Source organism: Microbacterium karelineae (assembly GCF_009745985.1).
GTDB lineage: Bacteria > Actinomycetota > Actinomycetes > Actinomycetales > Microbacteriaceae > Microbacterium > Microbacterium karelineae.
On the sequence record NZ_WFIX01000182.1, the window covers coordinates 284427 to 340497 of the forward strand.

Annotated in this window: 57 protein-coding genes (2 of these 57 only partly in view); 27 read left to right on the forward strand and 30 right to left on the reverse strand. The window is 71.2% G+C overall.

Features of this window, described 5'->3' with window-relative positions:
- From guaB to GB932_RS10365, 4 genes are all read right to left on the reverse strand, one after another.
- Positions 1-495, reverse strand: partial view of an IMP dehydrogenase gene (gene guaB, locus GB932_RS10350; protein WP_156760608.1) — the start only. Its footprint begins 1008 nt before the window's first position; 495 of the gene's 1503 nt are visible here — the first part of the coding sequence; the start codon lies at positions 493-495; the stop codon falls past the left edge of the window.
- Between the two features lie 118 nt (positions 496-613).
- The gene (locus GB932_RS10355; RefSeq protein WP_156760609.1) at positions 614-1459 is read right to left on the reverse strand and encodes a metal ABC transporter permease; all 846 of its coding nucleotides are present in this window, start codon (positions 1457-1459) and stop codon (positions 614-616) included.
- On the reverse strand, positions 1456-2181 hold the full coding sequence (locus GB932_RS10360; protein ID WP_156760610.1) for a metal ABC transporter ATP-binding protein: 726 nt from the start codon (positions 2179-2181) through the stop codon (positions 1456-1458). Before GB932_RS10360 ends, GB932_RS10355 begins: the two co-directional genes overlap by 4 nt.
- Positions 2178-3086, reverse strand: a complete 909-nt coding sequence (locus GB932_RS10365) for a metal ABC transporter substrate-binding protein (RefSeq protein WP_156760611.1) — start codon at positions 3084-3086, stop codon at positions 2178-2180. The genes GB932_RS10360 and GB932_RS10365 overlap by 4 nt, the downstream gene beginning before the upstream one ends.
- Before the next feature lie 170 nt (positions 3087-3256).
- On the opposite strand from GB932_RS10365, the gene GB932_RS10370 reads away from it, so the two are divergent.
- Genes GB932_RS10370 through GB932_RS10385 form a run of 4 tightly spaced genes read left to right on the forward strand, consistent with a single transcriptional unit; the run spans position 3257 to position 7321 of the window.
- Positions 3257-4588, forward strand: a complete 1332-nt coding sequence (locus GB932_RS10370; protein WP_156760612.1) for a branched-chain amino acid ABC transporter permease — start codon at positions 3257-3259, stop codon at positions 4586-4588.
- A gap of 9 nt (positions 4589-4597) precedes the next feature.
- Positions 4598-5578, forward strand: a complete 981-nt coding sequence (locus tag GB932_RS10375) for a branched-chain amino acid ABC transporter permease (RefSeq protein WP_156760613.1) — start codon at positions 4598-4600, stop codon at positions 5576-5578.
- A gap of 22 nt (positions 5579-5600) precedes the next feature.
- Positions 5601-6545: an ABC transporter ATP-binding protein gene (locus GB932_RS10380; RefSeq protein WP_231916130.1), complete on the forward strand. Its 945-nt coding sequence runs from the start codon at positions 5601-5603 to the stop codon at positions 6543-6545.
- The gene (locus GB932_RS10385; RefSeq protein ID WP_156760615.1) at positions 6542-7321 is read left to right on the forward strand and encodes an ABC transporter ATP-binding protein; all 780 of its coding nucleotides are present in this window, start codon (positions 6542-6544) and stop codon (positions 7319-7321) included. The genes GB932_RS10380 and GB932_RS10385 overlap by 4 nt, the downstream gene beginning before the upstream one ends.
- Positions 7322-7325: 4 nt before the next feature.
- Here GB932_RS10385 and GB932_RS10390 read toward each other — a convergent pair whose 3' ends face one another.
- A complete protein-coding gene (locus GB932_RS10390; protein WP_156760616.1) occupies positions 7326-8531 on the reverse strand; it encodes a THUMP-like domain-containing protein in 1206 nt (401 codons plus the stop codon).
- Positions 8532-8669: 138 nt separating this feature from the next.
- Between GB932_RS10390 and groES the strand changes: the two genes are divergently transcribed.
- The 4 genes from groES to GB932_RS10410 all read left to right on the forward strand — a co-directional run bounded on the left by groES (position 8670) and on the right by GB932_RS10410 (position 12552).
- A complete protein-coding gene (groES, locus tag GB932_RS10395) occupies positions 8670-8966 on the forward strand; it encodes a co-chaperone GroES (RefSeq protein ID WP_156760617.1) in 297 nt (98 codons plus the stop codon).
- 80 nt (positions 8967-9046) lie between these two features.
- Positions 9047-10141, forward strand: coding sequence for a mechanosensitive ion channel family protein (locus tag GB932_RS10400; protein WP_156760618.1), 1095 nt, complete (start codon positions 9047-9049; stop codon positions 10139-10141).
- 122 nt (positions 10142-10263) lie between these two features.
- On the forward strand, positions 10264-11160 hold the full coding sequence (gene rarD / locus GB932_RS10405; protein ID WP_156760726.1) for an EamA family transporter RarD: 897 nt from the start codon (positions 10264-10266) through the stop codon (positions 11158-11160).
- Positions 11161-11256: 96 nt separating this feature from the next.
- On the forward strand, positions 11257-12552 hold the full coding sequence (locus tag GB932_RS10410; RefSeq protein ID WP_156760619.1) for an ABC transporter substrate-binding protein: 1296 nt from the start codon (positions 11257-11259) through the stop codon (positions 12550-12552).
- A 52-nt stretch (positions 12553-12604) separates the two neighbouring features.
- Here GB932_RS10410 and GB932_RS10415 read toward each other — a convergent pair whose 3' ends face one another.
- The 10 genes from GB932_RS10415 to GB932_RS10460 all read right to left on the reverse strand — a co-directional run bounded on the left by GB932_RS10415 (position 12605) and on the right by GB932_RS10460 (position 22429).
- Positions 12605-13051: a hypothetical protein gene (locus GB932_RS10415; RefSeq protein WP_156760620.1), complete on the reverse strand. Its 447-nt coding sequence runs from the start codon at positions 13049-13051 to the stop codon at positions 12605-12607.
- Positions 13048-14127, reverse strand: a complete 1080-nt coding sequence (gene tsaD, locus GB932_RS10420; RefSeq protein WP_156760621.1) for a tRNA (adenosine(37)-N6)-threonylcarbamoyltransferase complex transferase subunit TsaD — start codon at positions 14125-14127, stop codon at positions 13048-13050. Before tsaD ends, GB932_RS10415 begins: the two co-directional genes overlap by 4 nt.
- A complete protein-coding gene (rimI, locus tag GB932_RS10425; RefSeq protein ID WP_156760727.1) occupies positions 14124-14564 on the reverse strand; it encodes a ribosomal protein S18-alanine N-acetyltransferase in 441 nt (146 codons plus the stop codon). The genes tsaD and rimI overlap by 4 nt, the downstream gene beginning before the upstream one ends.
- 35 nt (positions 14565-14599) lie before the next feature.
- Positions 14600-15271, reverse strand: a complete 672-nt coding sequence (gene tsaB / locus GB932_RS10430) for a tRNA (adenosine(37)-N6)-threonylcarbamoyltransferase complex dimerization subunit type 1 TsaB (protein WP_156760622.1) — start codon at positions 15269-15271, stop codon at positions 14600-14602.
- A gap of 25 nt (positions 15272-15296) precedes the next feature.
- Positions 15297-15782 (reverse strand): tRNA (adenosine(37)-N6)-threonylcarbamoyltransferase complex ATPase subunit type 1 TsaE, encoded by a 486-nt coding sequence (gene tsaE / locus GB932_RS10435; RefSeq protein ID WP_156760623.1) that lies wholly within the window; start codon positions 15780-15782, stop codon positions 15297-15299.
- A 147-nt stretch (positions 15783-15929) separates the two neighbouring features.
- Positions 15930-17054, reverse strand: a complete 1125-nt coding sequence (alr, locus tag GB932_RS10440) for an alanine racemase (RefSeq protein ID WP_156760624.1) — start codon at positions 17052-17054, stop codon at positions 15930-15932.
- 138 nt (positions 17055-17192) lie between these two features.
- The gene (locus tag GB932_RS10445) at positions 17193-17546 is read right to left on the reverse strand and encodes a holo-ACP synthase (protein WP_156760625.1); all 354 of its coding nucleotides are present in this window, start codon (positions 17544-17546) and stop codon (positions 17193-17195) included.
- A gap of 163 nt (positions 17547-17709) precedes the next feature.
- Positions 17710-19563 carry a glutamine--fructose-6-phosphate transaminase (isomerizing) gene (gene glmS / locus GB932_RS10450; protein ID WP_156760626.1) on the reverse strand — a complete coding sequence of 618 codons (1854 nt, stop codon included), beginning with the start codon at positions 19561-19563 and terminating at the stop codon, positions 17710-17712.
- A gap of 51 nt (positions 19564-19614) precedes the next feature.
- On the reverse strand, positions 19615-20559 hold the full coding sequence (coaA, locus tag GB932_RS10455; protein ID WP_156760627.1) for a type I pantothenate kinase: 945 nt from the start codon (positions 20557-20559) through the stop codon (positions 19615-19617).
- A 61-nt stretch (positions 20560-20620) separates the two neighbouring features.
- Positions 20621-22429, reverse strand: coding sequence for a carbohydrate binding domain-containing protein (locus GB932_RS10460; RefSeq protein WP_156760628.1), 1809 nt, complete (start codon positions 22427-22429; stop codon positions 20621-20623).
- Between the two features lie 236 nt (positions 22430-22665).
- On the opposite strand from GB932_RS10460, the gene GB932_RS10465 reads away from it, so the two are divergent.
- Genes GB932_RS10465 through GB932_RS10480 form a run of 4 tightly spaced genes read left to right on the forward strand, consistent with a single transcriptional unit; the run spans position 22666 to position 25304 of the window.
- Positions 22666-23595 (forward strand): Ppx/GppA phosphatase family protein, encoded by a 930-nt coding sequence (locus GB932_RS10465; RefSeq protein ID WP_156760629.1) that lies wholly within the window; start codon positions 22666-22668, stop codon positions 23593-23595.
- 22 nt (positions 23596-23617) lie between these two features.
- Positions 23618-24607, forward strand: a complete 990-nt coding sequence (locus GB932_RS10470) for a formylglycine-generating enzyme family protein (RefSeq protein WP_197517424.1) — start codon at positions 23618-23620, stop codon at positions 24605-24607.
- The gene (locus GB932_RS10475; protein ID WP_156760630.1) at positions 24604-24966 is read left to right on the forward strand and encodes a YidH family protein; all 363 of its coding nucleotides are present in this window, start codon (positions 24604-24606) and stop codon (positions 24964-24966) included. Before GB932_RS10470 ends, GB932_RS10475 begins: the two co-directional genes overlap by 4 nt.
- On the forward strand, positions 24963-25304 hold the full coding sequence (locus tag GB932_RS10480; protein ID WP_156760631.1) for a DUF202 domain-containing protein: 342 nt from the start codon (positions 24963-24965) through the stop codon (positions 25302-25304). Before GB932_RS10475 ends, GB932_RS10480 begins: the two co-directional genes overlap by 4 nt.
- 195 nt (positions 25305-25499) lie before the next feature.
- Here the strand turns inward: GB932_RS10480 and glmM are convergent, their stop codons facing one another.
- From glmM to rplM, 3 genes are read right to left on the reverse strand one after another with little or no spacing between them, the layout of a single operon-like run.
- The gene (gene glmM, locus GB932_RS10485) at positions 25500-26858 is read right to left on the reverse strand and encodes a phosphoglucosamine mutase (protein WP_197517437.1); all 1359 of its coding nucleotides are present in this window, start codon (positions 26856-26858) and stop codon (positions 25500-25502) included.
- A 7-nt stretch (positions 26859-26865) separates the two neighbouring features.
- Positions 26866-27330 (reverse strand): 30S ribosomal protein S9, encoded by a 465-nt coding sequence (gene rpsI / locus GB932_RS10490; protein WP_156760633.1) that lies wholly within the window; start codon positions 27328-27330, stop codon positions 26866-26868.
- Between the two features lie 25 nt (positions 27331-27355).
- Complete coding sequence (rplM, locus tag GB932_RS10495; RefSeq protein ID WP_156760634.1) at positions 27356-27802, reverse strand: 50S ribosomal protein L13; 447 nt, start codon at positions 27800-27802, stop codon at positions 27356-27358.
- Between the two features lie 181 nt (positions 27803-27983).
- On the opposite strand from rplM, the gene GB932_RS10500 reads away from it, so the two are divergent.
- Both GB932_RS10500 and GB932_RS10505 read left to right on the forward strand, forming a co-directional pair.
- Positions 27984-28754, forward strand: a complete 771-nt coding sequence (locus tag GB932_RS10500; RefSeq protein ID WP_156760635.1) for an HAD-IIB family hydrolase — start codon at positions 27984-27986, stop codon at positions 28752-28754.
- Between the two features lie 41 nt (positions 28755-28795).
- Positions 28796-30064, forward strand: coding sequence for a sensor histidine kinase (locus GB932_RS10505; RefSeq protein ID WP_156760636.1), 1269 nt, complete (start codon positions 28796-28798; stop codon positions 30062-30064).
- 31 nt (positions 30065-30095) lie between these two features.
- Here the strand turns inward: GB932_RS10505 and GB932_RS10510 are convergent, their stop codons facing one another.
- The 6 genes from GB932_RS10510 to GB932_RS10535 all read right to left on the reverse strand — a co-directional run bounded on the left by GB932_RS10510 (position 30096) and on the right by GB932_RS10535 (position 34948).
- Positions 30096-31412, reverse strand: coding sequence for a glycoside hydrolase family 10 protein (locus GB932_RS10510; protein WP_156760637.1), 1317 nt, complete (start codon positions 31410-31412; stop codon positions 30096-30098).
- Positions 31413-31569: 157 nt separating this feature from the next.
- Entirely contained in the window at positions 31570-32250 is a 681-nt protein-coding gene (locus tag GB932_RS10515) for an endonuclease/exonuclease/phosphatase family protein (protein ID WP_156760638.1), read from the reverse strand.
- A gap of 47 nt (positions 32251-32297) precedes the next feature.
- The gene (gene truA, locus GB932_RS10520) at positions 32298-33254 is read right to left on the reverse strand and encodes a tRNA pseudouridine(38-40) synthase TruA (RefSeq protein ID WP_231916116.1); all 957 of its coding nucleotides are present in this window, start codon (positions 33252-33254) and stop codon (positions 32298-32300) included.
- Positions 33251-33937 (reverse strand): 5'-methylthioadenosine/S-adenosylhomocysteine nucleosidase, encoded by a 687-nt coding sequence (gene mtnN, locus GB932_RS10525; RefSeq protein ID WP_156760639.1) that lies wholly within the window; start codon positions 33935-33937, stop codon positions 33251-33253. Before mtnN ends, truA begins: the two co-directional genes overlap by 4 nt.
- 2 nt (positions 33938-33939) lie before the next feature.
- Positions 33940-34410, reverse strand: a complete 471-nt coding sequence (locus GB932_RS10530) for an S-ribosylhomocysteine lyase (protein WP_156760730.1) — start codon at positions 34408-34410, stop codon at positions 33940-33942.
- A 49-nt stretch (positions 34411-34459) separates the two neighbouring features.
- Positions 34460-34948 carry an FBP domain-containing protein gene (locus tag GB932_RS10535; RefSeq protein WP_156760640.1) on the reverse strand — a complete coding sequence of 163 codons (489 nt, stop codon included), beginning with the start codon at positions 34946-34948 and terminating at the stop codon, positions 34460-34462.
- Between the two features lie 40 nt (positions 34949-34988).
- Here GB932_RS10535 and GB932_RS10540 point away from each other — a divergent pair, with 40 nt between their 5' ends.
- The 12 genes from GB932_RS10540 to GB932_RS10595 all read left to right on the forward strand — a co-directional run bounded on the left by GB932_RS10540 (position 34989) and on the right by GB932_RS10595 (position 45323).
- Positions 34989-35483: a YajQ family cyclic di-GMP-binding protein gene (locus tag GB932_RS10540; protein ID WP_156760641.1), complete on the forward strand. Its 495-nt coding sequence runs from the start codon at positions 34989-34991 to the stop codon at positions 35481-35483.
- Positions 35480-36097, forward strand: coding sequence for an amino acid deaminase (locus tag GB932_RS10545; protein ID WP_156760642.1), 618 nt, complete (start codon positions 35480-35482; stop codon positions 36095-36097). Before GB932_RS10540 ends, GB932_RS10545 begins: the two co-directional genes overlap by 4 nt.
- Before the next feature lie 209 nt (positions 36098-36306).
- Positions 36307-36996: an HAD family hydrolase gene (locus tag GB932_RS10550; protein ID WP_197517425.1), complete on the forward strand. Its 690-nt coding sequence runs from the start codon at positions 36307-36309 to the stop codon at positions 36994-36996.
- 8 nt (positions 36997-37004) lie between these two features.
- Complete coding sequence (locus GB932_RS10555; protein ID WP_156760643.1) at positions 37005-38000, forward strand: phosphate/phosphite/phosphonate ABC transporter substrate-binding protein; 996 nt, start codon at positions 37005-37007, stop codon at positions 37998-38000.
- Positions 38001-38008: 8 nt separating this feature from the next.
- Positions 38009-38836: a phosphonate ABC transporter ATP-binding protein gene (gene phnC, locus GB932_RS10560; RefSeq protein WP_156760644.1), complete on the forward strand. Its 828-nt coding sequence runs from the start codon at positions 38009-38011 to the stop codon at positions 38834-38836.
- Entirely contained in the window at positions 38833-39630 is a 798-nt protein-coding gene (gene phnE / locus GB932_RS10565) for a phosphonate ABC transporter, permease protein PhnE (RefSeq protein ID WP_156760645.1), read from the forward strand. Before phnC ends, phnE (GB932_RS10565) begins: the two co-directional genes overlap by 4 nt.
- Entirely contained in the window at positions 39627-40457 is an 831-nt protein-coding gene (phnE, locus tag GB932_RS10570) for a phosphonate ABC transporter, permease protein PhnE (RefSeq protein WP_156760646.1), read from the forward strand. Before phnE (GB932_RS10565) ends, phnE (GB932_RS10570) begins: the two co-directional genes overlap by 4 nt.
- Positions 40435-41292, forward strand: coding sequence for a MurR/RpiR family transcriptional regulator (locus tag GB932_RS10575; protein ID WP_197517426.1), 858 nt, complete (start codon positions 40435-40437; stop codon positions 41290-41292). The genes phnE (GB932_RS10570) and GB932_RS10575 overlap by 23 nt, the downstream gene beginning before the upstream one ends.
- Positions 41293-41369: 77 nt before the next feature.
- Positions 41370-41909, forward strand: a complete 540-nt coding sequence (gene ectA, locus GB932_RS10580) for a diaminobutyrate acetyltransferase (protein WP_156760648.1) — start codon at positions 41370-41372, stop codon at positions 41907-41909.
- Between the two features lie 86 nt (positions 41910-41995).
- Positions 41996-43273, forward strand: a complete 1278-nt coding sequence (ectB, locus tag GB932_RS10585) for a diaminobutyrate--2-oxoglutarate transaminase (protein ID WP_156760649.1) — start codon at positions 41996-41998, stop codon at positions 43271-43273.
- Between the two features lie 19 nt (positions 43274-43292).
- Positions 43293-43694 (forward strand): ectoine synthase, encoded by a 402-nt coding sequence (locus tag GB932_RS10590; RefSeq protein WP_156760650.1) that lies wholly within the window; start codon positions 43293-43295, stop codon positions 43692-43694.
- Positions 43695-43907: 213 nt separating this feature from the next.
- On the forward strand, positions 43908-45323 hold the full coding sequence (locus GB932_RS10595) for a DEAD/DEAH box helicase (protein ID WP_156760651.1): 1416 nt from the start codon (positions 43908-43910) through the stop codon (positions 45321-45323).
- 133 nt (positions 45324-45456) lie between these two features.
- Here GB932_RS10595 and GB932_RS10600 read toward each other — a convergent pair whose 3' ends face one another.
- The 4 genes from GB932_RS10600 to GB932_RS10615 all read right to left on the reverse strand — a co-directional run bounded on the left by GB932_RS10600 (position 45457) and on the right by GB932_RS10615 (position 50134).
- Positions 45457-46830 (reverse strand): FAD-dependent oxidoreductase, encoded by a 1374-nt coding sequence (locus GB932_RS10600; protein WP_156760652.1) that lies wholly within the window; start codon positions 46828-46830, stop codon positions 45457-45459.
- Between the two features lie 38 nt (positions 46831-46868).
- Complete coding sequence (locus tag GB932_RS10605) at positions 46869-47930, reverse strand: polyprenyl synthetase family protein (protein ID WP_231916117.1); 1062 nt, start codon at positions 47928-47930, stop codon at positions 46869-46871.
- A 31-nt stretch (positions 47931-47961) separates the two neighbouring features.
- Entirely contained in the window at positions 47962-48624 is a 663-nt protein-coding gene (locus GB932_RS10610; protein ID WP_231916131.1) for a class I SAM-dependent methyltransferase, read from the reverse strand.
- A gap of 211 nt (positions 48625-48835) precedes the next feature.
- Positions 48836-50134, reverse strand: coding sequence for an isochorismate synthase (locus GB932_RS10615; RefSeq protein ID WP_231916118.1), 1299 nt, complete (start codon positions 50132-50134; stop codon positions 48836-48838).
- 67 nt (positions 50135-50201) lie between these two features.
- On the opposite strand from GB932_RS10615, the gene GB932_RS10620 reads away from it, so the two are divergent.
- A complete protein-coding gene (locus GB932_RS10620; protein WP_156760655.1) occupies positions 50202-50756 on the forward strand; it encodes a DUF402 domain-containing protein in 555 nt (184 codons plus the stop codon).
- Positions 50757-50873: 117 nt separating this feature from the next.
- Here the strand turns inward: GB932_RS10620 and GB932_RS10625 are convergent, their stop codons facing one another.
- Both GB932_RS10625 and GB932_RS10630 read right to left on the reverse strand, forming a co-directional pair.
- Positions 50874-54761 carry a LamG-like jellyroll fold domain-containing protein gene (locus GB932_RS10625; RefSeq protein ID WP_156760656.1) on the reverse strand — a complete coding sequence of 1296 codons (3888 nt, stop codon included), beginning with the start codon at positions 54759-54761 and terminating at the stop codon, positions 50874-50876.
- A gap of 31 nt (positions 54762-54792) precedes the next feature.
- On the reverse strand, positions 54793-56071 hold the 3' portion of the coding sequence (locus tag GB932_RS10630; protein ID WP_306769947.1) for a glycoside hydrolase family 127 protein. Its footprint extends 662 nt past the window's final position; only the last 1279 of its 1941 coding nucleotides appear in the window; its start codon lies off the right edge, out of view — the gene reads right to left on this strand; the stop codon is at positions 54793-54795.

A 56071-nucleotide genomic window follows, 5' to 3' on the forward strand; every position in this document is an offset into this window, starting at 1 on the left:
GACGAGGCCGTCCTTCGTCATGACCTCCTTCACGAGCGTGGTCTTCTTCGTCTCCTCGGACACGAAGCGCATGTCGCGGTTCGTGACGATGCCCACGAGCAGGCCGTCGTCGTCGATGACCGGCAGGCCGGAGATGCGGTACTCGGCGCAGATCGCGTCGACCTCGGCGAGGGTGCGGTCGGGCGTCGTCGTGATCGGGTCCGTCACCATGCCCGACTCGCTGCGCTTCACGCGCTGCACGGCGGTCGCCTGGTCGTCGATCGACATGTTCCGGTGCAGGATGCCGATGCCGCCCTGCCGGGCGATCGCGATCGCCATCCGGCTCTCGGTGACCGTGTCCATGGCCGCCGACAGGAGGGGAAGAGCGACGCGGATCCGCTTCGTCAGCTGCGAGGCCGTGTCGGCCTCGCTGGGGATGACGTCGGTGTGCCCGGGGAGGAGCAGCACGTCGTCGTAGGTGAGTCCGATGAAGCCGAAGGGATCGTTGTCCGTCATAGGGAGGTCTCCTGCTGGGGCGCGAGCGGGATTCTCATTCTATGGCCGCGCGCCTGTGCGCCGGGTCGCCGCGAATCGCCGGTGGCGGGCGCGTGGCGCTGACCGATTCCGGCGACCCTCACGCGCGCCTCCGCCGGCGCGCGGCGAGCACGCTCTTCGGCCCGAACGCCGCGACCACGGCGAAGACCGCGCCCTGCACGATGATGACGAGCGCCCCGGACGCGGCGTCCGCCCAGTAGCTGATGTAGATGCCGACGACCGACGACGCGGCCGAGAGGATCGGCGCGATCACGAGCATGCGCCCGAACCGGTCGGTGAGGAGACGTGCCGTCGCGCCCGGGATGATGAGCATCGCCACCACGAGGATCACGCCGACGACCTGCAGGGCGACGACGGCGGTGAGGGCGAGCGCGCCGAGCAGGATCGCGCCGAGCAGCCGCGGCGACAGCCCGATCGCGAACGCGTGCCCGGGGTCGAACGCGTACAGCGTGAGGTCGCGCCGCTTCGCGACGAGGACGACGAACGCGACGGCGGCGAGCGCCCCGATCTGGACCAGCTCGGCCGTCGAGACGCCGAGGATGTTTCCGAACACGATGTGCGCGAGGTCGGTCTGGCTCGGCGTGACGGAGATGAGCACGAGGCCGATCGCGAACAGCACCGTGAACACGATCCCGATCGCCGCGTCCTCCTTCACGCGGCCCGTGCCGCGGACGACGCCGATGAGCACGACCGCGAGGAGCCCGAAGATCAGCGCCCCGATCGCGAAGGGTGCGCCGACGATGTAGGCGAGCACCACGCCGGGGAGGACGGCGTGCGAGACGGCGTCGCCCATGAGCGACCAGCCCACGAGCACGAGCCAGCAGGAGAGGAGCGCACAGACGACGGACGCCACGACCGTCGCCGCGAGCGCGCGGACCATGAAGTCGTAGGCGAGCGGCTCGACGATGATGTCGATCACGGTCATGCGAGGCCGTCCAGCCCGAAGGCGCGCGCGAGGTTGTCGGGCCGGAGCGCCTCCTCGACGGATCCGTGGAAGAGAGGGCGACGCAGCAGCAGGACCGCATCGTCGGCGAGGCGGGGCAGCGCGTGGAGGTCGTGCGTCGAGACGAGCACGGCGCACCCCGAGGCCGCGAGCTCGCGCAGCAGCCGGACGATCGTCGCCTCCGAGCGCTTGTCGACGCCGGCGAACGGCTCGTCGAGGAGGAGGATCCGCGCACCCTGCGCGATGCCGCGTGCGACGAAGGCGCGCTTGCGCTGGCCTCCGGAGAGCTCGCCGATCTGCCGCCCGGCGAGCTCCGTGAGCTCGACGCGGCGCAGCGCGTCATCGACGGCCGCCTCATCGGCGGCGCGCGGTCGCCGCGTGATCCCGAGGCCACCGTAGCGCCCCATCATGACGACATCGCGGACCGAGACGGGGAACGATGCATCGACGTCCTCACTCTGCGGCACGTATCCGATCGCGCCGCGTCGGCGGGCGGCGGCCGGGGATCCGCCCTCGATGCGCACGGCGCCGGAATCGGGGCGGACCAGCCCGAGGATCGCCTTGAACAGCGTCGACTTGCCGGATCCGTTCATCCCGATGAGCGCCGTCACGCGGCCCGCTTCGACGACGACACCGGTGTCCTCCAGCGCCACCACGTCGCGATACCGGACGGTGACGCCGCTCACCTCGATCGCGGCGCTCATCCGGCGAGCGCCTCCGCGATCAGCTCGGCGTCGTGGCGGATGAGGTCGAGGTACGTGGGCACGTCGCCGTCCGGCTCGGACAGCGAGTCGACGTACAGCGTGCCGCCGAACTCGGCGCCCGTCGCCTCGACGACCTGGCGCATCGGCCGGTCGGACACGGTCGACTCGCAGAAGACGGCGGGGATGTCGCCGTCGTCGACGAACTCGATCGCGGCGGTGATCTGCTGCGGCGTCGCCTGCTGCTCGGCGTTGACGGGCCAGATGTAGGCCTCCGCGAGTCCCGCATCGCGCGCGAGATACGAGAACGCCCCCTCGCAGGTGACGAGCGCCCGCTCGTCGTCGGGGACGCCGGCGAGCGCCTCGACGAGGTCGTCCTGCACGCCCTGCAGCTCCTCGCGGTAGTCCGCCGCGTTCTCGGCGTACTCGGCCGCCCCCTCCGGATCGAGCTCGGAGAACGCAGCGACCATGTTGTCGACGTAGATCTGCACATTGAGCGGGCTCATCCACGCATGCGGGTTCGGCGTGCCGGCGTAGGCGTCCGCGGCGATGTCGATGGGATCCACCCCGTCTGAGACGACGACGTGGGGGACGTCGATCGACTCGACGAACTGAGCGAACCAGGCCTCGAGGTTCAGGCCGTTGTCGAGGATGAGGTCCGCCTCCGACGCGCGGCGGATGTCGCCCGGCGTCGGCTCGTAGCCGTGGATCTCCGAGCCGATCTTCGTGATCGACTCGACGCGCAGGCGGTCGCCGGCGACGTTGCCTGCGATATCGGCGAGCACCGTGAACGTCGTGAGGACGACGGGTCGGTCGTCCCCCTCATCGACGGGCCGGGCGGCGCATCCGGCGAGCGCGGACGAGGCCAGCACGGCGACGGCGGCACACGCCAGGAGATTTTTCGGCATACCGAAAACCTATCTGCCCGGCCCGCCGAGAACAAGACCCGATCTCGCCCGATCGTCGGGCGCGATCACACGCCCGAAACTCAGGAAACACTCAGTTCACAACGGGCTCCTACGTTCGGTGACATCTGCGACGCCGCCCGAGAGTCGGGACCGCGTCGACCGGAGGATCCATGAATCACGCCACCGCCCCACGAGGGCGGGTACGGGTCGGCGCGGCAGTCGCGCTCCTCACCGCATTCCTCGCCGTGCTCGTCGGCCTCGCGCTCGCGCCGCAGCCGGCATCCGCCGCCGATGGCGACCCCTACACGCTCTCGGGCAACGTGCACCACGAGGGCGAGCCGCTCGAGGGCGTCGCGCTCGCGATCGACGGCCCCGGTGGCGAGCAGCTCGTCGTCACCGATGCCGAGGGGAGGTGGCAGGTGAAGGTGCCGGAGCGCGGCGCGACCTACACGGTCGCCCTCGACGAGGAGACCCTCCCCGACGGCGTGACGGTCATCGACGAGTCGGGCGAGGACGACTCGCCGAACGTCGTCGAGGCCGAGATGGGCGCGGGCGGTCGACTCGCCGTCAACTTCTTCATCGGCGAAGGCGAGCGCAACACCGTCGGCTTCGTCGATCAGCTCGTCGACCGCGTGTTCAAGGGCATCAACTTCGGCCTGATGCTCGCACTCGCCGCGGTGGGCATCTCGCTCGTGTACGGCACGACGAAGCTGTCGAACTTCGCGCACGCCGAGATGGTGACCTTCGGCGCGGTCGTCGCCTACGGACTCGCCGGCGCGGCGACGCTCGGCCTCCCGCTCTGGCTCGCGCTCATCCTCACGATCGTGCTCGCGGCGCTCATGGGCCTCGCCCTCGACGTCGCGCTGTGGAAGCCGCTGCGCCGCCGCGGCGCGGGCGTCGTGCAGCTCATGATCGTGTCGATCGGCCTGTCGCTCGCGATGCGGTTCATCTTCCAGTTCTTCATCGGCGGCGGCACCCTCCAGCTCCCTCCCCTCGCGGACACCGCCAAGATCCCGCTGTTCGGCGCCGTCGCCGTCAGCCCGATGGAGATGATGTCGATGGCGCTCTCGCTCGTCGTGCTCGTCGCCTTCGCGGCCTGGCTCACGTACAGCCGCGTGGGCAAGGCGACGCGCGCCATCAGCGACAACCCGGCGCTCGCGAGCGCCACGGGCATCGACGTCGACAAGGTCGTGCGCATCGTCTGGGTGCTCTCGGGCGCCATGGCCGGCCTGGCCGGCGTGCTCTACGCCTACTACCGCCCCGGGATCCGCTTCGACATGGGGATGCACATCCTGCTGCTCGTGTTCGCGGCGGTCACGCTGGGCGGGCTGGGAACCGCCTACGGCGCGCTCGTGGGCGCCCTCATCGTCGGCGTCCTCGTCGAGGTCTCGAGCCTGTGGATCCCCGCCGACCTCCGCTACGTCGGCGCGCTCTTCGTCCTCATCCTCGTGCTCCTCCTCCGACCACAGGGCCTCCTCGGCCGACGAGAGCGCATCGGTTAGGAGCCGCACATGGACTGGAATCTCATCATCGAGCAGTCGCTGCGATCGCTGCTCTCGCCCGCCACGATGGCGTTCGCGCTGGCCGGTCTCGGCCTCGCGCTCCACTTCGGCTTCACCGGCCTCCTCAACATGGGCGTCGCCGGCTTCATGGCCCTCGGCGCCTACGGATATGCGATCAGCGTCCTCACCTTCGGCTTCCCCTGGTGGGCCGGCGTGCTCGTCGGCGTCATCGCGTCCGCGCTGTTCGCCCTCGTGCTGGGGATCCCCACCCTCCGCCTCCGCGGCGACTACCTCGCGATCGCGACGATCGCCGCCGCGGAGGTGGTGCGGCTGTTCTTCCTGACGACCGCGTTCGACGAGGTCACGGGATCCGCCGACGGCCTCAGCGGCTATCACGCGTCGTTCCGCGACATGAACCCGATCCCGCCCGGCACCTACGGCTTCGGCCCGTTCGTCTACAACGAGACGGGCTGGTGGACGCGCCTCGTCGGCCTCGTGCTCGTCGCCGTCGCCGTGCTCGTCGTCTGGCTGCTCACGCGCAGCCCCTGGGGGCGCGTGCTCAAGGGGATCCGCGAGGACGAGGACGCCGTCCGCGCGCTCGGCAAGAACGTCTTCGCGTACAAGATGCAGGCGCTCGTCGTCGGCGGCGTCATCGCCGCACTCGGCGGCGTCGTATGGGCGCTCCCCAGCGCCGTCAATCCGAACACCTATATGACGTCGACGACGTTCTTCGTCTGGACGGCGCTGCTGCTCGGCGGCGCCGCCACGGTGTTCGGGCCGCTGCTCGGAGCCGTGCTGTTCTGGTTCGTGCGCACGCTCCTCGGCGTGCTCCTCCCGCAGCTCGTCGAGTCCGGGGTGCTCCCCTTCATGAGCTCGATCCAGGCGGCGACCCTCCGCGACATCCTCATCGGCGTCGCGCTCGTGCTCCTCGTCGTCTTCATGCCGCAGGGACTCCTCGGAAACAAGAAGGAGCTGACCTTTGTCAAGTGACAGCGTCTCCCCCGCCGGTCCCATCGCGCGCGCGAAGACGACCGGCCTGCACGTCGGCGAGGCCGCCCCCGGCGTGGCCAAGACGGATCCGATCATCGTGGTCGACTCGGTGACGCGGCGCTTCGGCGGCATGACCGCGGTCGACGTCGCGCACCTCGAGATCCCGCGGGGCGCCATCACGGCGCTCATCGGCCCGAACGGCGCCGGCAAGACGACCCTGTTCAACCTGCTCACGGGCTTCGACCAGCCGAACACGGGCGCGTGGTCGTTCGAGGGCAGGTCGCTCGCGAACGTGCCCGCGCATCGGGTCGCGCGGCGCGGCCTCGTGCGCACATTCCAGCTGACGAAGGCCCTCGGTCTCATGACCGTCATGGACAACATGAAGCTCGGCCAGACCGGCCAGCGGGGCGAGAGGTTCTGGCCGAGCCTCGTGCCGGCCCTGTGGCGGGCGCAGGATCGGGCGATCGAGGAGCGCGCCCTCGCGCTGCTCGAGAAGTTCCGGCTCGATGCCAAGAAGGACGACTTCGCGGCATCGCTCTCGGGCGGACAGCGCAAGCTGCTCGAGATGGCCCGCGCCCTCATGACGGATCCGACCCTCGTCATGCTCGACGAGCCGATGGCCGGCGTGAACCCCGCGCTCACCGAGAGCCTCCTCGAGCACATCCTCGACCTCAAGGACGCGGGGATGACGGTGCTGTTCGTCGAGCACGACATGCACATGGTCCAGCACATCGCCGACTGGGTCGTGGTGATGGCCGAGGGCCGCGTCGTGGCCGAGGGACCGCCCGCGGAGGTCATGACGGACAAGGCGGTGATCGACGCATACCTCGGCGCGCACCAGGATGTCGACCTCGGCGTCGTCACGGGGCGCATCGACGTCGTCGAGGAGGCCGCCGCTCCGCCCGTCAGCGCGGATGACATCGCCCGCGAGGGTCAGGCGGAAGCAGACGAGGAGGATCCCCGATGAGCGCAACACAGGACCGCAGGATCGTCGTGCGGGTCGACGATGTCACAGCCGGCTACCTGCCCGGCGTGAACATCCTCACGAAGTGCAACCTGACGGCGCGCGAGGGCGAGCTCATCGGCATCATCGGCCCCAACGGCGCCGGCAAGTCGACCCTGCTGAAGTCGATCTTCGGGCTCGTGCATGTGCGCGACGGCTCGATCGCGCTCGACGGCGAGGACATCACGAACCTCAGGGCGAACCAGCTCGTCGCGCGCGGCGTCGGATTCATCCCGCAGACCGACAACGTGTTCCCCTCGCTCACGATCGAGGAGAACCTGCAGATGGGCGTCTTCCAGAAGCCGTCCCTCTTCGCCGAGCGCCTCGCGTTCGTCACCGAGGTCTTCCCCGATCTCGCCCCGCGGCTGAAGCAGCGCGCGGGCGGCCTGTCGGGCGGCGAGCGCCAGATGGTCGCCATGGGACGCGCGCTCATGATGGATCCGAAGGTTCTGCTGCTCGACGAGCCGTCTGCGGGCCTGTCCCCCGTCCGGCAGGACGAGGCGTTCATCCGCGTCAGCGAGATCAACAAGGCGGGCGTGACGTGCATCATGGTCGAGCAGAACGCCCGCCGCTGCCTGCAGATCTGCGATCGCGGATACGTGCTCGACCAGGGGCACGACGCCTACACGGGCACGGGGCGCGAGCTGCTGCACGACCCCAAGGTCATGGAGCTCTACCTCGGGACCCTCGGATCCGAGCAGAACGCCGCGACGGGGGTCCACCGCCGCGTCGCCGAGTGACGCGTCAGGGCGCGCTCACGCGATCGGCGAGGATCGCCACGCGGCGCCCGTCGATGCGCGTGACGATGAGCGTCGCGGATCCGTCGCCCCGCAGCTTCAGCTTCCTCCGCAGCGCCGCAGGATCGATGTCGACGCCGCGCTTCTTGATCTCGAGGGTGCCGATGCCCCGCTCCCGCAGCGCCTTCCCGAGGACCTTCGGGTCGGCGGGGAGCGTCTCGCGCACCCGGAAGGACTGCGCGAACGGGCTCGTGGCCTCGGCGTCGCCCGTCAGGTAGGCGATGCCGTCGGCCACGGGGCCGGCGTCGAGCGCCCGCGCGACGTCGCCGACGAGGCGCGCGCGGATGACGGATCCCTCGGGTTCGTGCACGAATGCCCCGAGAGCGCGCACCGGCTCGTCCTCGACGTCTCCCGGCGCCGTGAGCTCGTGCGCGCTGTCACGGCGGATCACGAGGGCGGCGCGGCCGACGCCCGCGCGCGCGAGCGCGCCCGACCACAGCACGAGCTCGACGGTCGATCCGTCGACGCTGATCCACTGCGCCTCCACGCCGTCGGGGATCGCGTCGCGGTCGTGGGCCGGCCCGAGCTTGATCCCCGTCGGGAGGCGCTCCGCGAGCGCGAAGGCCCAGTCGAGGCGCGGCGAATAGTCGTCGGCCGACACGCGGCGCGTCTCGCTGTGGCCCGTCGTGCGGCGCGCGGGATCCATCCAGACGGCGTCGACGCCCGCGAGGTCGGTCTCCTCAGCGCGCGCGCAGCGCACCTCGACGGATCCGGCGCCGTCGCGGAAGGGCGAGAGGTTGTACGCGGCGAGCGCCGCCGTGACCTCGTCGGCGTCGACGGCGAGGACGCCCATGCCGAGCGATCCGAAGGCGATGGCGTCTCCCCCGATGCCGCAGCCGAGGTCGGCGACGCGCGCAAGGCCCGCCCTGACGAATCTGCCGGCGTGGTGGGCCGAGACCGACATGCGCGTCGCCTGCTCGATCCCCGCGCGGGTGAAGAGCATGCGATCCGCGAACTCGCCGAACTTCGCCCGCGCCCGCCGGCGCAGGCGCACCTGCCCCACGACGGCCGACACGAGATCGGGGCCGTGGCCCGCGCGGCGCAGCGTCGTGACGGTGCGCGCGACGTCGGCCTCGGTCTCGGCCGGATCGAGGCCGTCGACGAGCTCCATCGCCTCGGGCGTGAGCAGGGCGTCGAGCTCGGCGTGGTCCATCGCTCCAGCGTAGGACGCCGGCGGGTTGGCACTCACGTTGCGTGAGTGCCAATTTCCGCTCTACACTGACGATTAGCACTCTCGGGGTGAGAGTGCGAACCAACGTCTTCTGTCAGGACAGGAAAGCAGAGGTACACCGTGTCGGTTTCCATCAAGCCGCTCGAGGACCGCATCGTCATCAAGCAGGTCGAGGCTGAGCAGACCACGGCGAGCGGGCTCGTCATCCCCGACACCGCCAAGGAGAAGCCCCAGGAGGGCGAGGTCGTGGCGGTCGGGCCGGGTCGCATCGACGACAACGGCAACCGTGTTCCGCTCGACGTCGCGGTCGGCGACGTCGTTCTGTACAGCAAGTACGGCGGAACCGAGGTCAAGTTCGGCGCGGACGAGTATCTCGTCCTCTCGGCCCGCGACGTGCTCGCGGTCGTCGTGCGCTGACCCTCAAGGTCGCCTGAGAACCCCGGACGCATCGCGTCCGGGGTTCTTCGCATGTCGGGGGTCGTCTCTACGCTGGGGGCATGACCGATGAGCTCCCCGCCGATGTCGCCGACATCGCCGACGCCGTGACGACGAACCCCTGGGCGGCCTGGGGCGCCGTCGCCGTGGCTGCCGCCGCCGCGCTCGTCCTCGCGTTCGTCGTCGCCTGGGTGTTCGCCGCCGTCACGCGCCGGCTCGGGCGCCGCCACGAGGTGTTCCGCGAGCTGAGCCGCCGCTTCCCGCGGCCCGCGTTCTGGTTCGTCGCGGTGATCGGCTGGAAGGCCACCGTGCCGACGTTCTTCCCCGACGGCTTCGACGACCTGCGCGGCGCGGTCGACTACGGGCTCGACCTCGCGATCATCGCCGTCATCGGCTGGATCATCGGCAAGATCCTCATCTTCCTCATCGACGGGGCGATGCGCCGCCAGGACACGACGAGCGGCGACGAGTTCACGGCGCGCCGGCGCCGCACGCAGCTGCGCATGATCCGCCGCCTCGTGATCGCCGTGATCGCGGTGCTGACGATCGCCGCGATGCTCCTCACGATCCCCGGCGCCGAGACGTTCGGCGCCTCGCTGTTCGCGTCGGCCGGCGTCGCGTCGATCGTCGCGGGTCTCGCCGCGCAGTCCACGCTCGGCAACCTCGTCGCCGGCATCCAGCTGGCCTTCTCGAACGCCCTCAAGGTCGGCGACACCGTCGAGGTCGACGACCAGTTCGGCACGATCGAGGAGATCACCCTCACCTACGTCGTCGTGCAGATCTGGGACGATCGCCGCCTGGTGCTGCCGTCGACGCACTTCACGACGACGCCGTACACGAACTGGACCCGCAACCAGACCGAGCTCACCGGCACGGTGTTCGTCGAGGCCGACTACACGGTCGACGTCGCGGCCGTGCGCGCCGAGCTCGAGCGGATCCTCGATGCCAGCCCCGAGTGGGATCGCCGCGGCTGGGGCCTCATCGTCTCCGACGCGACGGGCGGCGTCGCCCAGCTGCGGGCGACCATGACGGCCGCGGACGGCGACCTGCTGTGGACCCTGCGCTGCCGGGTACGCGAGGAGCTCGTGGCGTTCCTCGGAACGCAGCGACCGCAGGACATGTCGCGCACCCGCATCGAGCTCGGCCGCGACGACTGACAGGATTCGTGCGGAGGTCGGCAGATCCCGCCGCCCTCGCCCGGCCACGCGAGACATAGTCTTCATCCGTGACCCTCGCGACCCCGACTCAGCCGATCCCCCTGCCCCGCACGCGCGCCCAGATGATGGGCGTCGCGTACGGGTTCGGTGCCTACCTCCTGTGGGGTCTGCTCCCGCTCTACTTCGTGCTGCTCGCCCCGACGGGCCCGTGGGAGACCCTGTCGTGGCGCGTGCTGCTGTCGCTCGCGTTCTGCGCGCTTCTCCTGACCGTCACGCGGGGCTGGGGTCGACTGCTGGCCGTGCTCCGCTCGCGCCGGCTCGCGCTGTGGAGCGCCGCCGCGGGCGTGCTCATCTACATCAACTGGCAGGTGTTCCTTTTCGCCGCCCTGTCCGATCGGGTCCTCGAAGCGAGCCTCGGATACTTCATCAACCCGATCGCGACCGTCCTGCTGGCCGTGCTCGTCCTCGGGGAGCGGATGCGCCCGCTGCAGTGGGTCGCCGTCGCCATCGCGGGCCTCGCCGTCGTCGTGATCGTCGTGTTCTACGGTGCCGTCCCGTGGGTCTCGCTCGTCCTCGCGGCCTCGTTCGCCGCGTACGGCCTCGTGAAGAAGCAGCACCTCGGCGAGCACGTCGACGCCGTCAGCGGGCTCACGCTGGAGTCGATGTGGCTCACCCCGATCGCGGCCGCCCAGCTCGTCGCCGTCGGCATGACGACGGGGATCACGTTCGGCCACCACGGCACCGCACACGCGCTGCTCGTCGGACTCGCCGGCATCGTCACGGCCGTGCCGCTGCTGCTGTTCGCCTCTGCGACGCGCCGCGTCTCGCTCACGACGATCGGGCTGCTGCAGTTCGCCGCCCCGATCCTGCAGTTCATCACGGGCGCGTTCCTCCTCGGGGAGGAGATGCCGCCGGAGCGCTGGGCCGGCTTCGCCCTCATCTGGGTCGCGTGCGTCGTCCTCATGGTCGACGTCGCCCGCAGCGAACGCCGGAGACGAAACACAACGCGTCGATCCTGAGAACATGCGGGAAATGCGCGGTCGATAGCGTCGCGGCACCGCGGACTCACAGCTGATCCATCCGAACCGCGGGCCAGACGAAAGGACCCAGCCGCCATGGTTCGATCCCGCACCGCCCTCGGCGCCGCCGCCTTCGCCGGCGTCGCCGCGCTCACCCTCGCCGGATGCGCGGGCGACACCAGCACGCCCGACGACGCCGACGATTCGATGTCGGAGGAGACGGAGGCGCTCGCCCCCACCACCGAGTTCGGCGACATCTCGCTGAAGCTCGGAACGGCGCTGCCGCAGACCGGCGACCTCGCCTTCCTCGGCCCGCCCGAGGAGGCCGGCGTCGCGTACGCGCAGCACCTCATCAACGAGTACTCCGAGACCACGGGCCTCGAGGTCGACCTCACATGGGGCGACTCGGGAGACCTCGTCAACCGCGCCTTCGAGACGGAGATCCCCCGCCTGCTCGGCGAGGACGTCTCCGCGATCATCGGCGCGGCCTCGTCCGGCGTCTCGCTGCAGTTCCTCGATCAGGTCGTCGGCGCGGACGTGATCCACTTCTCGCCGGCCAACACCTCGGACGCGTTCACGACGGCGGACGACAACGGCCTCTACTTCCGCACCGCGCCCAGCGACGTCCTCCAGGGAGAGGTGCTCGGCAACTTCATCGCGGAGCAAGGGCACGCCACCCTCGGCATGATCGTCCTCAACGACGCGTACGGCACGGGTCTCGCGAAGTACATCACCGAGGCGTTCGAGGCCGCCGGCGGCGAGGTCGTCGCCAACACGACGTTCAACCCCGGCGACACCACGTTCACCTCGCAGGTCTCGGAGGTGCTCGCCGAGGATCCCGACGCGATCGTCGTCCTGACCTTCGACCAGGCGAAGACGATCGTCCCGAACCTCGTCGACGAGGGCGTTCCCGCCGAGGAGATGTACTTCGTCGACGGCAACCTCGCCGACTACTCGGAGGACTTCCCCGAGGGAACCCTCGCCGGCGCGAAGGGCACCTACCCGGGCCCGACGCCGGAACAGGTGCAGGAGTGGGTCGACGACCTCAGGGACTTCGTGGCGGAGGACGGACGCGATGAGCTGAAGGACTTCACCTACGGCCCCGAGTCGTATGACGCGACGAACCTCATCGCCCTCGCCGCGCTCCGCGCGCAGTCGACGGAGGGGCCGGAGATCGCGGCCTATCTGCAGGAGGTCTCGGGCGGCTCGGGAGACGGCACGACGTGCACGACGTTCGCCGAGTGCGCCGACATCATCCTCGACGGCGGCATCGCCGACTACGACGGGATCTCGAGCCCCGTCACATTCGACGACGTCGGCGACCCGACCGAGGGGTTCATCAACATCTACGAGTACGGCGACGACAACACGTACGCCCCCTACGAGGGCTGACGCCTCCGGCTGCGGGCCCCGATCCATCCGGATCGGGGCCCGCAGCCGTTCGTCAGATCGTGAGCTCGGGAACGGCGAGCTGCGGCAGGATCCAGGTGAGCCAGTAGGCGCTGAACAGGATCGACACGCATCCGGCGAGGATCGCGGTCCAGCACCAGCGCCGCCGCTCGGTCCGCCGGAAGAGCGCGACGGCGCCGAGCACGGCGCCGATGATCCCGATCGCGGCGCCCCACGGCCCGAACCACGACACGACGATCCCGATCGCCGACAGCGTCACGGCGAGCACGCCGAGTCGCGTCACCTGCGGGCGGCGCTCGCGGCGCGTGAGAGGGCGATCTGCCACGTCGGGGTGGATCCACCCGAACGTCTCGGATCCGACGGTCGCGAGGGGACCCGAGCTCGAGGAGACGGTTCTCGAATCCATGGGCCGCTGCCCGGACGCGCTGGCCGAGACGGCACCCTCCTCGGGGGCCGCCTCGTTCGCGCGCGCCTCGATCATGCCGTCACGGCCTCCCGTTCGGCGACCTGGATCTCGGTCACGGGGAGCGTCGAGTCGGCCCCGAAGGCGAGTGTCGACGGCTCTCGCCCACTCGCGATGAGCTGCGCCGCGAGCGCCGCGATCATCGCGCCGTTGTCGGTGCACAGGCTGAGCGGAGGGATCCGCACCGTCACGTCGCGCTCGGCCGCGCGCGCAAGGGCGACCTCGCGCAGGCGGCGGTTGGCGATGACGCCCCCGCCGAGCAGCAGCCGGGGCACGCCGCGCGATGCGCACGCGTCGAGCGCCTTCGTGACGAGCACGTCGACGACGGCCTCGCGGAAGCTCGCGGCGACGTCAGCGGTCGGCACCTCGTCACCGGCCTGCTCGCGCTGCTCGATCCAGCGCGCCACCGACGTCTTGAGGCCGGAGAACGAGAAGTCGAACCGATGCCGCTCGAGGTCGCTCGCGCGCGACAGTCCGCGGGGGAAGCGGATGGCGGCGGGATCCCCGCCCTCGGCCGCGCGGTCGATCTGCGGGCCGCCGGGATAGGGCAGGCCGAGGATCCGCGCGACCTTGTCGAAGGCCTCACCCGCCGCGTCGTCGATCGTCTCGCCCAGCAGCTCGACGTCGCTCGTGAGGTCGCGCACGTGCAGGAGCGAGGTGTGCCCGCCCGAGACGAGCAGCGCGATGGTCGGGTATTCGAGCGGCTCCGTCTCCGGCGTCACGATGTCGGCGGCGATGTGGCCGACGAGGTGATTGACGGCGTAGAGCGGCTTCCCGAGCGCGAGCGCGAGCGCCTTCGCGGCGCCGACGCCGACCATGAGCGCGCCCGCGAGGCCGGGCCCGCTCGTCACGGCGACCGCATCGAGCTCGTCGAGCCGCACGCCGGCCTCGGCGACCGCGCGCTCGATGGCGGGCTGCAGCGCCTCGAGGTGGGCGCGGGCGGCGACCTCGGGCACGACGCCGCCGTAGCGCGCGTGCTCGTCCATGCTGCTCGCGATCGTGTTGCTCAGCAGGGTGCGGCCGCGCACGATCCCGATTCCGGTCTCGTCGCAGCTCGTCTCGATGCCGAGGACGAGAGGCTCGATGCGGTTCATCGCTGTGCTCCTGCGTGCTCGTGCGCCGCCCACGCCGTCAGGTCGAGGCGCATCACGACGGCGTCGACGTCGTCGGGCTGGTAGTACCGCGGCCGGCGGCCCAGCTCGGTGAAGCCCTCGCTCGCGTACAGCGCCGTCGCGACGGGGTTGTCGGCGCGCACCTCGAGGAACACCTCGCGGGCACGGCGCGCGGCGGCGTGCTCCAGCAGCGCCCGCAGCAGTGCGCGCCCCTGGCCATGCCCGCGCGCGTCCGGCGCGACGGCGATCGTCTGCACATCGGCGTCGCGTCCGCCCGCAAGGTGGCGCAGGCCCGCGTATCCGGCGACGCGCCCGTCCTCGTCGAGCACGATGTACCGGCCGTGCGGAGAGGCGAGCTCGGAGCGCATCGCCTCGTCGCTCCACGCGTCGGTCGGGAAGCTCGCGCGCTCGAGCGCCATGATCGCGTCGAGGTCGTCTGGTGTCGCGGTGCGGATCACGTGCTCACCCGCTTCACGGGGCCGGGGAGCTTCGCGTCGGGAGCCCGCAGGTAGAGCGGCTCCGCGATGTCGGGGATCCTGCCCGCGCGGATCGATCGCGCCGCGAGGATGCCCACGGCGCCGGCAGCGATCGAGGTCGTCGTTCCGAGATGAGGCGAAATCGCCGAGATCCCCTCGGATCCGGCTGACTCTGCCTCGTCTCGGCGAATATGCCTCGTCTCGGAACTCGGAACGAGATCGGGGCCACCCGTCCGCACGGGGATCCCCGCGTCGTCGAGGCCCGAATAGGTCGACACCGCGTTCTCGCGGCGGCGGGCGTCGGTGACGATCGCGAATGCCCCGGTGGGATCCCCCGCGAGGTGCTCGAGCGCCGCCGCGTCGTGGCTGACGACGGGAACGACGGGGATGCCCCGCCCCGTCGCGAAGGCGCGGGCTGCGGCGATGCCGATGCGCAGACCCGTGAACGGGCCGGGCCCCATGCCCGCCGCGACGTGTGTGATGTCGGCCGGGGCGACGCCCGCCTCGTCGAGCGCGCGCTCGAGCAGCGTGCCGATCACCTCGGCGTGGCCGCGCGGGCTCGCGCTGTCGGCCTGCGCGCGCACCTCGTCCGTCGCCGGGTCGACGACGGCGACGGAGGAGCCGAGCGAGGAATCGATCGCGAGAATCATCGGTTCCAGGGTATGCGTGCGCTCCTCAGAGCCCGCTGGCGGCACATTGCGTTACGACAACGGTCCGCGGGGCGTCGAGGTCGAGGTTCTCCGGATCCTCGTCGGCCTCGCCGATGGGCCGCGCGATCTCGACGTCCCACCACCGATCGGCGATGTGCGCGATCGCCTCCCGCCCCCACTCGATGATCGTCACTGACGCCTCGAGGTCGAGATCGAGGTCCTCGAGCTCTGCGGCGTCGGACAGCCGGTAGGCGTCGGCGTGCACGAGCGGGGCGCCGCCGGTGAGCGACGGATGCGTGCGGGCGAGCACGAACGTGGGGCTCTGGACGGGGCCGCGTACGCCGAGCCCGTCGGCGATCCCGCGCGTGAGCGTCGTCTTCCCCGCACCGAGCGGGCCCGTCAGGACGAGCACGTCGCCCGCCGCGAGCTCCGCGCCGATGCGGCGCCCGAGCGCCTCCATCTCGGCAGAGGTCGCGATGTCGTGCGCGCCCAGGATGTCATCGGGAACCATGGATCCATTCTCCCGGGTGGTCTCACTGCATGACGACGCCGATTCTGTCCCGATCCGGCCGACACGCCGGGAATCCGGGCATCGTCGTACAGAATCGGCGTCGTCGTGCATCCGCTGCCCACCGTGGTCGGGCCCCGTTGAACAGACCTACTCGACGACGGTGCGGCGGACGCGGGGGCCGATGCGGGTGACGATCTCGTAGTTGATCGTGCCCGCGGCGTCGGCCCAGTCGGCGGCCGACGGCGCGCCGCGCAGCGGATCCCCGAACAGCACGGCCTGGTCGCCGGGCGCGACGTGGGTGTCGCCGACGTCGACGACGAACTGATCCATCGCGATGCGGCCCGCGACGCGGAACCGGCGCCCATGGATCCGCACGGGGCCGACGTTCGATGCCTGCCGCGGCACGCCGTCGGCGTAGCCGAGGGGCACGAGCGCGAACGTCGTGTCGCGCTCCGCTCGGTACGTGTACCCGTAGGAGGCGCCATGTCCCGCCGACACGCGACGCACGGCGGCGATCGGCGCCCGCAGCGTCATGGCGGGCCGCAGCCCGAGGTCGGCGGCGGAGCGATCGTCGAACGGCGAGAGCCCGTAGATCCCGAGCCCCACACGCACGGCGTCGAGGCGCGTCTCCGGCAGGTCGATCGCGGCGGCGGTCGCGGCGAGGTGCCGGAGCCGAGGGGCGAGGCCCGCGGAGGTCGCGCCTGCGAGCGCCTCCTCGAACTGCCGCAGCTGGGCGACGTCCTCGTCGCGGCTCGCGCCAGACAGGTGGCTGAAGATGCCGTCGACACGCAGGCGCCCCTCGCGTTCGAGGCCCGCGGCCTCGGCGAAGAGCGCGGCCCACTCCTCGGGCGCGGCGCCGTTGCGTCCGAGGCCGGTCTCGAGCTTGAGGTGCGCGAGCGGCGTCCGCCCGCCGGCGTGCGCGGCGATGCGGCGCAGCTGGTCCAGGTCGGAGACGCCGATCTCGACGCCCTCCGCGATCGCCGGACCGAAGTCGGCGCCCGGCGCGTGCAGCCACGCGATGATCGGCGCGTGGATCCCGGCCTCGCGCAGCGCGAGCGCCTCCGCGACGTCCGCGACGCCGAGCCGGGTCGCTCCGCCGGCGAGCGCCCCGCGCGCGGCCGTGACGGCACCGTGGCCGTAGCCGTCCGCCTTGACGACGGCGATGAACTCGTGGGTGCCGGTCGCGGCCCGCAGCGCGCGCACGTTGTGCTCGATCGCCCCGCGGTCGATGATCGCCTCGCGCGCGACGCCGGATGCCGCGGTTCCCGTCATATCTCGAATTCTCCCACGCTCCACGTGCCGCTCCCATCTGCACGACGACGCCAGAAATCGTTCAGACGGGCCGGAGACGGCTGAATCACACGAATCCGCACAGAACTGGCGTCGTCATGCAGGAGGCTGTGTGCGACGTCACCCCTCCAGGATCGCGTAGGCGAGGGCGAGCCCGCCGTCGTGCGACAGCGACAGATGCCGGCGGGTCGCCCCGCGCGCGGCGAGGGTGCGCGCCGTCTCGCCCGTGACGACATAGCTCGGCGCCTGGCGCTCGCCGAGCCGCGGCACCTCGATCTCCTGCCAGCGCACGCCATCGGATCCGCCGAGCGCCTTGATGAGCGCCTCCTTCGCCGCGTAGCGGGCGGCGAGGGAGCGCAGCGGCAGCTCGCGCTCGTGCGGCGTGAACAGGCGCTCCATGAGGCGCGGCGAGTGCGCGATCTGCCCCTCGAAGCGATCGATGTCGACCATGTCGACCCCGATCCCGACGATCACGACGCGCCCTCAGTGCTCATGCCAGCAGTCTAGGTCGGGCTCCTGCCCGCTCCCCTTCCGGGCGGCCCCCAGCACAATGCAGTCGATTCGCGCCGGACGGGCCCGTGCGGCGCGAATCGGCCGAAATCCAGCCGGATCGACTGCGTTGTGCTGGCGGGGCGTGCTACTCGACCGTGACGGACTTCGCGAGGTTGCGCGGCTGGTCGACGTCGAGGCCCTTCGCCGTGGCGAGGCCCATCGCGAAGATGTGAAGCGGCACGACGGCGAGGATCGGCTCGAAGAGCGGGCTCGCGAGCGGGATCCGCAGCACCTCGTCGGCGTGCGGGAGCACCGCCGAGTCGCCCTGCTCGGCGATCGCGATGACGCGGGCGCCGCGCGCCCGGATCTCCTGGATGTTCGAGACGACCTTCGCGTGCAGCGTCGGCGCGCCGCCCGGCGACGGGACGACGACGAACACGGGCTGGCCCGGCTCGATGAGCGCGATCGGGCCGTGCTTCAGCTCGCCGGCGGCGAAGCCCTCGGCGTGGATGTACGAGAGCTCCTTGAGCTTGAGCGCGCCCTCGAGCGCGATCGGGTAGCCCACATGGCGCCCCAGGAACAGCACGGAGCGCGTGTCGGCCATCCAGTGCGCGAGATGCTCGATGCGCTCCTGCTCGTTCTCGAGGATCCACTGGATCTTCGCGGGAAGCTCGTCGAGCTGCGTGACGGCCGCGGCCGCGTCCTCCTCCGAGAGGGATCCGCGCACGCGCCCCAGGTGCAGCGCGAACAGGTACAGGGCGGTGATCTGCGCGACGAAGGCCTTCGTCGACGCGACGGCGACCTCGGGGCCGGCGTGCGTGTAGACGATCGCGTCGGATTCGCGCGGGATCGTCGCGCCCTGCGTGTTGCAGATCGACAGGGTCTTGGCGCCGAGGCGCGCGGCCTCCTTGATCGCCATGAGCGTGTCCATCGTCTCGCCCGACTGGCTGATCGAGATCACGAGCGTGTCGGGGCCGACGAGCGGATCGCGGTAGCGGAACTCGTGCGCGAGCTCGACCTCGACGGGGATCCGCGCCCACTGCTCGATCGCATACTTGCCGACGAGCCCTGCGTAGGCGGCGGTGCCCGCGCCCAGGATGACGATGCGCGTGATATCGGCGAACAGCTCGTCGAGTCCGTCGAGCTCGGGGATGACGACGCGGCCATCGCGGATCCGGCCGAGCACGGTGTTGGCGACGGCCTCGGGCTCCTCCGAGACCTCCTTCGCCATGAAGCTCGACCAGCCGCCCTTGTCGGCGGCAGACGCGTCCCAGGAGACCTCGAACGGCGACGGCTGAACGGGGTTGCCGTCGAAGTCGGTCACTGCGACGTCGTCGGGCGTGATCGCGACGATCTCGTCCTGGCCGATCGCGAGCGCGCGCCGCGTGTGCTCGACGAACGCGGCGACGTCGGATCCGAGGAAGTTCTCGCCCTCGCCGAGGCCGATGACGAGCGGCGAGTTGCGCCGCGCGCCGACGACGAGGCCCGGGTGGTCCTCGTGCGTCGCGAGCAGCGTGAACGCCCCGTCGAGTCGGTGCACGACGCCGCGGAAGGCGCCGACGAGGTCGCCGCCGTTCGCGCGGTACTCGCGGGCGAGCAGCGCCGCCGCGACCTCGGTGTCGGTCTCGCTGCGGAACGCGACGCCCTCCGCGACGAGCTCGGCCTTGAGGTCCGAGAAGTTCTCGATGATGCCGTTGTGGATGACGGCGAGGCGGTCGTCGTCGGCGAGGTGCGGATGCGCGTTCTCGTCGGTCGGGCCGCCGTGCGTCGCCCAGCGGGTGTGGCCGATGCCGGTCGTGCCGCCGCCGATCGGATCCGTCTCGAGCGCCTCACGCAGCGCCGAGAGCTTGCCGGCGCGCTTGCGCATGCCAAGCGTTCCGCTCTCGTCGATGACGGCGATGCCCGCGGAGTCGTATCCGCGGTATTCGAGGCGGGCGAGGCCCGCGACGAGGATGTCCTGGCTCTGCCGAGGACCGACGTATCCGACGATTCCGCACATGCGGGCAATCCTATGGCCGCCCACCTGGCAAACCCGCCAGCGGCACTCCCCCTACAGCTTGCGCAGGAGCACGCGTTCGACCGCGTGCTCGGCGCCCTTGCGCAGAACGAGCGTGCCGCGGTGCTTCGTCGGCTCGACGTTCGAGATGAGGTTCGGCAGGTTGATGTCGCTCCAGATGCCGCGCGCCGTCTCGATCGCCTCGTCGTCGGAGAGGTGCTGGAAGACGTTGAAGTACGACGCCGGGTTCGAGAAGGCGCCCGCACGCAGCTTCAGGAAGCGGTCGATGAACCACTTCTCGATGTTCATGCTGTCGGCATCGACGAAGATCGAGAAGTCGAACAGGTCGCTCACCGCGACGTCGTTCGGCGTGGGCGGGGGCTGCAGCACGTTGAGGCCCTCGACGATGAGCACGTCCGGGCTGCGCACGACGACCGACGCGTCGGGCATGATGTCGTACTTCACGTGCGAATAGAACGGGGCGCGCACCTCGGGCTCGCCCGACTTCACGCGCGTGACGAAGTCGACGAGCGCGCGACGGTCGTACGACTCGGGGAAGCCCTTGCGCCCCATGAGACCGCGGCGTTCGAGCTCCGCGTTCGGGTGGAGGAAGCCGTCGGTCGTCACGAGCTCGACGCGCGGGGTGTCGCCCCAGCGGCTCATCAGCTCGCGCAGCAGGCGCGCGACGGTCGACTTGCCGACGGCGACTGATCCGGCGACGCCGACGACGAACGGGATCCGCGGCTGCTCCTCGCCGAGGAAGCCCGCCAGCTCGGATCCGATCTGCCGCGTGCCGCGCGCCCACGCGCTCAGCAGGCGGCTGATCGGCAGGTACACGTCGCGCACCTCGTTCACGTCGAGGCGATCGCCGAGGCCGCGGATCTGCACGATCTCCTGCTCCGTGAGCGGCTGATCCATGCCCTTCGCCAGGCGCGCCCACTCCGCGCGGGGGATGTCGCGGTACAGGGAGAGCTGCAGTGCGCTGGTGGCGGGCATCATCCGAAACATGCTACCGGCGACGCCCCGTCTCGCTTGCCGGGGCGCCGCCGATCCGCTTCTCTCAGTCGCAGGGACTGCCGGGCGTCACCTGGCCGTTCGCCACGGCCGCGACCGTTCCCGTGAGGGTGTAGTCGGATCCGCCGTTGTTGTCCCACGTGCCGGCGCCGTCATTGAACGCCGCCGTCACATCCGCCCCGTCCGAGTCGATCGTGCGCGACACCCAGCCGCTGCACGCCGCCGCCATCTCCTCGCCGGGAACATCCGTCCACGCTCCGTCGCCGATCCGGTAGTGCGCGTTGTACGCACCCCAGTTCGCGTCGGTCGCGTAGAACACCGTCAGGTCGTCGCCGGGCTCCGGGGTCGGCGTCGACCCGCCCTCGGCCTTCGCGCCCGCGTGGATCGCGACGGCGCCGTCGCCCGGCACGGTCGCCGTGAACTCGCCGCCCGAGACGGCGATCGTCGACCCCGACCATGTGTCGCCGTCACGCTCGGCCGCGATCACGTCGTAGTACTCGCCGTCCGGCAGGCTCGTCGCGAAGGTCCGCGTCATCTCGCCGCCGCGGTTGATCGCGATGGTGCCCTGGTCGCCGCGGCTGAACGCGATCGCGTTCGAGCCGTTCGTCCACTGATCAGTGACGGGCTGGCCGTACGTCTGCACGCGGAAGCCGACCATGTTCTCGATGTCGTTCTGGGCGTGCGTGAAGGTCCAGCCGTTCTGGCCGTCGACAGGGTCGATCACGCGGCCGGATCCGTCGGTGACGGGGCCGGCGTCGAAGTCGCTGAACTCGTAGCCCGAGTGCACCGACGGGGATCCGTACGGCCACGCGAGCGTGAACATCTGCGCGAGGTCGTAGGCGGCTCCGTCCTTGTAGCTGAGCGTCTCGCCGTTGCGCTCGGTGTCGTGATTGTCGACGAACACCGCGGCGTCGGAGTGATCGAGGAAGCCTTCCCATTGGTCGCCGATCCCGACGGGGTCGATGAGCCAGTCGATGGATCCGCTGCCGAACGACTCCTTCATCTTGCGCGAGTACGCGAACTCGTGGATGTCGCCGATGCCGATGTACTCATCGGGCTGGACGGCCTCGCCGGGCGATCCGATGACCTCCTGCACGAGGTACAGGTCGTCGCGGTTCTGCACCCTGTTCCAGATCCCCCAGAGGTCCTCGGCCGAGATGTGCTTGACGGCGTCGACGCGGAACCCGGCGACGCCCATGCCGGCGAGCCTGTTCATGTATCCCGCGAGCTGCTGCCGCACATAGTCGGATCCGGTGTCCAGGTCGGCGAGATTGACGAGGTTGCACTCCTGGACCGCCCAGCGATCGTTCGTGTAGTCGCTTCCCTGGATGTCGCGTCGGCAGTCGTGGAAGTCCCACTCGGAGTACAGCCCCGGGTAGTCGTAGTGCGAGTAGGGCGATCCCGCCCACCCGATGCCCGCGTCGTCCTGCCCTGTCATGTGGTTGATGACGACGTCGGCGATGACGCCGACGCCCGCGTCGGCGCAGGTGTCGACCATGCTCTGGAACTCGGCCTCGGTGCCGAACCGCGACTCGAGCTGGTACGAGACGGGCTGGTAGCTCGTCCACCAGGGCGCGCCGAGGATGTGCTCCTGCGGAGGCGAGGTCTGCACGTAGCCGTATCCGGCGGGGCCGAGGTTGTCGGTGCACTCGCGCGCGATCGCGTCCCAGGTGTACTGGAACAGGACGGCCGTCGTGTCCTTGGGGCCCGGCGCCGCGGCCTGCGCCTCCTCAGCGGGGGCGATCGCCGCCGCGAGGGGCGCGGCGACGGCGAGCGCGCCCGCGACGGCGAGCGCGGCGCGCCATCGGGATCGGCGCCGCGGCGGATCGAGGGCGGCGTTGCGTGCAGGATTCATCGTGTGGCTGCTCCTTCGCAGGTGAGTCGCCGCCGCTCGGCTGTGAGCGCGACGCGGGCATGTCGCCATGCCCTCGGGCGAAGGTAGCGGGGCCGTGAACGATAAGCAAACGTTTTCATTCAGGTCGATTGAAGATGGAACGATTCCACTTCGGATCCCCGCATTTCCGGGCCAGATTTAAACGAAAGCGCTTCCACTGGTCGGCGCGCGTGTTCGCCTCCCGCTACCCTGACGCCGTGCGCCTCGGAGTTCTCGACATCGGTTCCAACACCGTCCACCTGCTCATCGCGAATGCGCAGCCGGGCGGACGCCCGCTCGCCGCGACGAGCGAGAAGCGCACCCTGCGCCTCATGCGGTACCTCACCGACGACGGCGCGATCTCGGCCGACGGCGTCGAGGCGATCCTCAAGGCGGTGCGAAAGGCGCGGAAGGTCGCGAAGAAGGAGGGCGTCGAGGAGCTGCTGGCCACCGCCACCTCCGCGGTGCGCGAGGCGGCCAACGGGCCCGAGGTGATCGAGCGGATCGAGGAGACGCTCGGCCAGCGGCTGCAGGTGCTCGGCGGATCCGACGAGGCGCGGTTCACGTTCCTCGCCGTACGGCGCTGGTTCGGCTGGTCGGCCGGACAGATCCTGCTGTTCGACATCGGCGGCGGCTCGCTCGAGGTCGCCGGCGGATCCGAGGAGCTGCCCCACATGGCCGAGTCGGTGCAGCTGGGCGCCGGCCGCATGACGGTGCGCCACCTGCCCGACGATCCGCCCGGCGATGAGGCCGTCGCACGCCTCGCGGCGCACGCCGAAGAGACGCTCGCGCCCTTGGCGACGCGCTTCGCACGGATCCCCAGGCCCGACCACGTCGTCGGCTCCTCGAAGACGATCCGCTCCCTCTCCCGGCTCGTCGGCTACAAGCGGCCCGGCTGGTCGGGAATCGACCGCTGGATGCTCCCCCGTGCGGCGCTCGGCGCGTGGATCCCGGTGCTCGCGCGGATTCCGGCGCAGTCGCGACAGGAGCTGCCCGGCATCACGGCCGACCGCACGTTCCAGATCACGGCGGGCGCCGTCGTGCTGCACGAGGCGATGAAGGCGCTCGACGTCGAGGAGCTCGAGGTGAGCCCGTGGGCGCTCCGCGAGGGCGTGCTGCTGCGCTACATCGAGGACATGGGCTGGTGAGGGCGGCGAGTACGGTGGAGGCATGACCTCCCCCTCCGATTCCGCCGGCTGCGGGTGCGGGTGCGGCACCCCCTCGCGCGACGCGTTCGTCCCCCTGACGACCCGGCCGGCGCACGCGCTGCCCCACGGCGATGACGCGCGCCACGCGATCGAACAGGCGCGGATCCCCGCGGGCCGCTTCGCGATGGGCGACTCGTCGGGCGACCGCAACCCCGCCGACGGCGAGGTCCCCGTGCACGAGGTCTCGATCAGCGCCTTCTCGATCGACGCGACGAGCGTCGCGAACGCCGACTTCGCGCGCTTCGTCGACGACACCGGCTACGTCACCGAGGCGGAGTCGTTCGAGTTCTCGGCCGTGTTCCACCTCGTGGTCGAGGCCGACGATGAGGACGTCCTCGGCGCGCCGCCCGCGACGCCGTGGTGGCTCGGCGTGAAGGGATCCGACTGGCGCCACCCGAACGGTCGGCACTCGTCGATCGACGGGCTGGACGACCACCCCGTCGTGCACGTGAGCTGGAACGACGCGCAGGCGTACTGCGCGTGGGCCGGTCGGCGCCTGCCGACGGAGGCCGAGTGGGAGTACGCGGCGCGCGGCGGCATCGACGGTGCGAAGTTCCCGTGGGGCGATGACGAGGTCGACGCGGGCGGCTGGCGCGCGAACATCTGGCAGGGCACCTTCCCGACCGAGAACACGCGCGAGGACGGCTGGATGACGACCGCCCCGGTGCGCTCGTTCGCACCCAACGGCTACGGGCTCTGGCAGCCCATCGGCAATGTGTGGGAGTGGTGCGACGACTGGTTCGACCCGAACGCGTATCGGCGCGGGTCCGCCGCGGATCCGCGCGGCCCCGAGCGCGGCGCGGCGCGTGTGCTGCGCGGCGGCAGCTACCTCTGCCACGACTCGTACTGCAACCGCTACCGCAACTCGGCACGCTCATCGAACACACCCGATTCGTCGATGGGCAACGCCGGCTTCCGCACTGTGGCCCTCGCAGAGGAGGCGGACGCGTGACCGATCGACGATTCCCCAGGCGGGTCTATCGCGAGGGCGGCGAGCCGGATCCGCGGTTCAGCCTCGCGAACGAGCGCACCTTCCTCGCGTGGCTGCGCACGGCGCTCGCGATGTACGCGGCTGCGTTCGCGCTGGAGGCGCTCGAGCTGCCCGCCGCGACCGGCTGGCGCCTCGCGGCGGCCGCCGTATTCCTCGTGCTCGGCACGATCGGATCCGTGCAGGCGTGGATCGGGTGGGCGCGCACCGAGACGTCGCTGCGGCGCAACGAGCCGCTGCCGGGCCTCGCGGTCGGGGGAATCGTCGTCGTCGGCGTGATCGTCGCCGTCGCGCTCGTCGTGATCGGCATGTTCGTGCCATGACCTCGCACGAGATCTTCGATCCGGGTCTGCAGCCCGAGCGGACCCTGCTCGCCTGGCGCCGCACGTGCCTCGCGTTCGCGCTCGCGAGCCTCATCGGGGCGCGCTTCACGATCGACGCGCTCGGCGTGTTCGCCGTCGTCGTCGGCATCCTCGGGGCGGGCCTCGCGGCCGCGGCCTACTTCGCCGCCGCCTTCGGGTATCAGCGCGCCCAGCGGGCCCTGCACGCGCACGGCGGATCGGGCACGACGGGCATGCCGATCGCCCTCGCGACGGGCGCGGCCCTGCTCGTCGGCCTGGCCTGCGCGGCGTTCATCGCCGTGGGCACGCTCAACGGTTGAGGGACCGCTGCGCGGGGCACTATCTCACGGCCGCGTCCCGCGCGCTCGTTCCTCCCCGCTGCGCGCCCCAATCGCCGCTGGCGCGCCGACCGGGGACCCCGTGCGCGCGGCGTGGGCCCAACGCACTCGCCAGACCCGAGCCAGCGGCCGTGAGAAAGCACGCCGCTCCGCTCACGTCAGCTCCTACTGACCTCGTCACAGCGCGAGGCGGTCGCGGACGACCTGCGCGAGCCGCTCGGCGGCGTCGTGCGCCGTCTTCTCGTCGGCGGCCTCGACCATGACGCGCACGAGCGCCTCGGTGCCCGAGGGGCGCAGGAGCACGCGACCGGTGTCGCCGAGCTCGGCCGCGACGGCGGCGACGGCGCTCTGCACGCCCTCATCGTCGACGCGCGACTTGTCGACGCCCGTCACGTTGATCATCGTCTGCGGCAGCACCGTCATGATCGACGCGAGCTCCGCGAGGGACTTCCCCGTGCGCGCCATCTCGCCCACGATCTGCAGGCCCGTGAGCAGGCCGTCGCCCGTGGTCGAGTGCTCGTTCATGATGACGTGCCCCGACTGCTCGCCGCCGAGCGAGTAGCCGTCGCGGTTCATCGCTTCGAGGACGTAGCGGTCGCCCACCGCGGTCTGGAGCACGCGGATCCCCCGCTCCTCCATCGCGATCTTCAGCCCGAGGTTGCTCATGACCGTCGCGACGAGCGTGTCGGCCGCGAGCATGCCGCGCTCGTGCAGCGAGGCGGCGAGGATCGCCATGATCTGGTCGCCGTCGATCGTGCGCCCGGCCGCGTCGACCGCGAGGCACCGATCGGCGTCGCCGTCGTGTGCGATCCCGACGTCGGCGCCCAGGGCGACCACCGTATCGGCGAGGCCGTCGAGGTGCGTGGATCCGACGCCGTCGTTGATGTTGAGACCGTCGGGGTCGGCGCCGATGACGGTCACCTTCGCGCCCGCGTCGGCGAACATCTGCGGCGAGACGCCGGAGGCGGCTCCGTTCGCGCAGTCGATGACGACGTGGATCCCGTCGAGGCGCGCCGGGAGCGTGCCGAGCAGGTGCAGGACGTAGCGGTCCTCAGCGTCGGCGAAGCGCGCGATGCGTCCGACGTCGCCGCCCGTGGGCAGCAGCTTCGGTCGCTCGAGGTAGCGCTCGATGCGCTCTTCGACGACATCGGGCAGCTTGATGCCGCCGTGCGCGAAGATCTTGATCCCGTTGTCGTGCGCCGGGTTGTGCGACGCCGAGATCATGACGCCGAAGTCCGCATCGAAGTCGTTCACGAGGAACGCGAGCGCGGGCGTCGGGATGACCCCCGCGTCGTAGACGTCGACCCCGCTCGAGGCGAGACCCGCCGCGACCGCCGCCCCCAGGAAGTCCCCCGAGATGCGCGGATCGCGCGCGATGACCGCCTTGGCGCGGCGGCCCTCGGCGCGACGCGCCTCGGCGGAACGCCCCTGGCCCAGGACGACGGCAGTCGCCTGGGCCAGGGAGAGAGCAAGGTCGGCGGTGAGGACTCCGTTGGCGAGTCCTCGAACGCCATCCGTGCCGAAGAGAGCCATCAGCCCTCGATCAGCGCTTCGAGAACTGCGATGCCTTGCGGGCCTTCTTGAGACCGGCCTTCTTGCGCTCGATGACGCGAGCGTCGCGCGTGAGGAAGCCGGCCTTCTTGAGGGCGGGACGGTTGTTGTCGCGGTCGATCTCGTTGAGAGCGCGCGCGATCGCGAGGCGGAGCGCGCCGGCCTGACCCGAGGGGCCACCGCCGTTGATGCGCGCGATCACGTCGTACGAGCCCGAGAGGCCGAGGAGCGTGAAGGGGTCGGTGATGAGCTGCTGGTGGAGCTTGTTGGGGAAGTACTCCTCCAGCGGGCGGCCGTTCACCGTGAAGGCACCCGAGCCGGGGTTCAGCCGCGCGCGGGCGATGGCCTGCTTGCGACGGCCCACTGCGGCGCCGGGGACGCTGACAACGGGGCGCGGAGCCTCGACCTCGGCCTCGGCCGGGGTCTCGGTGGAGTAGTTCTGAACGTCTTCAGTCACGAGTTGGTCCTTTTAGCCGCGGCGCTTACTGGGCGACCTGGTCGAGGGTGTACGTCTGGGGCTGCTGAGCGGCGTGCGGGTGCTCGGCACCGGCGTACACCTTGAGCTTCGACAGCTGCTCACGCCCCAGCGTGTTCTTGGGGAGCATGCCGCGGACGGCCTTCTCGACGGCGCGAACCGGGTTCTTCGCGAGGAGCTCCTCGTAGTTGACCGACTTCAGCCCGCCCGGGAAGCCCGAGTGGCGGTAGGCGCGCTTGTTCTGCGCCTTGTTGCCCGTGAGGGCGACCTTGCCGGCGTTGACGATGACGACGTAGTCGCCCATGTCGACGTGGGGAGCGAAGGTGGTCTTGTGCTTGCCGCGAAGGAGCGCGGCGGTGTGCGAGGCGAGGCGGCCGAGAACGACGTCGGTTGCGTCGATCACGAGCCACTTGCGCTGAGCGTCACCGGCCTTCGGGGTGTAAGTGCGCGTCACGATAGTGCTGCTTTCTTGTCGAACGGAGATGGTCGTGAATCCCACTCCGGGGCGGTTGTCGGGCGATGCCGTGCCAACTCAGCCGGTGGAGGGCTCACGTTCGCGGCGCGCGCACGTGCGCGCACCAAAGATCTACAGTACCCGATCAGGAGCGCGAGCGCGAATGGGACACAATGGACGCATGACCTCAGCTCAGCCGCTCGTCGTGGCGTTCGACCTCGACGACACGCTCGCTCCCTCGAAGTCGCCCGTGGATCCGCGCGTCGCCCAGCAGCTCGTCGATCTCGCGCGCCGCGTCGAGGTGGCCATCATCTCGGGCGGCCAGATCGCCCAGTTCCGCGCGCAGGTCGTCGACCGCCTGCCCGACGCGGCCGACGCCCTCGCGCACATCCACCTGCTGCCGACGTGCGGCACGGCGTACTACCGCCACGACGGATCCGACTTCGCCCTGCTCTACTCGCGCGACCTCACCGGCGATGAGAAGGCGCGCGCGCTCGCGGCGGTCGAGGAGGAGGCGCAGCGCCTCGGCTACTGGGAGTCCGAGACGTGGGGCCCGATCCTCGAGGACCGCGGCTCGCAGATCACGTTCTCGGCGCTCGGCCAGGCGGCGCCCGTCGAGGCGAAGAAGGCATGGGATCCGACGAGCGAGAAGAAGTCGGCCCTGCGCGACGCCGTCGCGGCCCGCGTGCCCGACCTCGAGGTGCGCTCCGGCGGATCCACATCGGTCGACATCACCCGCAAGGGCATCGACAAGGCGTACGGCATGAACCAGCTCGCCGAGCAGACCGGGATCGCGCTCGACGACATGCTCTTCTACGGCGACCGCCTCGACCCGGACGGCAACGACCGCCCCGTTCTCGACATGGGCGTGCCCTGCATCGAGGTCACGGGCTGGGAGGACACGGCCGACAAGCTCGACTCGCTGCTCGCCGAGCTGGCCGTGCGGGTGTGACGCCCCGGTTCGGGGCACCGGACGACGCCGAGGATCCGACGATGTTCTCGACGTCTCCCGCCGACCCCGAGAGCGTTCCGACGCCGCGCGCATCGATCGCCGCCGCGCCGCCCGAGACGTCGATGGGCGCATTGCTCCGCAGCCGCGAGCTGTGGGCATCACGGCGCTTCCACCGCCTCGCACGGATCCTGATCCTCATCGCGACGGCGACGATGATCGCCGTCAACGTGGCCTTCGTGATCTCCGACGGCGCGCTGCCGCCGGTCGACATCGTCGCGTTCCTTCTCTACGCGAGCATCGGACTCTTCGCCTGGCGTCCGCACATCGCCTCTTTCGTCGTCCTCGCATTCACGGCGATCGGCCTCGTCGCCTACGGCAGCGCCGGGATGCTCCTCACCACCGCGCTGGCGTACGGGCTCGTCGCCGCGAGCTGCGCCGTCTGGGTCATGTCCGCATACGCCGCCGCGATCGCGGCTCTCACGGTCTACGCGGCCGTCGCCGACACGAACCTGACCGACGCGGGCCCCATCGGCATGGCCGGCGCCGCCGTCATCGCGTTCCTCGTCGGCTTCGCGTTCCGGGTCGCGACGACGCGCGAGCGCGCGCTCGAACGGGAGCGGATCCATGCGGTCGAAGGCCTGATGCGCATGGCCCACGACGAGCAGGAGCGCATCGCCGACGAGCTGCACGACGGCATCGCGCACGACCTCACCCTCATCCGATTCCATTCCCAGGCGCTCCCGCTCCACACGGAAGACGCCGACCGCGAGATCTCGCTCACGACGATCCAGGGCTCGTCCGAGCGCGCCCTCACCAGCATCCGTTCGCTGCTCGAGGTCATCCGCGGCGCGGACGGGCCGTTCACCGACCTCGAACCGCGCTACGGCGAACGCATCGAGCGCGTGATCCCCTCCCTCACCACGCTGCTCGGCAACACGGGGATCCGCGCCCGCTCGTCGGCGTCCGAACCCGAGGATCCGCTCGCCGAGCCTGTGAACCGCGCGCTGACGCAGGTCGCCATCGAGGCCGCCACGAACATCATCAAGCACGCGCCGCGCTCCGTCTCGGCGCAGATCGAGCTCACGCGCCGCGACAGCGAGGTCGAGCGCGCGATCCTCAACGTCGACCAGGGCGCCGCGCCGCGGCGACCGTCGGGCGGCCGCGGCATCGCCCGGTCGCGCACGCGCATCGAGCAGCTCGGCGGCCGCCTGCACGCCGGGTCCACCGTCAACGGCTGGGTCGTCACCGCGATCCTCCCCCTCGACACCCGGCACGCAGACGCCGCCCCGGCCGCGCTCGGCGCGAGCTGAGCGGACCGGGGCGGCGCCTGGAGGTGTCAGCTCACCCTGAGCACGTCGCGGTCGGCAGCGACCACGATCCGTTCGCGTAGACCGTGATGCCGAAGGCGTCGCCGTTGCCGTTCGGCGTCGCCGTCAGCGTGCCCGTACTGCCCTGCACATCGGCGTTCCATGCGTTCTGCACGCTCTGCACGCCCTGCAGCTGGATGTCGACCTGCCACGCCGACGAACCCTCGACCGCGAAGGTCACGTTGAACCGGTCGCCCCACTCGTCTGCGCGGGTCACCGAGACGGAGCATCCATCGACGGGCGGCGTGCCCTCGCTCGCGGAGTTGAGCTGGTCGAGCACATACGAGTACGCGAGCTTCTCGTTGCCCGAGCCGTCGAAGAGCAGCGGGGTGCCCTCGGCGCGCCACGAGTCGGAGTCGCGCACACCCCACACCGAGATGCCCTCGCAGCGCGTGACCGCCATGCAGGCCTGCGTCACACCGCGGAACTGCTCGGCCTGCGACTGCCCGGAGCCCTCGATGTCGAGCTCGGTGATCTGCACGTCGACGCCCAGATCGGCGAAGTTCTGCAGCGTCTCGTGATAGCTGCTCGGCACTGGGTTGCCCGAGTTGAAGTGCGCCTGGAAGCCGACGCAGTCGATCGGCACGCCGCGCGAGACGAAGTCGGCGACCATGTCGTACACGGCCCGCGTCTTCGCGTGCTCCCAGTTGTCGGTGTTGTAGTCGTTGTAGCAGAGCTTCGCGTTCGGATCCGCCTGGCGGGCGGCATAGAACGCGGCCTCGATCCAGTCGCCGCCGGTGCGCTGCAGGTTCGAGTTGCGCCGGGCGCCCGAGGTGCCGTCCTCGAACGCCTCGTTCACGACATCCCAGGAGTAGATCTGGCCGCGGTAGTGCGACGCGACCTGCGTGACATGATTGAGCATCGCCGCGCGCAGCTGCTGGCCCTCCATGTTCTGCATCCACTGGGGCTGCTGCGAGTGCCACGCGAGCGTGTGCCCGCGCACCTGCTTGCCGTTCGACAGCGCCCAGTCGACGATCTGGTCGCCCGCGGCGAAGTCGAACGTTCCCTGCTGCGGCTCGGTCGCGTCGAGCTTCATCTCGTTCTCGGCCGTGATCATGTCGAACTCGCGGTCCGCGATCGACGTGTACTGGCCGTCGGAGAGCCGGTAGCCCGCGATCGCCGTGCCGAAGTAGCGCCCGGATTCCGCAGCCGCGTCGTGCAGCGTCGATCCTGCTCCCTGCGCGGCGGGCGCGCCGAGCCCGAGCACTCCCGTGAGAGCGATGGCGGCGCCCGCGAGGATGCCGGTCAGGCGCCTCCCGCTCGTGCGCCGTGGTGGATTCAGTCGGGTCATCTTCGATCCTCTCTGATCCGGGCGGCCTCGTTCGGCGACGCCCGTCGTCAACCATTGACAGGCGTGAGCAAACCACAGCCCATCACACCGCGTCAATCGTTATCGATATCGTTTTCTGAACTGACCCGAATCCATCGATGGCCCTGGAACGGGCACCTCAGTGGCCGTGGCGGCGGTACTCGGCCTCGACGAGGATCGGCAGGTGGTCGCTGGAGCCCTGCGGCAGCGTCGAGATGTCGCCGATCGACAGCCCGCGGCTCGTGACGAAGTCGTAGTGCCCCTTGAAGAAGCGGTAGCGCGTGTAGGTGCGCGAGCTGCTCAGCGTCATGTCGTAGCCGTGCTCGCGGATCCGGTCGCCCAGGCGCTCCTTGAAGACGGGATAGTTGTAGTCGCCGACCATGAGCGTCGGCGTGCCGGGGCCGAGCTGCTCGAGCGCCTGCAGGGCCGCGCGGATCTGCGTGCGCCGCAGCGAGTTCAGCGCCGTCAGCGGGGCGGCATGGAACGAGGCCATCGTGATCTCGCGGCCCGCGTCGATGTCGAACAGCTGCACCCCGAGCAGCCGCTCGTGCGCGGGCTTGAGCACGACATCGTGCAGCGACTTCTTCAGCCCCATCGACACGGACTCCACGAAGCGATATCCGTTCTCGCGGTAGTACAGGGCGAGACCGAGCCGGTTCCGGTCGGTGGCGGCGGCGAGCCGCAGCCCGTCGATCCGCGCGGGCAGATGCTCGACATCCGCCTCCTGCAGGCAGACGACATCGGGCTCCCACCGCTCGACCCGCGCACCGAGCTCGGCGGCGGCGGCGTGCTTCCGCAGGTTGTACGACAGGACTCGCATAGTGCTCTCACGGTAGACCTGCGGCGTGGCCGCGCGGTAGCTCCCCGCTATGAACTTCCGATGACCTCGTTCGGATCGCGGCGGGCCCGCGTCTGCTCCGCGCGCGCGGCCAGCTGGTCGTCCGCCGGATAGCCGACCTCGGTGAGGGTGAGGCCGCGCGCCTCGCGCACCGCGAAGGCGCTCGTGCGGGTCAGCTCGTCGCGCAGCCGGACGACATCGGCGACGCCGAGGCGCCCCTCCCCCACGGCGACGCAGGCGCCGACGAGCGCCCGCACCATCGAGTGGCAGAAGGCGTCGGCCTTCACGTTCGCGACGAGCACGCCCTGCTCGTCGCGACGCCAGTCGAACTCGAGCAGCGTGCGGATCGTCGTCGCCTCCGGGCGCGGCTTGCAGTAGGCCGCGAAGTCGTGCAGGCCCACGAGGGATCGTGCGGCGGCGTCCATCGCCTCGCCGTCGAGCCGTGCCCGCACGTGCGTCGTGTCGTGGCGGCGCAGCGGGTCGTATCCGGCCGCGAGATCGGCGATGCGGTACGCGTAGCGCCGCCACGTCGCGGAGAACCGGGCGTCGAAGCCGGCGTGCGCCGTCGAGGTGCGCGTGACGGCGGCGTCGGCATACGGTCGCAGGACGCCCTGGATCCGGCGCGCGAGCGCGGCCACCGGATCTGCGGGGGTCTCCCGCCCCCGCCGCGCCTCGGTCGCCCGCGCCCACTGCGCCTCGTCGAGGTCGACGTGCGCGACCTGCCCCGTCGCGTGCACGCCCGCGTCGGTGCGGCCGGCGACGACGAGCCGCGCGTCGCTGCGGAGGATCCGCGCGAGCGCGTCCTCGATCGTGCCCTGCACGGTGCGGAGGCCGGGCTGCCTGGCCCAGCCGCTGAACCCGGAGCCGTCGTACGCGATGTCGAGGCGCACGCGCCGGGCCGCCCCACCATCCCGTTCATATGACCCGGCCCCACCACTCGGCGCGCCGGAGTCGTCGGTTCGGGTCATATCGACGGGAGGGGTCACGCCGCGAGCCGCGCGAGCGCGTCGATCACGGCGGCCGCCGAGCGCGATGCGGCGTCGTCGATATGCGTCTCGAACTCGCCCGCGTCCGGCGCGCACAGGTCGCTCACGGCCCGGCACACCGCGAAGCGCGCGGAGTGGTTGAACGCGACCTGCGCGATCGCGGCCGTCTCCATGTCGACCGTCAGCGCCTCGGGGAAGTCGGCGCGCAGCCGGTGCGCGAGGTCGGCCGTCACGAAGGCCTCGCCGGATCCCATCGCACCGCGGCGCGCGCCGCCCGCGCCCGCGAGCGCGGTCGCCAGCTGCGGATCCGTCGGGTACGTGGCGGGCATGCCGGGCACCTGACCGAGCGCGTAGCCGAACGCGGTCGCATCTGCGGCGACGTTCACGACGTCCGAGCCGACGACGATGTCGCCGACCGCGACGTCCGCGCCGAGGCCCCCCGCGGATCCCGCGCTGATGAGGATGACACCCTCGGGGCCGTAGCGGAGGATCGCGCCCGTCGCGGCGTCGGCGGCGTTGACCATGCCGATGCCGCTCGTGACGAGCACGATCGTCGCGCCCCCGAGCACGACGCCGCGATGGGTGGCGCGGCCGACCTCGATGGACTCGCTGACCTCGCGGGCGGCGTCGAGGAAGGGCTGGGCCTCCTCCTCCATCGCGACCTGGATGACGATCGCCGTCATGCTCACGCCTCCGTGGATCCGTCCGCGAACACCGTGAGCCACTCCTCGCGGCGGGCGAGGAAGACGAGCGCCGCCTGCTGCGCGCCCTCGAGCGTGTGGTTCGCGCCCCAGCCGCACTGCACCTCGTTCGCGGCGGGCACCTCGGTCGCGTCGGCCACGTCGGCCAGGGTCTCCCCGACGAGCTCCGCGACGTCCTCGACCGTGTGCTCGCCCTGCAGGATGAGGTAGAAGCCCGTCTGGCAGCCCATGGGCGAGAAGTCGATGACGCGGTCAGAGTGCTCGCGGCTCTTCTCGGCGAACAGGTGCTCGAGCGAGTGGATGACGGGCATCTCGAGGTGGTCGACGTTCGGCTGCGCGAAGCGCACGTCGTACTTGACGATCACGTCGCCGGCCGGCAGCTGCTTGCGGTCGGCCAGCCGCAGGTACGGCGCGGCTACGGCCCGGTGGTCGAGGTTGAAGGATTCGACGTTCATGCGCGGCGTATCGGTCACTCCCCCAGGCTACCGGCGACCACCCCGCGGATCAGTCGGCGTCGCGGACGCGGCGCACGAACTCGCGCATGCGGCGGGCCGTGCTGTCGATGCGGAAGTCGACGTTCGCGCGGAACTCGTTCGGCGCCAGCGGGTGCGCGATCCGCACATTCTGGTGGCACGACGCGTCGGCGCACATATACGTGCCGATGCTCTCCGCGCGCCGCCCCGCCTCGCCGCCCTTCCGCGCGCTCATCATCGTGACCTGGTTGCCGGGCTGCATCGTGCGGCAGATGTTGCAGATCCCGTTGTGGGCGCGCGCGGACGACAACGCAGCGCGCAGCACGATCCCCGTCGGGTCGCCGTCGAGCTCGACGATGGCATAGCAGCGCCCGCGATCGGACGGATCCCGCCAGGCGAGGAAGTCGAGATGGAACCAGTCGACGAGCATCAGATCGGCCGGCAGGTCGAGGACCTCGAGGTCTCGGTCGTCCGCGTTGACGAACGACGCACGGATGTCGGGTGCCGTGAGCTCCTGCATGGTCCCGTCAGTTTAGGGCCGCCCATCGTAGGCTGGAGTCATGGCCGACAGCAGCTTCGACATCGTCAGTGAGATCGACCGCCAGGAGGCGGACAACGCGCTCAACCAGGCGCGCAAGGAGATCAGCCAGCGCTACGACTTCCGCGGCACCGAAACGGATGTCGCCTGGTCGGGCGAGCAGATCCTCATCACCTCGAACACGGAGGACCGCGCGACCGCCGCGCTCGACGTCCTGCAGTCGAAGATGATCAAGCGCGGAATCTCGCTCAAGAGCCTCGACAGCGGCGAACCCTTCGAGAGCGGCAAGCAGTCGAAGATCGTCACCTCCCTCAAGGAGGGCATCGCCCAGGACGTCGCGAAGAAGATCGGCAAGATCATCCGCGACGAGGCGCCCAAGGGCGTCAAGAGCCAGATCCAGGGCGACGAGATCCGCGTCAGCTCGAAGAGCCGCGACGACCTGCAGGCCGTCATCGCGCTTCTCAAGGGCAAGGAAGACGAGCTCGACGTCGCGCTGCAGTTCCAGAACTACCGGTGACCGACCCCTCGCTCGAGCTCGCCCTACGGTGCGTCGATGCCGACGCGCTCGCGGGGCGGCTCGACGAGTGGGGCTGGTCGACCGTCGTCGACGAGAATGTCGGCGCACCCGTCATCGGCCGGGGCCTCTTCGACCGCCTGCATGACGCGGCGGGCGTCGCCGCGGAGTTCCCCATCGGCAACGCCGGCGTCGTGCACGTCTACGGCTACCTGTTCTCGCGGGTCGTCACGCCCTACGGGCTGAAGTCCGATCGCTGGACCGACGGGATCCTCGCGGCGGCGCTCGGCCTGCCTGCGAGCGCCTTCCGCCTCGGCGACAGCGCCGACGAGACTCCCCTGCAGCGCGCGACCGACGCGGCGCTGCCCCTCCTCCTGGCTCCCCCGGCCGACGCCGCCGTGGTCGAGCAGCACGTCGGCGACGCGATGACGCGCGCCGTGATCACGCGCCCCGCGACCGACGGATCCGGCGCCCTCGTCTCCGGAATCGATACGGGCCGCGGCTTCCGCCTCATCACCCTCTTCCCGGTCGTCGACGCGCGCGCCTTCGCGCGCGAGGCCGCGGCCGAGCCTCCGCGCCTGCGCTGGAACGCGGCGCTGCCGCCGCACGCCGTCTGAGGCGCGGGGCCTCCCGCGCGCCCATCCGCCGGAGAGTCGCCCGAACGACGGATCCGTACGCCCGTTCCGATCCGTCGAATCGGCGATTCTCCGGCGGTCGGGTCGCCGCGCGGCGCCCGCGCGACACCGGATGTTCACCCAATCGTGACCCATCCGTTCACGAATCACTCGTACTGTGAACGCATCGTCCACAACAGCGAGGAGAGCGCGTGAGCTCGACGATCATCTTCGACTTCGACGGCACCGTGTGCGTCGGCAGCGGCCCCGTCCTGGCATACGCGCGGGAGGTCGCGGCCCACGCGGGCGCCGGCTTCCTCGACGCGACAGGCCGCGAGCTGCGATCGTTCGAAGCCGGAGAACCCAGCCGCTACCGCGACGGCTACGACATCGTCGGATCCCTCGCCGACGCGGCGGGTGTGGATCCCGAGGCGCGGCAGGCCGCGTACCTGGCGAGCCGCGGATCCCTCCCCTCCTCGGGCGCCGAGCCGGCCCCGGGCCTCGCCGGCCTGCTGGGCCGCCTGCCGGAGGACGCCCGCATCGTCCTCGCGACGAACGCCCCGCGCGATGGTCTCGACGAGACCCTCGCCGCGTGGGGACTCTCGGCCGCCTTCGACGAGATCCGCGACAGCGTCGGCAAGCCCGACGGCCTCGCCCCGATCGTGCGCGAGGCTCTCGCGCGCGGCCCCGTTCTCTCGATCGGCGACATGGTCGAGAACGACCTCGCCCCCGCCGCCGCCCTCGGCGCAGCCACCGCCCTCGTCGGAGCCACTGCCGCCACGTCGCCCGCCGACGTGACGATGCGGGGCACGACTCTCGCCGACCTCGCCCACGCCATCGTCGCCTGGGCAGGCGCCTCCCACGACCTCCTCACCTCCCCGACCCTCCTCCCCGAAAGGTGACACCCCTCATGCGCAAGACCCTCCTCGCGGCCGGAACCGCCGCGACGCTCGCCCTCGGTCTCGCCGGCTGCGCCGGTGGATCCGACGCCGCCGACGGCGAACGGCCTGGCTCGATCACGCTCTCGCTCGTGCCGTCCGTAGAGGGCGAGGACCTCGCGGTCGCGCTCGGCCCGCTCACGGACTACCTCTCGGACGGACTCGGCATCGAGGTCGAAGGCGTCGTCGCGACGAACTACGCGGCCACGGTCGAGGCCCTCGGCGCCGACCAGGCGCAGGTCATCATCACCGATGCCGGATCGCTGTACCACGCGATCCAGCAGTACGACGCCGAGCTCGTGCTGCGCGATGTGCGCTTCGGCGCCACGTCGTACGCATCTGTCGCATACACGAACGCGCCCGAGAAGTACTGCGACGACGAGCCCGTGATGTCGACGTACGACGCGAGCGGGATCGAGCTGTCGTACTGCAACGGGATCGAGCCCGGCGGCGCATCCGCGAGCGGCCAGGGACCGGCCGGCGTCGAGAAGCTCGCCGAGGCCGACGGCGCGAAGGTCGCCCTGCAGGCCGCCACGAGCCCCGCCGGCTACCAGTACCCGGTCGTCGCCATGCGCGATCTGGGACTCGACACCGACGCCGACATCGAGCAGATCCCGGTCGAGGGCAACAACAACGCCGTGCTCGCCGTCGCGAACGGCGACGCCGAGGTCGGCTTCGCCTACTGGGACGCCCGCACGACCGTCGCGGAGGAGGTGCCCGGCATCGCCGAGAAGGCCGTCGCCTTCGCCTACACCGAGATGATCCCGAACGGCGGCGTCGCCGTGTCGAACGCGCTGCCGGACGACCTCGTCGCCGAGCTGACGACCCTGCTCGACGACTACGCCGACTCGTCGGACGAGGCCGCGAGCGTCATGTTCGACCTCGTCGGCCTCTCCGACTGGACGAGCGAGACCGCCGAGGACGAGATCACGCGCTACGGCGAGATCCTCGAGCAGTTCGCGGGCTGATCAGACCGATGTCGCACACCCCCCAGCAGGCGGGGGCCGGCCACGCGCCGGCCCCCGCCTCGTGGCCGATCCGCCTCGACCGCGTCTCCGTCACCTACCCGAACGGCACCGCCGCGCTGAACGACGTCTCGCTCTCGATCGGCGCGGGCGAGATCGTGTCGATCGTCGGCCTGTCCGGATCCGGCAAGTCGACGCTGATCCGCACCATCAACGGCCTCGTCCCCGCCACCTCCGGCACGGTCGAGGTCGGCCCGCACACGGTGTCGGGCCTCGGCGGCCGCGGCCTGCGCGCGCTGCGCGGCCACGTCGGCATGATCTTCCAGGGCTTCAACCTCGCCGAGCGCGTCGACGTCTACCGCAACACGCTCGTCGGGCGATTCGCCCGCGCGGGCGCGGTGCGGACGCTGCTCGGGATCGCGACGGCGGAGGACCGCGAGATCGCGCTGCGGGCGCTCGACGCCGTCGGCATGCTCGACAAGGTGTGGACGCGCGCGGGATCCCTGTCGGGCGGCCAGAAGCAGCGCGTCGCGATCGCGCGGGCGCTCTCGCAGGATCCGCGCGTCATGCTCGCGGACGAGCCCGTCGCGAGCCTGGATCCGCCGACGGCGCACGCCGTCATGGCCGAGCTCGCCCGCATCAGCTCGGAGCGCGACCTGACGGTTCTCGTCAACCTGCACCTCATGGACCTCGCCCGCGACTACACGACGCGGATGATCGGCCTGCGCGCCGGAGAGATCGTCTACGACGGCCCCGCGGCGAGCGCGACGGACGCCGACTTCGAGCAGATCTACGGGCGCCGGATCCGTCCGGACGATCGACTGGGGGCGACGTCGTGACCGCTCTCGTCGTCCCGCCGCGGCCCCGCACCTGGCCGCGGACCGTCCTGATCGTCACGGCCTTCGCGGCGTTCACGGCACTCACGTGCATTCCCGCGATCGGCGGTGTCGAGATCGATCTCGCCGCCATCGCCCGAAATTGGCGCAACGGGGCCGACAAGATGCTGCAGCTGCTGCAGCCCGACCTCGCGTTCCTGCCGCGCACCTTCGGGCCGATGCTCGAGACGCTGCAGATGGCGCTCGTCGGCGCCGCGGCCGCCGCGCTCGTCTCCGTGCCCCTCACGCTCTGGGCCGCTCGCCCTACGAACCCGAACGGTCTCACGCGACGGATCGTGCGCGCGGCGATCAACGTGATCCGCTCCGTCCCCGACCTCGTGTACGCGACGATCCTCGTCGCGCTCGTCGGCGTCGGCGCGCTGCCCGGGCTGATCACCCTGTTCCTCTTCGACCTCGGCATCGTCGTCAAGCTCGTCTCGGAGGCGATCGACTCGAGCGAGCACCCGTACCTCGAGGCGGGCCGCGCGGCCGGCGCCACGCAGGGACGCCTGAACCGCGCGCTGGCCCTGCCGCAGAACCTCCCGCTGTTCGCGAACCAGTGGCTGTACGCGCTCGAGCTCAACGTGCGCATCTCGGCGATCCTCGGCATCGTCGGCGCGGGCGGCATCGGACGGCTGCTCGACGAGCGCTTCGGGTTCTACGCCTATGACGATGTGTCGGTCATCATCCTCGAGATCCTCATCGTCGTGATCCTCATCGAGGTCTGCTCGAACCTGCTGCGGAGGAGGCTGACATGACGACGCACCCGCTCGAGCTCCGCCTGCCCGCCCCGCCGTCGCGCACGAACGCGACCGTCACCTCGCTCGCGGTCGGCGCCCTCATCCTCACCGCGACCGCGACCCTCGACGTCGACTGGGCGAAGCTGTTCGGCCTGCCCTCCGCGACGTGGGAGTACGGCGCGCTCATGTTCGCGGATCCGAACTGGTCGAACCTGCCCCGCGCCCTGTTCGAGACGTGGCGGTCGATCTCGATGGCGTGGCTCGGTGCGCTGCTCTGCGTCGCGGCGTCGATCCCGCTCGGCATGCTCGCCGCGCACGGCGTCGGCCCCGCCTGGCTGCGGTACGCGCTGCGCGGCGCGTTCGCCGTGATCCGCGCCGTGCCCGAGGTGATCATCGCGCTCATCCTCCTGACGGTGACCGGGCTCACGCCGTTCACGGGCGCCCTCGCGCTCGGAATCGCGGGCATCGGCACGCAGGGCAAGTGGGTGTACGAGACGATCGAGTCGCTGCGCGCCGACACGACCGAGGCGGTGCGGGCCGCCGGCGGAGGGCGCCTCGCCGTGCTGCGGTGGGCGCTGTGGCCGGCCGCGCTCCCCTCCCTGATGTCGTTCGCCCTGTACCGATTCGAGATCAACATCCGCATGTCGGCCGTGCTCGGCCTCGTGGGCGCGGGCGGGATCGGCAGCATGCTGTCGAACTACACGAACTATCGTGAGTGGGAGACCGTCGGCATGCTGCTCATCGTCGTCATCGCGGCGACGATGCTCATCGATGCCGTCTCGGGCGCGCTGCGCCGCCGCATCATGGAAGGGGCGAGGTCCCGTGGCCTGGACAGGATCCGCTGACGCACCCCCGACGGCGCGGATCCACGCGCTCGCGCCGTCGATGCACGCCGGCGAGCGCCGCGTCGCCGAGGCGATCGCGGCCGACCTCTCGGCGACAGTCGAGTCGACGGCGCAGGTGTTCGCGGACACTGTCGGGGTCGGGCGGGCGACCGTGGTCCGCGCGGCTCAGACGCTCGGCTTCGACGGCTACCCGCAGCTGCGCGTCGCCGCGGCGCGCGAGCTCGCGCGGGAGGCGCCCGCCGAGGTCGGAGACGGATCCCTGCTGGGGACGCTGCGCGCCTCGGTCGATCGCTTCGCGGCCCGGATCGGGCACGCAGTGTCGGCCCTCACGGAGGAATCGCTGCGATCGGCGGTGTCCGCGCTCGATGGCGCCTCCCGGGTGCTCATCGTCGCGAACGGGCTCAGCTCGCCGATCGGGCTCGACCTCGTCCTGCGGCTCACGGCCGCGGGCCGCCCCGCGGAGCTGCTCCACGACGCGCTCGCCCAGCGCATCGCCGCGCGGCAGATGACCGCGGCCGATGTGTGCCTCGTGATCTCCGGATCCGGCGCGAACGCCGCCTCCCTCGCCGCCCTCCGCGCGGCGCAGGAGGCCGGCGCGCGCACGCTCGCGATCACGTCGTTCGCCGGATCCGCTGTGGCGGAGGCGGCCGACGTCGCCCTCATCGTCCCGACGGTCGACGGATCCTTCCGCGACGAGCTCGTGCACACCTCGCGCGCGGGCCTCGCGCTCGTCGTCGAGTCGATCGTCGACGCGCTCATCGCGCACCGCGGATCCCGCGGGCGCGATGCACGCGAGGCCGTGCTGCGCGAACTCGGATCCGCCCTGCGGGAGTGAGACGCGCCGGATATAGCACGTTCGACGCGAGAGATAAAGGGTTGCGCTGACCGCTCAGGTCGGTATCGTCCGCCGCGATGTCACTGCACAGCGAGCGGACCCCCGACGCGACCGCGGTCGCGCGGACGACGGTGCGCGCCCCTCGGATGGAAGACGGGGCCGGGATGTGGCGGGTCGCACGCGACTCCGGCACGCTCGACCTCAACTCGTCGTACGCCTACGCGCTGTTCGCGCGCGACTTCTCCGCTACGAGCCGCGTGGCCGTCGCGGGCGGGGAGGTCGTCGGCTTCGTGCTCGGCTATCGCCGGCCGGACGATCTGTCGCGCCTGTTCATCTGGCAGGTCGCGGTGGACGCCGCCCAGCGCGGGCGAGGCGTCTCGGGCCGGATGCTCGACGACCTCGTCGGCGCGCTGCGCGCGGCGGATCCGTCCGTCGGCTGGCTCGAGACGACCATCACGGACGACAACCTCGCGTCGCGGGGCCTGTTCCGGTCGTTCGCGGCGAGGTGGCGAGCGACGGAGCGGATCGATCCGCTCTTCGACGCCGCGCACTTCCCCGACGCGCACGACGCCGAGCCGCTGCACCTCATCGGCCCGCTCGACACCGCCGCGACATGACCCAGCCTGGGGCCGACGGTCCCAGCCGCGGGATGCGAGAGCGTCGCGCGTCGCCGCCCCGAGGGGGCACCCCGGAGGAGATCACGATGTCCATCACCGACGATCCGTCCATCACCGCCATCACCAGCCACGAATCCGGCGTCCGCAGCTACTCTCGATCCTGGCCGGTCGTCTTCGACCGTGCCCTCGGCGCGACGCTGTTCGACACCGACGAGCGTCCCTATCTCGACTTCTTCGCGGGCGCGGGCGCCCTCAACTACGGGCACAACGACCCGGTGCTCAAGAATGCGCTCGTCGACTACATCTCGGGCGACCGGATCATCCACTCGCTCGACATGTTCACCGAGGCGCGCCGCGACTTCCTCGAGACCTTCGGCGAGAGGATCCTCGAACCGCGCGACCTCGACTACCGCGTCGTGTTCCCCGGCCCGGGCGGCGCGAACGCCGTCGAGGCCGCGCTCAAGCTCGCCCGCAAGATCACGGGGCGTGAGTCGGTCGTGAACTTCACGAACGCGTTCCACGGCATGACGCTCGGCGCGCTGAGCGTCACGGGCAACTCGCTCAAGCGCGGCGGCGCGGGCGTGCCGCTCGTGCACGCGACGCCCATGCCGTTCGACGACTACTTCGACCGCGACTACCCCGACTTCCTCTACTTCGAGAAGCTGCTCACCGACACCGGCAGCGGACTCAACAAGCCGGCCGCCGTCATCGTCGAGACCGTGCAGGGCGAGGGCGGCGTCAACACCGCGCGCGCCGAGTGGCTCCGCGGGCTCGAGCAGCTGTGCCGCGCACACGACATCCTGCTCATCCTCGACGATGTGCAGATGGGGTGCGGCCGCACGGGCGGGTTCTTCAGCTTCGAGGAGGCCGGGATCGTGCCCGACTTCGTCTGCCTGTCGAAGTCGATCTCCGGCATCGGCCTGCCGATGGCGCTCACGCTCGTGCGCCCCGAGCTCGACGTCTGGGAGCCCGGCGAGCACAACGGGACCTTCCGCGGCGTCACGCCGGCGTTCATCACGGCCGCGGAGGCGATCCGGCGGTTCTGGAGCGACGACGTGCTGGAGACCTCGACACGCGACAAGGGCGCCTACGTCGAGAGCCGCCTCAACGCGATCACCGCCGCCCATCCCGGCGCCGGGCTCGTCGCGAAGGGGCGCGGCCTCGCGCGCGGACTGCAGTTCGACAGCGGCGAGCAGGCGGGACGCGTCGCCGCGAAGGCGTTCGAGCGCGGACTCCTCGTCGAGACCTCCGGCCCCGAGGACGAGGTGCTCAAGCTCCTGCCGCCCCTGACCATCACCGACGACGAGCTGAATCGCGGCATCGCGATCATCGAGGACGCGACGGCCGAGGCCCTCGCCGACTGACCACGAGGAAGGAGAGAACATGATCGTTCGCACCCTGGACGAGATCGACGGCGGCGACACCGACATCCGGTCGGAGAACTGGCGCAGCAAGCGCATCGTGCTCGCGAAGGAGGGGGTCGGGTTCTCCCTCCACGAGACGACCCTGTACGCCGGCACCGAGAGCAGCTTCTGGTACGCGAACCACATCGAGGCGGTGTTCATCACGCACGGCGACGGCGAGATCGAGGATCTCGCGACCGGCGAGGTGCATCCGCTGAAGCCGGGCACGATGTACCTGCTGAACGACCACGACAAGCACACCGTGCGCGTGCGGGAGGAGATCCGCTGCGTCTGCGTGTTCAACCCGCCGATCACCGGCCGCGAGGTGCACGACGAGAACGGCGTCTACCCCCTCGTGACCGAGGGGACGGCGCCCGCCTGACCGCGGGACGCGCCCCGAGGAGCAACGGTCAGCCTTCTCGGGGCGCGCACCCGCTAGAGTGGTCTGCGAACGCACTGCGCGTTCGTCGTCGCGGTCTGCTCGAGCGTCACGCTCGCACCGCTCCCCGTGGCGAATCGGATTCGGCACCCGCCGCGTTCGCCCCTCACCGGCTCCGCCCCTCAGCGCGCCCGGTCCATCACCGAGAGACACTCCATGACCGCTGCCCCTGCGCAGACTCCCTCCTTCGCCGACCTCGGCGTCCCCTCCGACCTCGTCGACGCGCTCATCGCGGCCGACCGCCCCACCCCCTTCCCGATCCAGACCGCCACGCTGCCGTCGACCCTCGCGGGCCGCGACGTGCTCGGCCGCGGAAAGACCGGATCCGGCAAGACCCTCGCCTTCGCGATCCCGCTCGTCGCCCGCCTCGCGGCCGGCGGCAACGCGCGCCGCCCCGGTCAGCCGACGGGCCTCGTGCTCGCGCCGACCCGCGAGCTCGCGACGCAGATCGCGAACGTCATCACCCCGCTCGCCCGCGCGGCCGGCCTCACCGTGACGACCGTCTTCGGCGGCGTCTCGCAACGCCCGCAGGAACAGGCGTTCCGCGCCGGCGTCGACATCGTCGTCGCCTGCCCCGGCCGCCTCGAGGACCTCATCGGGCAGAAGATCGTGCGGCTCGACCGCGTGCTCATCACGGTGCTCGACGAGGCCGACCACATGGCCGATCTCGGCTTCCTGCCCGGCGTCACGCGGATCCTCTCGCTGACCCCGCAGGGCGGCCAGCGCATGCTGTTCTCGGCGACGCTGGACAACGGAGTGGACAAGCTGGCGAAGCGCTTCCTGTCCTCGCCCGTCGAGCACTCGATCGACTCGGCCGAATCACCCGTGCCCGACATGACGCACCACGTCTTCGAGGCCGCGACGCCCGACGACAAGAAGGACCTCGTGCACGCGCTCGCGTCGGGCAGCGGCAAGCGGATCCTCTTCTCCCGCACGAAGCACCAGGCCAAGCGCCTCGCGCGCCAGCTGACCGCGTCGGGCATCCCCGCGGTCGACCTGCAGGGCAACCTCTCGCAGAACGCCCGCGACCGCAACCTCGCGGCGCTCACCGAAGGCAGCGTGAAGGTGCTCGTCGCGACCGACGTCGCCGCACGCGGTGTGCACGTCGACGGCATCGACCTCGTCGTGCACATGGATCCGCCCGCCGACCACAAGGCGTACCTGCACCGCTCGGGCCGCACCGCCCGCGCGGGCGCCTCGGGCGATGTCGTCACGCTCATGACGCCCGACCAGCGCTCCGATGTGAAGCAGCTGCTGCGCCGCGCCGGCATCCAGGCGCGTCCCCAGCTCGTGACGCCCGCGAGCGCCGAGGTCGTGGCCCTCATCGGCGAGCGCGCCGAGCACGTCGCGCCGCGCCCGGGCGGCCCCGGATCCGGCAACGAACCCGCCCCCGGTTCGACGGGCGGCGGCACGTCGCAGGGCGCGAACGCCCGCCGCAAGCGCGCCGCGCGCGGCCAGGGCGGCGGTCAGGGCCGTGGCGGACAGGGCCAGGGTCGCGGCGGACAGCCGCGCGGCCAGGGCGGCGGCCAACGCCGCGGCGGTCAGAGCCAGCGCCGCAGCGCCTCGCGCTGACCCCCGCACATGGGTTGCCAGAGAATGCTGGTGCGAGCACCGCTCCTCTGACGATCTCTGGCGACTCTGTGGGTGTTCCCGCACGCAGAAGAACCCCCGGCCTCGAGAGGCCGGGGGTTCCTGCGTCAGGCGATCACTCGCCGCGGGAGATGCGGATCATCTCGTCGCGCGGGACGACCTTGATGCGCTCGCGGCCCTCGGGCTCGCCGAGCGCGACCTCGTGCTCGTCGAGGCGGTGCCAGCCCTCGAGGTCGGTCCACTTCACGCCGCGCGAGGTGAGCAGGGCGGGGATCGCCTCCTCCGACGGGTCGGCCGGCTGCCACCAGGATCCCTGGTCGTTGACGAGGTGCGTGACGGTCTCCATCGCGTCGGACTTCGTGTGACCGATGAGGCCGACGGGGCCGCGCTTGATCCAGCCTGTGGCGTACACGCCGGGGAGGATGTCGTTCGAGTCCTCCGCGAGGACCTGACCCTCGTGGTTCGGGATCACGCCGTGACGGTCGTCGAACGGGACGTCCTTGAGCGGGGATCCGAAGTAGCCGATCGCGCGATACAGCTGGCCGAGGGGCTGCTCGCGCAGCTCCCCCGTGCCCACGACGCCGCCGGCGCCGTCGGACGTCGTGCGCTCGTATACGAGGGCGGCGACCCTGCCCTCGTCGTCGGTCTTCACCTCGACGGGCTTCGCCCAGAAGTGCAGGTGGAGGCGGCGCGACGCGGATCCGCCCGCGCCGTTCGCGCTCGGCAGCTCGCGCCACTTCTGCAGCACGCGGTCGATGACCTTGACCTGCTTGTTCGTCGCGATGGCCTCCTTCGAGGCCTCGTCGTAGTCGAAGTCCTCGTCGTAGACGACCATGTCGACGTCGTTCAGCTCGCCCAGCTCGCGCAGCTCGAGCGGCGTGAACTTCACCTGCGCGGGGCCGCGGCGGCCGAAGACGTGCACGTCGGTGACGGGCGACTCCTTCAGGATCTCGTACACGTTGGCGGGGATCTCGGTCGACAGCAGGTCGTCCGCGTGCTTCGCGAGCACGCGGGCCGCGTCGAGCGCCACGTTCCCGTTGCCGATCATGCCGACATGCTGGGCCGTGATCGGCCACGTGCGCGGCACGTCGGGGTGGCCGTCGTACCAGCTGACGAAGTCGGCCGCGCCGTACGACTCCTTCGCGTCGATGCCAGGGATGTTCAGGTCGGCGTCGCGGATGGCGCCTGTCGAGAAGATCACCGCATTGTAGTGCTGCTTCAGGTCGTCGAGCGTGATGTCCTCGCCGAACTTCACGTTCCCGAAGATCCGGATGTCGCCGCGGTCGAGCACGCCGCGCAGCGCGCTCACGACGCCCTTGATGCGCGGGTGGTCGGGGGCGACGCCGTAGCGCACGAGGCCGTAGGGCGCGGGGAGGTGCTCGAAGAGGTCGATCGAGACCTCGAAGCTGCGCTCGGTCCGAAGCAGGATGTCGGCGGCGTAGATCCCGGCGGGGCCGGCGCCGACGATGGCAAGGCGGAGCTTTGTCATGTGGTGCGGATCTTTCTCTTGATTTTCGGCGAAGAGCGTCAGCTGGTGCGATCGGCGAGCTGCCGGGCGAAGCGCGTGAGCGCCTCGCGCACGACGCCGCGCGGCAGGACCGACAGGGCGTCGACCGCCTCGTTCGTCCAGGAGAGCGCGAGTTCGTGGGTGCGGGTCGTCGCGGCGTGGTCGCGGAGCTCGGCGAGCGGGCCGTCGAGGATCGCGGGATCCTCGCCGCGGCGGATGCGCTCGACGCCGTCGTCGATGCGCCGCGTGAGATCCGCATCGGCCGGGTCGTCGCTCGCCTGCAGCAGCAGATACGGCATCGTCACGACGCCGGCCCGCAGGTCGGTGCCCGGGACCTTGCCCGTGTCCTCCGGCCGCGACGACAGGTCGATGACGTCGTCGGCGAGCTGGAACGCCACGCCCACCTTCTCGCCGTACTCGCGCAGCGCGTCGCGGTAGTCGTCCTTCGCGTTCGCGAAGTAGGCGCCCGCCTGCGCGGCCGCGGCGATGAGGGATCCGGTCTTGTCGGCGAGCACTCGGATGTAGAACGCGATCGGGTCGTCGCCCTCCGCAGGACCGACGGTCTCGTGCAGCTGCCCCATCACGAGGCGCTCGAACGTCTCGGTCTGCAGGTCGACGGCCTCGGCGCCGCGGCGACCCATGACGCGGCTCGCCCGCGCCAGCAGCAGGTCGCCCGTGAGGATCGCCGTCGAGTTGTCCCACACGCGGTGCGCCGAGGGCACGCCGCGACGACGGTCCGCGCCGTCCATGACGTCGTCGTGATACAGCGAGCCGAGGTGCATCAGCTCGAGCGCCACCGCCACATCGCGCACGGCGGGATTGAAGCCCTCGCCGAGCTGCGCCGTGAGCATCACGAGCATGGGGCGCACGCGCTTGCCGCCGGCCTCGTAGAGGTAGCGGCTCGTGGCGTCGGCGAGTCGGTCGGCCGAGCCGAGCTCGTCGGCGATCGCCTGCTCGACCTGTTCGAGGCCCTCTTCGAGGGTGGCGGCGAGCCTCTGCGCGGCGCGGCCGACGAACATGCGGTCGCTGAGACCGAATCGGCTCGCCAGTCGCGAGCCCGAGGGCACGGGGCTCGAAGTCACCCGTCCACCCTACCCGCGCGCCGAGCGGCTGTTACGCCGTGCGACGGCGTGCGCGGTGCAGGGCGACGATGCCGAACGACAGGTTGTGGTAGGCGACGTCGCTCCACCCGGCCTCGCCGATCCACGCCGCAAGCGCCCGCTGATCGGGCCACGCGCGGATCGACTCGTTGAGGTAGTCGTACGCATCGCCGTTCGAGCCGACGATGCGCGCCACGCGCGGCAGCACGCGGTCGTTGTAGAAGCGGTACAGGCGCCGGAACAGCGCGTTCGGCGGCGTCGAGAACTCGTTGATGACGATGCGTCCGCCCGGCCGCGTCACGCGCGCCAGCTCGGCGAGCGCCTTCTTCGGGTCGTTCACGTTGCGCAGGCCGTACGACATCGTCACGGCGTCGAACTCGCCGTCGTCGAACGGCAGGGCCGTCGCGTCTGCCTCGACGAAGCTGAGTCCCCGCACATCGCCGTAGCGGCGCCGCCCCTCGGCGAGCATGCCGGGCGAGAAGTCGGCCGCGACGACCTGCGCGCCGCTGCGCGCCAGCGATGCCGATGAGCGGCACGTCCCGGCCGCGAGGTCGAGGATCCGCTCCCCCGGCTGCGGGGCGACGGCGCGCGTCGTGGCGCGGCGCCAGACGGCGTCGAGCCCGAACGTCATCGCGATGTTCGTCAGGTCGTACCGCTTCGCAACCTGGTCGAACATGCCGCTGACGGTCCGCGGATCCTTGCTGAGGTCGGCGCGCTGGGAGGTCACCCGTCGAGTCTACGTGGGCCGCATGAAGCGGTCCGCGCGAGACGATCGCGTTGCGGTCCCAGATGCACAACGACGCCGATTCTGTCGACCACCGGCCCGACACGCCGCGATCCGGCCTTGTCTGCACAGAATCGGCGTCGTCGTGCAGTCCGCCCACCCGCTAAGCGAGGGCATCGACGATGGGGCGGAACTTCACCCGGGTCTCGAGCAGCTCGGCCTCGGGGACGGATCCCGCGACGATGCCACCGCCCGCGTGCGCCGTCACGGCGCGCGCCGCCTCGAGATCGAACTGCCAGTCGGATCCGTCGCCCGCCTCGGCCTCGGGAACCGGCGCGAACTGCGCGCAGCGCAGCGCGATCGCCCACTCGCCGTCGCCGTCGCCGTCGATCCAGCCGACGGGGCCCGCGTAGCGGCCGCGATCGAACGGCTCGATGCGGCGGATCGCCTCGATCGCCAGTTCGGTCGGCGTGCCCGCGACGGCTGCCGTCGGATGCAGGGCGCGCACCAGGTCGAGTGCCGACGCACCGTCGGTGAGCGCGCCGCGCACATCGGTCGCGAGGTGCCAGAGGTTCGGCAGCTCGAGCGTGAAGGGATCGCCCGCAGCCTCGAGGTCGCTCGTGTGCGGGCGCAGCGCATCGAGCACGCTGTCGACCGCGAAACGGTGCTCGGCCCGATCCTTCGCGCTCGCGGACAGCTCGAACGGCACCGCGTCGTCCTCGCTCGCGCTCGCGCCGCGCGGCAGCGTGCCCGCGAGCACGCGCGCAGACACCTCCCCGCCCCGCACCGTGACGAGCGTCTCGGGGCTCGCGCCGACGATCCCGTCGACCGCGAAGGTCCACGTGTCGAGGTACTCGCTCGCGAGGGAGCGCACGAGGCGGCGCAGATCGGCGTGCGCGGGGATCGTGCCCGCGAGGTCGCGGGCGATGACGACCTTGCTGAGCTCGCCCGACTCGATCGCGGCGAGCGCCGCACGCACGGCCACGTCGTGGCCCGCGGGATCCATCGCGCCCGGCCCGAGCGTCGCCGACCACGACCCGCCGAGGGGCGCCTCCCCCACGACGGGCAGGTCGCCCTGCACATCGGCGACGCGGATCCGGGTCATCCACGCGCGATCGCCGCGGCGCCCGATGATCGTCGTCGGCACGATGAGGGTGCTCGGCATCGCGGAGGTGTCGTCGAAGGCGAACGCTCCGAAGCCGACGAGCCCCGTGCCGGGCAGGCGCACCTCGTCGTCGACGTCGGTCGCCTGCGAGATCGCGCGCCAGAGGTCGGCGATCGCGGCGATCCGGCCGTCCTCCGCGACGTCGATGTGCAGCAGCTCGGGGCCCGCCGCGACGAGGCCGTCGCCCCGGCGCATCCAGACGAGCGGGCTCCGCGCATCGGCGCACAGCAGCGCGTCGACGGGGTCGATCTCCCGCGTCGTGGCCACGAGACGCGGAAGCGAGAGCGGTTCGGTCACGCTCCCGATCCTATTGAGCAGCCCGTGCGTTCCGCCTGAGAGCCGGGCGACGGAATATGGTCGAGGGATGAGCACCCCGATCCGCCCCGGAACCAGAATGCACATCAACTGGCGCAAATGGGACGGCGGGCCGCACTGGGTGCATGAGGTCGTCTACCTCGGTCGCGACGAGTGGGGCGCCTGGTTCGGCCAGCGGCCGGGATGGCGCAGCCACCGCCCCGGCCGCGACACGCTCCTGCGGACGCCGTGCGTGATGCTGCTGCCGGATCCCGAGCCCGGCAGCGATCATGGGGCCGAGTGGATCCTCACGGTCAACGCGCCCCCGCAGCGCACCCGGGTGTACATCGACCTCGCGTGGGACGCACGCTGGGACGCCGACGAGCCGCGCGCGATCGACATGGATCTCGACGTCGTGCGCCGCACGGACGACCGCGGGATCTACGTCGACGACGAGGACGAATGGGAGGAGCACCGCGTCGAGTACGGGTATCCCCTGCACGTCGTCAATCGCCTGGAGCTCGTGACGGCCGACCTCACGCAGAAGGTGACCGACCGCGTCGCTCCCTTCAACGAGGCGACGACGCACCCCTGGTTCGACGTGCTCGCGGCCCTCGACCTGTGACATCCCCCACACTGCCTCCACCAACACAACGCAGTCGATCCGCCGCGCGCACGGCGCTCCGCGGCCGGAAATGGCCGAACGGCTTCGAATCGACTGCGTCGTGTTGGGTGGACCGGATCAGCCGCCGCAGCTGATGCCGTCGTAGGCCGCCGTGACGGTGGCGTCGCCCGCCGTGACGGTCACCTCCCCCGCCTCGGCGTCCTGCGCGCGGACGGGGAACGTCCGCGACGCGCTGTCGCCGGGCTCCAGCTCGCCCATCGACTTCTCGCCATACTCCGTCGCCACATGCATCCGAAGCGGCTCGTCCGAGACGTTCTCGGCGCGGACCGCGACGAACGCGCGACCCCCGACGCATCGCGTCTCGGCCGAGACGGCGGTGGGATCCGCGGCGACCGCTGCGCTCAGCGGCGACACCGCGATGCGGTCGACGATGGGCGCCCACTTCGAGCGGAGCGGGAACTCGGTCCACACATCGGACGCATAGGTCTCGCCGTCGAAGTTCGGCGCCTCCTCGCTCGTCAGCGTGATCGTGTTCTCACCTGCGTCCAGGTCGAGCGCGATCGTCTTCTCCCAGAACGAGTTCTGGTGGAAGGAGTGCGGAAACAGCACCGGCTGCGCCGTCCCGCCGTTGACGGACACGTCCGCGCGGCGCGCGATCGGATCCGGGTTGTAGTGCGATGCGGGCGACTGCTCGGGGTTCGAGTAGCGCACGACGACCGCGTGGGTTCCGGCCTGCTCGGCCGTCACACGGAACGTCAGCGCGCTGTCGTTCCCCGGCTCGCCGCCGACGCCCTCGACCGCGCGGCCGCCGTCGGCGAGCGCGAGCTCGGCGACGGTCGCCCCGCCCGCGAGCTCTGCGTCCTCCGCCTGGTGGACGGATGCCGCCAGCGCCCCGGTGCCGGCGCCGACCGTGATCCGGTCGACGAGCGCGCCGCCGGATCCGCCCGTCACGACGACCTTGTTGACGCCGCCCGAGAGGTGCGCGGCGACCGCGTTCTGCGACGCGAGGTCGGCGACCGCGTGCCCGTTCACCGACACGGATCCTGTGGCGTCGCCGATCACGTCGATGCCGAGCGTCTTCTCGCCGTCGACGTCGCCGTAGACCCAGAAGGTCGCCGATTCGCCCTCGGCGAGCTGCACGGCACCGGCGCCGGAGACGTCGCCGTCCAGGTCGTCGTACACCGCGCGGCCGCCCGAGAGCGACGCGTGCTCGGCCTCGTACACCGCTGTGCCCGCGGCAGGGTTCGGCAGCGCGAGCGCGATGCGATCGACGATCGCGTCGCCGACGGTCGCGCCGGATCCGTCGAGGCTCTGCGCCGCGAGCGAGATCGTGTGCGTGCCGGCGGTCAGCGCGACCGTCGTGTCGGCGTGATCCCACACGACCCACTTGTACGCGAGCGGTAGGAACAGCTCCTGCTCGGCGCCGCCGTCGACCCGCACGAACACGTTCGTGGGGCCCTGCTCAGCGACGGCGTCGAAGGTGTTCGCCGAGTTCGCGAAGACCGACAGGTCGTAGACGCCGTCCTCGGGAACCGTCACCTCGAAGTCGAGCACGAGATCGGATCCCGTGCGCAGCCCGCCGACGTCATAGCCGCCCGAGGTGTAGAACTTCCCCACGTCGGCCGGCGATCCCTCGGGGCCGTTCTTCGAGTAGCCGGAACCGGTGTAGCTCGCGTCCTCGGCCTCGTAGCTGCCCGTCCACAGCGTCGGGTTCACCGACGTCGCCTCGCCGGTGCCCGCCGGCGTCACGACGATCTCGTACGCCGACGACTCGTCGAGAAGCGGCAGCGCCTCGCCGTCGAAGGACACCGACACGGATCCGTCCGAGACCTCGGCCGTCGTCTCGGACAGCACGCGCGGCTGCGCGGAGTCGCCCAGCTGGCCCGTCCAGGGGATCTCGCGCACCGTCACGCGCACGGCGTCGCCGAACACGTCGGCGGGCACGTTCCGCAGCGTGATCGGGGCCGCTCCGATCGCGCCGCCCAGGATCGTGCGGGAGAGAGCCCGCTCCTCGTCGAGGGTCGACACGCCCTGCAGCGTGTAGTTCTCGCCGGGGAACGGCGGCGCGACCTCGACCGTGTGGCCCGACATCTGCGCATAGGCGTTGTACAGCCACCACTGCCCGTTGCCGCGGTTCGACTGCACCGCCGAGTCGGAGAGGTTGCCGTCGATGTTCCAGTAGGCGATGTCGGCGTCGACCTTCGAGTCCTCGATCGCCGAGATCCACTGGATCATCTGGCCGGGGACGGAGGTGTGGTAATTGAACGCGTACTCGTTGATGTTGATCGGCAGCTGCGTGCCCTCGTAGTCGCTGCCGGCGAACGCCGCGGCCTCCCATTCGCGGTACGTCGCGACCGAGTCGCGGATCGCCTGCGGGTGCGACAGCTCGTGCCACGTCATGACGTCGGGCACCGTGTCGGCCTCGACGACGTGGTCGAGGTACCCGCGCACCTGGTCATACAGGATGCTCGTGTTGGGGCCCGCGATGCGGGCATCGGGCATCTTGTCGCGGATCAGCGCGTAGACGCGATCCCATGCGGCGAAGTAGTCGGTCGGGTCGTCGAGCCAGCTCGTGCGGTCGTAGCTCCACTCGCCCGTGCCGAACATGTTGCCCTCGGGCTCGTTGAACGGCACGAAGACGACGTTGTCCTGGTACTCGGCGGGCATCTCGAGGACCTGATCCACCTGCGCGGCGATCTTGTCCGCGTAGATGTCCATCTTCTCCTCCGGCGTCTCGCCCTCCCAGTTGTAGGGGAAGCCGCGGTGGATGTCGGTCATGTAGATGTACACGTCGCCGTCGGTCGCATCCGCAAGCGGGCGCACGACCTCGAGCGCGTCGGCGCCGGGGTGCTGAGGGCCGTCCTGCGCCTTCGTCGACACGGTGCGCACGCCCATGCCCTCGAGCAGTTCGTCGCTGGGAAGCCCCTCGCCGTACACGCCGTAGAGGGTGCCGGACGCGCCGCCGTGGAAGGCGCCGGTGTCGGTCCCGAGGTCGACGGCGAGGCCGCCGTCGTGCACCGTCACGGTCGCCGTCACAGGAGCGCCCGCGGCCGCGCCCGAGACCGTGAACTCGCCCGCCTCGGCGTACTGCGATGGATCGATGTCGTCCCACGTCGCCGGCACATCGCGATCGTATCCGTCCGAGTACGACGCGCGCACGGCCGTCGGCAGCTCCGGCGCGGCCTGCGCGATGGTGCGGACCTCGAACGCGTCCTGCGCGAGCGCCTCGAACGTCGGCACCTCGCCGACGAGCCCAGCGACCTGCTCGGCGGTGAGTGCGTCATGGAAGACGCGGAAGTCGTCGACGGCGCCCGCGAGGAGCGGATCCGGATAGAACGACCTCCCGATGTACCCCGCGGAGCCCGCGTCGTCGGCGAGCAGGTCCGCGGCGGCGAGCGGCGTCTCCGCGGTCGAGATCGCGACGCCGTCGAGGTAGGTGGTCAGGCTGCCGGCGCTCGCGTCGAGCGCCACCGTGATCGTCGCCCATTCGCCGGCCCGCAGCGGGCCGTATCCCGTGGCGGTCGCCTCCCCGGATCCGCCCGAGATCGTCAGCGCGGTGCGCAGATCACCGTCGCCGTTCGACGGCGTCGCGAACAGGTACCGCGTCGAGTCGGTTCCGAGGTCGAAGATCCGCTGCCACGCGCCGCCGGTCCCGTCCCAGCGCACGCGCGCCGAGACGGTCAGGTCGGTGGCTCCCTCGAGGGCGCCGCGCGGGATCGTCACGTATCCCCCGCCGTCTCCGCCGGGAAGCCGCAGCGCGGATCCGCCGTCGCCCGTGTCGACGATCTCCGCCGCGCCCGTGAGGGCGCCGTCGAGGCCGTTGCCGGAGGCGTCGGCGAGGACGCCGCCGTCGATCTGGTCCATCGTGTAGTGGAGCAGGGGTGCGGGTGCGTCCTCGGCCGCGGCGGGGACCGCGACGGCCCCCATCCCCGCGCCGAGCGAGAGCGCGATCGGGAGGGCGACGGCCGCCCGCCGCGATCGGCGCCTCGAAGGTGCATTGCTCATCATTGAGTGCCTTTCTCGTATTCCTGTGTGGTCAAGCCATGGGGAGGAGGACGCGCATGGTCGACGGACCGCGCTCGGCCCACCGGTGGTACGGGATGAGAGGCACTTCGACCTCGTGCGCGGTGCCGCCCGGGTGGTCGGGCCGTTCGAGGAAGGGCGGACGGCCTGCCGAGCCGGCATGCGGCGTCGACGCACGGACGCGGACGATCGCGCCGTCTCCGGATCCTCGCGGCGCCTGTCCCGTGTCGAGGGCGATGCCGTCGATCGCCGCGCCATCCGGCAGGTCGACCGACTCGAGGCAGAGCACGAGCGGCCCGCGTTCGACGGCGACCGTGCCGCGGGCGGCGTCGATGCGCGGGTCGGGCCACGTGAGGCGCGGCGCCACGGGCAGGTCGAGCACGATCTCGTCCCCGGCGACGAGCGGCGCCGCGACATCGGCCCAGCCGGGCGCGCACTCGCGCGCCGCCCCGCCGGGGCCGCGCAGCGTCGCGCCGGTGGCCCAGTGCGGCACCCGCAGGCGCAGCGAGACGGGATCCGCCGACGCCTCGCGCACGCGGATCCGCACGGCCCCCTCCGCGGGATACGCGGTCTCGATCTCGAGGACGAGGGGGCCGCCGTCCGTCGCGACGCGCATCTCGCCCGCCGCGTACTGCGCGATCGTCACGACAGGTGCCTCGCCCTCTTCGTCGACGAAGGCCGCGCACGACTGCCACGAGGCGAGCGTGCGAGCGACGTTCGTCGGGCAGCACGAGACGTCGAACCACGGGGCGCGGATCCCGCCCTCGGCTCGCGGGTTCACGGCGTCCGGGCGCACGTCGCCGCCGGGCTCGCGCTGGTGCAGCGGATTGGCGTAGAAGAAGGCCCGACCGTCCGCGCGCGGCGAGGTCGCGACGACGTTGAACATGGTCCGCTCGATGAGGTCGGCGTACTTCGCGTCGCCCGTGGCGAGCAGCAGCCGCCACGACACCATGATCGACGCGACGCCAGCGCAGGTCTCGCAGTAGGCGCGATCCGGCGGCAGCTCCCAGTCGTCGCCGAAGCCCTCGTCCTGGTGCCGGGACCCCATGCCGCCCGTCAGGTACGTGCGGCGCTCGACCGAACGGGTCCACTGCCGTTCGACCGCGGCGAACAGCTCGCCGTCGCCCGTCTCGGTCGCGACGTCGAGCGCGCCGGCCGCGAGGTACAGCGCGCGCACGGCGTGTCCGCGCCAGCGATCCGCCTCGCGCACGGGCACGTCGTCCTGGAAGTAGGCGGGGCTCAACAGCGCGATGGGGGCGAGGGATCCCCGACCCCTGCGCTCGATGAACAGG

Bases quoted from the DNA above. Each gene is read 5' to 3' on its own strand.
- GB932_RS10355 (WP_156760609.1), bottom strand. From the start codon at position 1,459: ATGACCGTGATCGACATCATCGTCGAGCCGCTCGCCTACGACTTCATG.
- GB932_RS10360 (WP_156760610.1), bottom strand. From the start codon at position 2,181: ATGAGCGCCGCGATCGAGGTGAGCGGCGTCACCGTCCGGTATCGCGAC.
- GB932_RS10365 (WP_156760611.1), bottom strand. From the start codon at position 3,086: ATGCCGAAAAATCTCCTGGCGTGTGCCGCCGTCGCCGTGCTGGCCTCG.
- GB932_RS10370 (WP_156760612.1), top strand. From the start codon at position 3,257: ATGAATCACGCCACCGCCCCACGAGGGCGGGTACGGGTCGGCGCGGCA.
- GB932_RS10375 (WP_156760613.1), top strand. From the start codon at position 4,598: ATGGACTGGAATCTCATCATCGAGCAGTCGCTGCGATCGCTGCTCTCG.
- GB932_RS10385 (WP_156760615.1), top strand. From the start codon at position 6,542: ATGAGCGCAACACAGGACCGCAGGATCGTCGTGCGGGTCGACGATGTC.
- GB932_RS10390 (WP_156760616.1), bottom strand. From the start codon at position 8,531: ATGGACCACGCCGAGCTCGACGCCCTGCTCACGCCCGAGGCGATGGAG.
- GB932_RS10400 (WP_156760618.1), top strand. From the start codon at position 9,047: ATGACCGATGAGCTCCCCGCCGATGTCGCCGACATCGCCGACGCCGTG.
- rarD (WP_156760726.1), top strand. From the start codon at position 10,264: ATGATGGGCGTCGCGTACGGGTTCGGTGCCTACCTCCTGTGGGGTCTG.
- GB932_RS10410 (WP_156760619.1), top strand. From the start codon at position 11,257: ATGGTTCGATCCCGCACCGCCCTCGGCGCCGCCGCCTTCGCCGGCGTC.
- GB932_RS10415 (WP_156760620.1), bottom strand. From the start codon at position 13,051: ATGATCGAGGCGCGCGCGAACGAGGCGGCCCCCGAGGAGGGTGCCGTC.
- tsaD (WP_156760621.1), bottom strand. From the start codon at position 14,127: ATGAACCGCATCGAGCCTCTCGTCCTCGGCATCGAGACGAGCTGCGAC.
- rimI (WP_156760727.1), bottom strand. From the start codon at position 14,564: ATGGCGCTCGAGCGCGCGAGCTTCCCGACCGACGCGTGGAGCGACGAG.
- tsaB (WP_156760622.1), bottom strand. From the start codon at position 15,271: ATGATTCTCGCGATCGATTCCTCGCTCGGCTCCTCCGTCGCCGTCGTC.
- tsaE (WP_156760623.1), bottom strand. From the start codon at position 15,782: ATGGTTCCCGATGACATCCTGGGCGCGCACGACATCGCGACCTCTGCC.
- alr (WP_156760624.1), bottom strand. From the start codon at position 17,054: ATGACGGGAACCGCGGCATCCGGCGTCGCGCGCGAGGCGATCATCGAC.
- glmS (WP_156760626.1), bottom strand. From the start codon at position 19,563: ATGTGCGGAATCGTCGGATACGTCGGTCCTCGGCAGAGCCAGGACATC.
- coaA (WP_156760627.1), bottom strand. From the start codon at position 20,559: ATGATGCCCGCCACCAGCGCACTGCAGCTCTCCCTGTACCGCGACATC.
- GB932_RS10460 (WP_156760628.1), bottom strand. From the start codon at position 22,429: ATGAATCCTGCACGCAACGCCGCCCTCGATCCGCCGCGGCGCCGATCC.
- GB932_RS10470 (WP_197517424.1), top strand. From the start codon at position 23,618: ATGACCTCCCCCTCCGATTCCGCCGGCTGCGGGTGCGGGTGCGGCACC.
- GB932_RS10480 (WP_156760631.1), top strand. From the start codon at position 24,963: ATGACCTCGCACGAGATCTTCGATCCGGGTCTGCAGCCCGAGCGGACC.
- GB932_RS10500 (WP_156760635.1), top strand. From the start codon at position 27,984: ATGACCTCAGCTCAGCCGCTCGTCGTGGCGTTCGACCTCGACGACACG.
- GB932_RS10505 (WP_156760636.1), top strand. From the start codon at position 28,796: ATGTTCTCGACGTCTCCCGCCGACCCCGAGAGCGTTCCGACGCCGCGC.
- GB932_RS10510 (WP_156760637.1), bottom strand. From the start codon at position 31,412: ATGACCCGACTGAATCCACCACGGCGCACGAGCGGGAGGCGCCTGACC.
- GB932_RS10515 (WP_156760638.1), bottom strand. From the start codon at position 32,250: ATGCGAGTCCTGTCGTACAACCTGCGGAAGCACGCCGCCGCCGCCGAG.
- mtnN (WP_156760639.1), bottom strand. From the start codon at position 33,937: ATGACGGCGATCGTCATCCAGGTCGCGATGGAGGAGGAGGCCCAGCCC.
- GB932_RS10530 (WP_156760730.1), bottom strand. From the start codon at position 34,410: ATGAACGTCGAATCCTTCAACCTCGACCACCGGGCCGTAGCCGCGCCG.
- GB932_RS10535 (WP_156760640.1), bottom strand. From the start codon at position 34,948: ATGCAGGAGCTCACGGCACCCGACATCCGTGCGTCGTTCGTCAACGCG.
- GB932_RS10540 (WP_156760641.1), top strand. From the start codon at position 34,989: ATGGCCGACAGCAGCTTCGACATCGTCAGTGAGATCGACCGCCAGGAG.
- GB932_RS10555 (WP_156760643.1), top strand. From the start codon at position 37,005: ATGCGCAAGACCCTCCTCGCGGCCGGAACCGCCGCGACGCTCGCCCTC.
- phnC (WP_156760644.1), top strand. From the start codon at position 38,009: ATGTCGCACACCCCCCAGCAGGCGGGGGCCGGCCACGCGCCGGCCCCC.
- phnE (WP_156760646.1), top strand. From the start codon at position 39,627: ATGACGACGCACCCGCTCGAGCTCCGCCTGCCCGCCCCGCCGTCGCGC.
- ectA (WP_156760648.1), top strand. From the start codon at position 41,370: ATGTCACTGCACAGCGAGCGGACCCCCGACGCGACCGCGGTCGCGCGG.
- ectB (WP_156760649.1), top strand. From the start codon at position 41,996: ATGTCCATCACCGACGATCCGTCCATCACCGCCATCACCAGCCACGAA.
- GB932_RS10590 (WP_156760650.1), top strand. From the start codon at position 43,293: ATGATCGTTCGCACCCTGGACGAGATCGACGGCGGCGACACCGACATC.
- GB932_RS10595 (WP_156760651.1), top strand. From the start codon at position 43,908: ATGACCGCTGCCCCTGCGCAGACTCCCTCCTTCGCCGACCTCGGCGTC.
- GB932_RS10600 (WP_156760652.1), bottom strand. From the start codon at position 46,830: ATGACAAAGCTCCGCCTTGCCATCGTCGGCGCCGGCCCCGCCGGGATC.
- GB932_RS10610 (WP_231916131.1), bottom strand. From the start codon at position 48,624: ATGTTCGACCAGGTTGCGAAGCGGTACGACCTGACGAACATCGCGATG.
- GB932_RS10620 (WP_156760655.1), top strand. From the start codon at position 50,202: ATGAGCACCCCGATCCGCCCCGGAACCAGAATGCACATCAACTGGCGC.
- GB932_RS10625 (WP_156760656.1), bottom strand. From the start codon at position 54,761: ATGAGCAATGCACCTTCGAGGCGCCGATCGCGGCGGGCGGCCGTCGCC.